This is a genomic window from Brucella sp. 22210 (assembly GCF_052045675.1).
Taxonomy (GTDB): Bacteria; Pseudomonadota; Alphaproteobacteria; order Rhizobiales; family Rhizobiaceae; genus Brucella.
The window spans coordinates 172406-228957 of the sequence record NZ_JBQEPD010000002.1 but is presented as its reverse complement, the minus strand read 5'-3'; the positions used below and the strand labels follow the sequence as shown (position 1 = coordinate 228957).

Here is a 56552-nt window from a genome sequence, read left to right as displayed (position 1 = left end):
AACGATCAATGGTGAACTGAAGGAATATCGCTTCGTTCGCGCCGACCGTTGCCCCGGCATCGAAGATGCCGCCAGCATTGCGCTGAACAAGGGTCGCCAGATCGTTGACGAACAGGGCGAGCATATCTTCCGCTAATCGTCTCCATTTCAAATGAAAGCGCCGCGCATGGACCCATGCGCGGCGCTTTTTATTGGTTTGTCCCGATGATCAGATCAGTGCGGGTGGCACACAAAGGCCACCATTTTGCGCACGATTGGCAGAAGCATCAGCAGAACCGGGAAAGCCACGATCCACGAAACCACCCATGAGCTCATCCAGTTGGATGCAAGTTCGGGATGGGCAAAGCCGAGGCTTTTTGCCGTGGCGATGAGGGAGACCACGAGCGTCATCAGCATCGAAAGAATGAGCGGCATGACGATGGAAGCGTAACGCGCTGGCAGCTTCCTGCGACGCGGCGTGTCAGAATTTGACATAATAGTACCTGAAATTCAGAGCGGAAAGCGGAAGACAACGATCAGTGCATCGACGGCCGTTTCCGGTCGGTTGATGCGTTGCCTGACGTTAGACGCTTACGATCATTGGGATGACCCTTGTGACTTAGCCCACGCAGGCGGGGCTTTCAATAGTCAATTAGCAGTACTCATCAGCTGCAGTCAGGGCGGCGATTTGTCCACGCCATTCCCGACATAATTCCGTTATAGGCTCAATCATGACCGACAAACCCTTCTGGAAAACCAAAAAGCTCAATCAGCTGACCCGCAGCGAGTGGGAAAGCCTGTGCGACGGTTGTGGCCAGTGCTGTCTGCATAAGTTGCTGGACGATGATACCGACGAGATTTACTGGACGAGCGTGGCCTGCACGTTGCTCAACCCTGAAACCTGTCAGTGCCGTGATTATCCGAACCGTAAAGCCACCGTGCCGGATTGTGTATTCCTGACGCCAAAAATCGTCGATGAAGTGAACTGGCTGCCGGTGACCTGCGCCTATCGCCTCGTTGCCGAAGGCTCTGACCTCTATTGGTGGCATCCGCTGGTTTCGGGTTCGCGGGACACTGTGCATGAGGCGGGGATTTCCGTGCGCGGCAAGGTAACCGCCTTCGATCACGACATGGAAGACGAAGAAGATTATCTCGATCACATGGTCATGCCTGATCGAGACGCGCTCTAATTTATAACATTGCTTAAATTTAATTATTTGGCTCAAAGAGAAAGAATATCTTTCTATTTCTCTTAATTGTTTGAATTTCATGTCTTTTTTAGAGTGCCTTCCACGCGCGTCGTCTTTGCTGAATGGCAGATGAACGGCAGCTTTCTTTTTCGTTCATCTTCCGGGGGCTAATCATCGGGTGTCCCAGGCGGAGGGCCTGACACTCAATTGGAAGAGGTTCAACATGTCCGCTATTTCGCTCAAGTCGTTTGCCGTTACCGCTGCACTCGGTCTTGCCGCCGTCTTTACGGTCGGCGCATCGGCGAATGCCGCGTCTCCGATGACGGCACCGGCTGTCAGCACCGCAGTGCATGGAGCTGTTGTTAATGTCGATTATCGCGGTCGTCCGCATCATGGACGTCCGGTTTATCGTGGCCCTGCTTGCTCGGTTGAAGCCGCCAAGATGAAGGCAAATCGCATGGGCATTCGCAATGCGCGTGTCGTGTATCGCGGCAAATCCGTTCAGGTGCGCGGCTATCGTCACGGCCGTCCGAGCGGCGTCGTATTCGCCAATGCACGCGGCTGCCCGATCATCCGCTAATCGAACGCAATGAACAAAAGCCGGGCTGATCCACTCAGCCCGGCTTTTTTTATGTCGGAAACAGTCGAATAAAAAAGGGGCGCAATACGCCCCTTTTTCGTAGGATCGAAACTGCCGCTACTCCTTGATCTCGAAGACGACATTGACCGAAACGTTGAAGCTGTTTTCGCCAGCTGCGACAGGAACCGAATCCTCAGGAGCCGCGGCAGCCATTGTCTTGAACTGGCCGCGTGCGATTGGCATCGGCATGGGCGGACGGCCCTGTTCTGTGATTTCAATGACACGTCCAAGACCGACGCCAGCGGCATCGGCAAGCGTCTTCGCCTTGGCGACAGCATCGGCCACAGCGCGCTTGCGGGCTTCATTGATGGTCGCGGACGGGTTGTCGTTGACGAAGTTCAGGTCGCCGCCCTGATTGACGCCGAGCGTGATCGACTGATCCAGCACTTCACCGACCTTGGCAAGATCGCGGACGCGCACGGTCAGGCTGTTGGAAACCGCATAGCTTGTGATGCTCGGCTCCTTGAGGCCGTTTTTGTCATCGGGATACACATAACGCGGCTGAATATTGATACCGCCGGTCTGAAGATCGCGTTCCTCGATGCCAGCCTTTTTCATGGCGTCCAGAACCTTGGTCATGGCCTCGTTATTGGCAGTCATGGCTTCGCGTGCGGTCTGGGCTTCGCGCAGAACGGTGAGATTGAGAATCGCCATGTCAGGTGCGGCAGTCGTGGTACCTTCACCGGTCACGGCAATGCGCGCAGGCTGTCTCGACATCTGGTTCTCCTGGGCTGCGGCGGGCAGGGCCAGGGCGCCTGCGAGCATGATTGCCGAAAAAGAGGCTGCAATAAGAGTGGTAGCGCGGTTTTTCATGAAATCTCCTGTAGAGAATGTTGAGGCAGCTTATTGTGAGCGCTCCGATTTGGACGGTTCGCTTTGTTGTTGAAATCGTTTGTTTCTTAAGTTCCCTCTCATGCGCGTCGCCATGATATAAGAATAGAAATGCCGGTTTAATGCAACCGAGAGCTTCGAATCCTGACCGTCGTGGCTTCTGATGCCATGCATCGCAATCGAATATGTGCGCATTAGGGCGACTGGCAGATTTGACAGTTGTATCTTCCGTTTCTTTAGGGTAGGTCCAGTGTTGCGTGGGGCCTGTAGCTCAATTGGTTAGAGCCGGCGGCTCATAACCGCTTGGTTGGGGGTTCGAGTCCCTCCGGGCCCACCATTTCCTTTAAAAGCAAAGACTTGCAAAACAGCCTTCGTGTTTCGAAGGCTGGGCTTCTTGCCGTCTGCGCTTGTCCAAACCTCAGCGCGTCCATCATTCTTGGATCATATCCGCGGCCCGCTCTGCCGGGTTGATTTCGCAACGGTTGGCCGTGCGCGAATGGCGGATTAGCCGCTTCAAATTTTCAACAAATTTTTAGGTGTTTGTTAAGGAAATAGTAACGCAATGTTATAATTTTTAAATATGCGTGATTTTGTAATATTATGGAGGTTTTGGGCGATGAGGAAAAATGCAACCACCGTTGCGTTAGCGCTGGCAGGGTTGGTGGCGAGTTCTCTCGTGGCTACGGCAAAGACGAATTATATCGGAGAATTCAGGGACTGGGGTGTTTATCAAAACACTGATCTTCCCGGTAACAAATGCTATGCTTTGACGGTTCCGATTAAATTTCATCCCGTAGATGTCAGGCACGGCGATAATTTCATTATTATTTCCAAGTCGAGCGGACAGTACAGCCCACAGCTCGTCATGGGCTATGATCTCAAGTCAGACAAGGCCGTGAATGTCATGGTGGATGGCACGGCCTTTCCGTTCTTCAGCGAAGGTAATCGCGCCTGGGCGGAGAATGTCGCTGATGAAACGCGGATCATGCGGGCAATGCGTGCGGGCAAGACACTCAATGTGCAGGCGGTTTCAGCGCGTGGCACGCAGACGCGCTACACCTTCTCGCTGATTGGGCTGTCAGCGTCGCTCCAGCGCGTGGATGGCTGCTGACACAGCCTCCAGAAAGAAAGACCCCGCCATGGCGGGGTCTGGGGTTCTGTCGTATCAGAGGCCGAGGAACGTGAACGGTTCGGTTTCCTTGAACTGGTCATTGACCATGCCGGAAAACGTGTTGGTCTGATCGGGGCCGAGATCAAGCTTCTTCACCTTGCCGGTTTCGGGTGAAAAATCGATCTTGTTCAGATCCATCCAGAATGTATTCGGCGTCAGCGCGGATTCGAAGAAATAGAGCTTGCGCTTGTGGTCGGCCACGGTGCGCCAGCGGGTCGATGAAATATTGGGCTGATCGGGTGTGCTGATGCCGAAGGGCACCGAGACATTGCGAATCACGCTGAACACGCTGGCAATGGTCTTTACCGGGTCTTCCGTTTTCGGAATGGCATCGACGTAGAACGATGCCCGGGCAAAGCGGTCGGCGGCGCGATTGGTGCCCGGCAGCATGACTGTTCCGCCGATATCTTTCCAATAGGCGTTCAGCGCAAGCTGCTGGTCGAAAGTGGGCGAATTGGTCATCACCGGATATTGCTTGCCGTGATGAATTACCTGTTTTCCATCGATATACTCAATGATGGCGCTGTCGCCGCTGGAATCGGTCATGGCGAGATGCAGCGTGGCGAGGCGATCTTCCCCCGGCACCTTGTCGGTCACGACATTGAACGGATTGTCGCTCAGCGCTTTGACGGCTTCATCGACGGTCGCGAAATTGTCGAGGACATATTGCGCCCAGGCGGCAATGCTGAGGCTTGGGTGCTTTTCATCGAAGGGCGGATATTCCGATTCCACAAGCCAGAGCACGCTTGCCGAAAGTCCGGCTTCGTTGAGGCCGTCCGTGGTCGAAATATCGTAGCCGGAGGCGATGACGCTGCCATATTTGGATTGCCACTGAGCGGAATTCGGTCCCGCTTCGCCGGAACGCTTCATGCCGCGCGGGAAGATCCACAGATTGGTTGCCACGTCGACTTTCCAGTCCATGGAACGGGCCGTGATAATCTGGTCATTGGCGCCGTGATAGACGAGGCGCGTACAGGCCTCGGCGACAGGAACAGCAATCATGCTGCCTGCTACAAGCATTGCCGTGCAAGTAGCAGCAAAAGAACGTTTCAATATCGTCATGGATGGCCCCTGTTGTGACTTCGTTTCAATGCAGGATCGGAACGGATCGGCGTGCAACGCCCCGTAGCGCGATATAGGGCAAAGGGTAGCGAAGAAAAGCATCGGCGCTGCCGCTTTCCGTCCTGTGAACTAGTGATGACCTGTATTGCCGTCGGGCTTGCGATTGGCACCCAGAAGGATGACTTCCAGAAGCCACGGTTTCTTTTCGATGACCTCGGACAGATCGTTGGCGTCAATGGAAAAACCGGCTTCCTTGAGCATTGTGTCTGCGGCTGCGCCTGAACCGTTCGTCTTGTCGAGGGACAGATGATGCGCGCGGCGCAACAGCATTTCCGCCGGTGTAAAGCCGCCTTCCGCGAGGCTCTTTTCTATCCGACGTTGAAGCTCTTCTGGAAGAAGCATAATGCAATGGTCCTCATCGATATCTGGTGTTGTTCGAAGCTGTCAGCTTCAAGGGGACTTCCGCCCGACGCCCCGCCCATCACTATAGATAGGCCTATTGAACAATTTGAGAATATGAAAAGCGAAATCGCCGGGTCGCTTTCCGCAGAATGCCTTTCCAAACCTATGAACAAAATTTTGCCGTTGTTTCCCTTGTTTGGGGATTTGACGGCTCTTACATAGGGTTAAAGCCTGAACGGGGAACGGCGTCGCTTCTGTAGACGTCGAGGAGAGGGCTTCGTTGAGAGTTGAACAATTTAACGGTTTGCAATGGCCACCCTACGTTATTTTACATGGCCCATGATTTTTACAGTCGTGGGTCTCGCGGCTGCCGTCTGGCTCGGATACGAGATGACCGGCACGTTCGGGGGAATGGTCTCCGTCTTCATCATTTGTGCCGTCTTGAGCGTCCTTGAGATATCGCTCTCATTCGACAATGCAATTGTGAATGCTCGCATTCTGCGCGACATGAGCCCGAAATGGCAGCATCGCTTTCTGACCTGGGGCATCGTCATCGCCGTTTTCGGCATGCGCATCATTTTCCCGCTGGCCATCGTTGCGGTCGCCATGTGGACCGACCCGATTTCAGCGCTCAAGCTCGCCATCTGGCATCCGAATGAATATGCCCGGGTCATCGCGGAATCCCATACGGGTATCGCGGCTTTCGGCGGCACGTTCCTGCTGATGGTCGGCATGAAGTATTTCTTCGACGTCGAGAAGGATGTCCACTGGATCAAGGCAATCGAAAGCCGCATGTCCAAATTCGCATCCGTGCAGGGCGTGGAAATCGGCGTTGCCATCGCGCTTATCCTGTTTTTCTCCTACCAGCTCGATGCGGTTCACTCGCACACGTTCCTCGTTGCGGGCCTGTTTGGTCTCCTGACCTTCCTGGCGGTTGAAGGTCTGGGCGAAGTGCTGGATGCCACGCAGGAGCAGATGGACATGGTCCATCGCGGCGGTCTGGGCGCGTTCATCTATCTGGAAGTGCTTGATGCAAGCTTCTCGTTCGATGGCGTCATCGGCGCTTTCGCGCTGACGACCAACCTCTTCATCATTGCAATCGGCCTCGGCATTGGCGCCTTTTATGTGCGCTCACTCACCATCATGCTGGTTGAGCGCAAGACGCTTGGCCAATACCGTTATCTCGAACATGGCGCGTTCTACGCCATCATGGTTCTGGCGGTGGTTATGTATGTGCAGACGCTGGTTCACATACCGGAAGTCATTACCGGCCTGATCGGTGCTGTTCTGATCGGTCTCTCCTTCATGTCGTCGCTGCGCTATAATCGGCTTAATCCGCACTGGCAGGATGAAAGCGAAGAGGCCACGGGCCATTGAGCTTCGATACCAATGATTGGAATGGGCGGCTACAAGCCGCCCTTTTTGTTTGCGTTCCGGATTGGGCAGGGCAAGCCATGATCGTCGACCCGCTTGACCGAATCGCCAAAATTGATGAGCCTTGGCCGTGCGCTCTCTGCGCTTAACGTGCTGTGGCCATTCCGGGGGAACCGTGAGGTCGGTCGGCTGCGGTCAAACTGAAGGGGACAATCATGGTCGTTACCCGTTTGAGCAAGACCGCTTTCGTAGCGGCAATCGCTTTCTTTGCCACGCTGGTGGCCTTCGGCAACATCACCGATTACGGCACCAATTTCGCATTCGTCCAGCATGTGCTGATGATGGACACGATCTTTCCCGATGCATCGATCAAATATCGCGCCATCGACAATCCCACTCTGCATCACGCGGGTTATATTCTGATCATCGCTGCTGAAACGCTGACCGCGGTCCTGTGCTGGATTGGCGCCTTCGCGATGCTGGGGCGGCTGACGGATCGTGCCGCCAGCTTCAACCGCTCCAAGAAATGGGCCATTGCCGGACTTTCACTCGGCTTTCTGGTCTGGCAGGTCGGCTTCATCTCGATGGGTGGCGAGTGGTTCGGCATGTGGATGTCACAGACGTGGAATGGCATTGAATCGGCCTTCCGCTTCTTCATCACCATCATTGCCGTATTGATCTATGTGGTCATGCCCGATGGAGAGCTAGAGTAAATGTGCAGCTGAAGCAGGCTCGTCTATCAGTTCGACGCCAGCCTGCTTCATCTTTTCCAGCATTTGGCTCATGGAGCCGTTGAGGTCGATGCCGCGGCAGGCATCAAGACGAACGCGCACCTGAAAACCTTGTGCGACCGCGTCGAGCGCGGAATAGGCGACGCAGAAATCGGTTGCGAGACCCGCCAGCGTCAGCGACCCGATGCTGCGTTCGCGCAGATATCCGCCAAGGCCGGTCGGCGTCTCACGGTCGTTTTCGAAAAAGGCGGAATAGCTGTCGATACCGAAACGGAAACCTTTGCGGATCACCAGCTGCGCCCGCGTCCATTGCAGGGCGGGGTGAAAATCCGCACCGTGGCTGCCTTGCACGCAATGGTCCGGCCAGAGCGTTTGCGGCCCGTAGGGCATCTCGACCATCTCAAAAGAGGCCTTGCCCGGATGCGTGCTGGCGAAGCTTGAATGACCCGCCGGGTGCCAGTCCTGTGTCAGAATGACGTGTTCGCTTTCCTCGATCAGCCGATTGACGGCAGGCAGGATTTCGTCGCCATGCGCGACAGCCAGCGCGCCGCCGGGGCAGAAGTCGTTCTGGACATCGACGACAATAAGGGCATGACCGATCATAGGCGCTCCTGCTTCATTTCCAGCTTTTTCACAGCGACTATAATCAGCCCGTTTTCCCGAAACCAGCGAATATGCACGTTCTGGTATAACATGGATAAGGGTGCTAGGGACCGCGCTTAATCGTGACAATAAAGGCAGGGATCACCATGACAGACGAAATCACGCGCGACAGCAACGGCACGCAATTGAATGACGGCGATTCCGTCACGCTGATCAAGGATCTGAAGGTCAAGGGAACCTCGACCACGCTGAAGCGCGGCACGATGGTCAAGGGCATCCGCCTGACGGGAAACCCCGCCGAAGTCGAATGCAGCACCAAACAGATCAAGGGCCTCGTACTGAGGACCGAATTCCTGAAGAAGGCTTAAGCGTCGATCTCCACGCGACCGCGCGGACGGCTGCAACAGGCGAGAATGTAGCCTTCCTCGATTTCATCATCGCGGATGCCGCCATTGTGGTTCATCTCGGTCTCGCCGCCGAGACACTTCACCTTGCATGTGCCGCAAATGCCGAACTCGCAGGCGCTCGGTATTTTCAGGCCGCCATTGCGGGCTGCAAGCAGGATCGTGTCGTTTTCAGTGCATTCGACTTCGATGCCTGACAGGCTGAAGACAACACTGGCTGTGGCCACCGCAGGCGCTGCCGGTGCGGCAGCAGCGGCGGGCGAGGCGGGTGCCAGTGCACTTGGGACAGGCACCGCCGAAATCTCGCTCGCGGGCTGGAAGCTTTCCTGATGATAATTGGCCATGTCGAAGCCGGATTGCTCCAGCAATCCGCGCACGCCTTTCATGAACGGCTCCGGGCCGCAGCAGAACACCTTGCGATGCTGGAAGTCGGGCGCCAGCAATTCAAGCCGCGCCCGGTCTATGCGCCCGTGCAGGCCCGGCCAGACGTGGCGGGCCGAGGATTGCTCGACGACGAAGGCCAGCCGCATTGCGTCCATACGGCCGGATAGCAATTCCAGTTCTTTGCGGAAGATGATGTCGTCCGGTGTGCGGGCACAATTGATAAAGGCTATGTCGGTTCCCGGTGCGCAGTCAAACAGCCAGCGGGTCATGGACACCATCGGCGTAATGCCGGAACCCGCCGAGATGAACAGGTATTTTTCGCTCGGATGATTGGCCAGCGAAAAGTCGCCATTCGGGCCATAGGCCTTGATCTTCATCGGTGGGCGCAGATTGTCGAGCATCCAGCGCGTGCCGATACTGTCCTTCTGTGCCTTCACGGTCACCGAAATATGGTAGGGCCGCGAGGGCGTGGATGACAGCGTATAAGTTCTGAGCACAGGGCCTAGGCCGTCCGCCCGTTCCAGCGGCAGTTCCAGCGTGACGAACTGGCCCGGCGTATAGCGGAACCAGTTGCCTTCCTCGGTCTTGAACGAGAAGGTCATGACATCTGGCGCTTCTTCGATGGCCGAAATGCATTCCAGCATTTGCAGCCTGTCGTTCCACGGCAGCATCTCATCCAGATATTTCAGAGGCTGCATGGCCTTCTCGCTTGTCTATTCATATCAAAACGGGACAGGCCGGACGTGATCCCGGCCTGCGGTTTGTTTCGGTCAGCAGGCCTAAAACTCAGGCCACGCGGCTCAGCTTGGCCGCTTCACCGCGCAGGCGCGGCGTGATCGTATTGGTGTACCATTCGAGGAACTGCATCACGCCACCTTCATGCTCGACCGAATAAGGGCCGGGCTGATAGGCGGGCGAGCGGATGCCGACGGCATTTTCCTCGACGATCTGCCGATCCTGATCATTTGTCTGTATCCACACATGGGTCAGTTCGTCCAGATCGTAATCGACGCCTTCGACCGCATCCTTGTGCACCAGCCACTTGGTGGTGACGAGGGTTTCCTCAGCGCTGATCGGCATGACGCGGAATGAAATGGCGTGGTCGGCCATCAGATGGTTCCAGGTGACCGGATAGTTGAAAAGCAGCATCGCACCAATATTGGTATCGCCTGCAACCTGCTCGCTGAGCGGCTTCTTGACTGCGGCCTTGCCCGACATGGTGTAGCTCACCGCATCGCGCAGAAGCGGAATGCGGGTGATGCGATAACGACCATCTTCGGACATCTTGAATTCCGCAGGCAGGCCAGCGCTGGCGCAATTCTTCCAGAGCTGGTTGATCTCCGGGTCTTCCATGACACCCTGAACGCCGGTCGCTGATGGTGCTTCGGGATAGGTGCGGCAGAGTTCCGGGTGGTTGGCGGCGCAGTGATAGCACTCGCGATTGTTTTCCCAGACCAGCTTCCAGTTGCCCTTTTCGATGATCGAGCTTTCGAAAGCGACCTTGGCGTCCTTGATATTATGCGGCGCGAGATAAGGTTCGACCAGATTGCGGAAGGAGGCGAAATCCGGCGCTTCGTCGGCAACGCAGATATAGATGTAACCAGCGACCGTTTCGCAATGTACCTGCTTCAGGCCATATTCGGCGGGCTTGAAATCCGGGCCGACCTGACGCGCGAACAGCAGGCGTCCGTCCAGTTCATAGGTCCACTGATGATAGGGGCAGACGAGCTTGGCCGCCGTGCCTTTTTCAGCAGAGCAGATGCGCGAGCCGCGATGACGACAGGAATTGTGGAAGGCGCGAATGCCGCCCTGTGCGTCGCGCACGATGACGACCGGATAAGCGCCGACCTGCACGGTCATGTAGGAGCCGGTCTTCGGCAGTTCGCAATCATGGCCGACAAACAGCCAGTCGCGATAGAAGATGTTTTCCAGATCCAGCTTGTAATAATCCGGATCAGTGTAAAACTTCTGCTCCAGGCTGAAATTGGGGTCGCGCCCGGTCAAAAGCCCCAGCATTTCGTTGCGAACGTCCATCATCACGACCCTTGCTTCATCTTCGTTAGGATCGGCATTTGCTGTTCTCCCAGCGACCTTGGCCTGATCCGGTGTTCCCTTTGTCTTCCAGAAGCACGGCTTTGCCGCTACATCAATGGCTTGTCTGTTCCCGCTTCGGGGGCCGGACTGGCTTCTGTTGTCATGATTCAATCACTGAAATGTTCTAAACGCGCATTGGGATGCGACATGGATTTCGCGTAAAGACGACACGCCAAAATGTCGCTTTTGCGGCAAGGCGTATGACAGCAAATATGCGTGACAGCTGCCTGCAAAGCATTTCCGGGATTGCCAACAGGTGGAAAAGATAGTTACCACACCAACCAGACAGAATTTGTTTCATTCCGTGGGAGGTCCAGAGGCCATGAAGCGCTCAGAAATCAACGAGATTATCCGCGAAAGCGATGCGTTTATCCGCTCATTTGGCTATGTCATGCCGCCCTTCGCTTACTGGACCCCGGAGGAGCTGAAGCAGCGGACAGGCAGTGACGCTGCAGCCATTCGCGATGCGCGTCTGGGCTGGGATATTACGGATTACGGCCAGGGCAAGTTCAAGGACCTTGGTCTTTTCCTGTTTACGACACGCAATGGCAATGCCGACGACCTGAAGCGCGGCGGCGGCATGCTTTATGCCGAGAAGATCATGATCTCGCGCGAGAACCAGTTGTCGCCGATGCATCGCCATGTGGTGAAGGCCGAAGACATCATCAATCGCGGTGGCGGCACGCTGGTGCTTGAACTGTTCAACTCGCGTCCCGATGGCAGCGTCTGCGAACAATCCGATGTCACTGTCGCGACCGACGGTCGTCTTGTGACGCAGAAGGCGGGCGCGCATCTGAAACTGTCGCCCGGTGAAAGCGTGACGCTTCTGCCCGGCAACTGGCATGCCTTCTGGGGCGAGGGCGGCGACGTGCTGATCGGTGAAGTCTCGACCGTCAATGATGATCTCACCGACAATATTTTCCGCGAGCCGATTGGCCGCTTCTCGAATATTGAAGAAAACGAGAAGCCGCTGCATCTGCTTGTATCTGACTATGACAAGTGGCTCTAAGCCAACAGATTCCGGCTCTGGCCGCCTGCAAATGGCGTGATTTTGCGCTTCCGGTGCTCACATACATTAAGTAGGCTGCGCGCCGGTTCTCAAACCCCACCATTTTCGGCAGGCCATAACCGGAATCTCCTCAGGCAGATCGGCCTAATTAAACTGAAGGACTGAACATATGAAGCTGGCGATGATCGGAACGGGCTATGTGGGTCTGGTTTCGGGCGTGTGTTTTGCCGAATTCGGCTTTCACGTCACCTGCGTCGACAAGAACCCGTCGATCATCGAACGGCTTGAGGCGGGCAAGGTCACCATTTTCGAGCCGGGTCTCGATGAACTCCTGACCCGCAATATTCGTGACGGACGGCTGGATTTCAGCACCGATCTTGCATCGAGCGTTGCCGATGCGGATGTGATTTTCATTGCGGTGGGCACACCATCCCGACGCGGCGACGGCGAGGCCGACCTGCAATATATCGAAGCGGCAGCCGACGAGATTGCTGCGGCGATGAAGCCGGGCGCTGTCGTCGTCATCAAGTCCACGGTGGTGGTTGGCACCAATGCGCGCATCCGCGACCGCATTGCGGCAGCACGGCCGGGTGTGGCCTTTTCCATGGTTTCCAATCCGGAATTCCTGCGTGAAGGCTCGGCGATCGAGGATTTCATGCGGCCGGACCGCGTGGTGGTCGGTGTAGAGGACGAAAGCGGTAAGGCCGCGATGCAGCGCCTCTATCGTCCGCTTTATCTGCGTGAAACGCCGATGGTCGTGACATCGCTCGAAAATGCCGAGATCATCAAATATGCAGCCAATGCATTTCTGGCCATGAAGGTGACCTTCATCAATCAGGTCGCGGATCTGTGCGAGAAGACCGGCGGCAATGTGCAGGAAGTTGCCCGCGCCATCGGGATGGATAACCGCATCGGTTCGAAATTCCTGCATGCTGGTCCGGGCTTTGGCGGCTCCTGCTTCCCGAAGGATACACGCGCCTTTGCAGCAACCGGCAAGCGCTATGATGCTCCGCAGTCGCTGATCGAGGAAGTGATCGCCATCAACGAAACGCGCAAGCAGTCAATGGCGGAACGGATTGTTGCCGCTGCCAAGGAAAGTGGCGCAAAGACGGTCGCGGTGCTCGGCATCGCGTTCAAGCCGAACACCGATGATATTCGCGAGTCTCCGGCATTGGACATTGTGAGTGCAATCCAGAAGGCAGGGCTTTCCGTGCGGGCGCACGATCCGGAAGCCATGGATGCAGCCAAGGCTGTTCTGCCGGGTGTGATATGGTGCAGCTCGGCCTATGAGGCGGCGGAAGGCGCTGGCGTGGTCGCGCTTCTGACCGAATGGAACGCCTATCGGGCGCTCGATCTCAAGCGTGTTGCAATGGCCATGGCTGGAAAAGTTCTGATCGACCTGCGCAATGTCTACAAGGCTGAAGATATCGCAGGCACCGGCCTCGATTATCGTTCGGTGGGCCGTACCGTAAAGGTCTGATTGTCGGATAGGTTTTTAGAAAATGAGTGCGTCAGGACGGAATAGTTCTGACGCACTTTTTTGATCTGCTACGGGCAGCGCTTTATTCGCTTGCTGTGATCTGCTTCTTCTCGTTGGCGATCAGCCAGAGATTGCGGACATAGACAACGAGGCCGAGGCCCTGTCCCGCGATGAAGACAGGGTCCTTGCGCTGGATCGCATAGATCAGCAGCAATGCGCCGCCAAACAGCGAAAAGAACCAGAATGCCACCGGCATGACGCTTTTCTTGGCCTTCTCAGATGCCAGCCACTGCACGACAAAACGCATGGTGAAACAGGCCTGCGCGATGAAGCCAAGCACGATCCAGCCATCCCACTGAGCGACGAAGACTTCGTGCAGCCAATGCGACAGGCTGTTGAAAATATCAGTCATGGGTAATCTCCGTCACGCGCGGCACAACCTTGCGGCGCTTGCGCAGCCACCAGACACCATAAAGATCGAGAATGCCGCGCAGTCCGCGATCGAGAATGCCGTAATTGGATTTGCCATGGCGGCGTTCGCGGTCGACCACGTCCACATGCACGACATCGAAACCTTCGCGCAGTGCCAGCGATGGCAGATAGCGGTGCCAGCCGTCGAAGAAAGGCAGCTGACGGAACAGATCGGTATGCAGTGCCTTGAGGCCGCAACCGGAATCGCGCGTCTTGTCCTTCAGGATCGCGCCGCGCAGATTATTGGCAAAGCGCGACGACAATTGCTTTAGCTTGGTGTCGGTGCGTTTCAGGCGCTGGCCGGCGGCGATGCCATAGCCTTCACCAGCTTCGACGAGCGCATCGACCAGCATCGGCAGATAGGCCGGATCGTTCTGGCCGTCACCATCCATGGTAACAACAACATTGCCGCGCGCGGCAAAAACACCGGAACGCACTGCCGCACTCTGGCCGGATGAACGGTCATGGCGCAAATGGCGTAGCGGCTTGCCTGCATGGATGCGTCGGGCAATCACGTCGCTTGTCGAGTCCGTCGAGCCGTCATCGACGACAATCACTTCATAGGCGCGACCCTGCATCGCGGAATCCACTTCATCCAGCAGAAAGGCCAGATTGTCCGCCTCGTTACGGCAGGGGATGACCACGGAGATTGTCGGTGTTTCCACGCAGAGTGTTCCTTCGTTCCTTGCGCTATTCTTCAAGCGCAGGCTCCATTTTCGATGTCTGGAGGCCCGATATCGCGCAAGCCGCGGCTAATTTTTTCAACATCGGCTTTTCCCGAAACCGATAATCACTTTCGGGGCCGATGCTCTAGCACTGAATACCCGAAGAAGCCAAGATGCTTCAAGAAATCGTGAGCCAAGCCAAATAGAAGAGAATACCGCCGTTTCTTAGCCGGACTTCGACGGAGACGGAAGGGTCTCCGCCAGCCAATCCAGAAATTTCTGCGTCACTTCGTTCCGATTAATGTCGTTGAGGCTTTCATGGCGGGTTTCTGCGAGGATCAGGCAGGTCACGCGCGTGAACCCCATGCGCTGCATGCGTGCCGCCAGTCTGGAGATGGCGGCTCCCTTGGCGGTAGCGGGATCTTCGCTGCCGCCGACCAGATGAAAGGGCAGGCTGCGCGGCATCTTGCTGAAGTTGCGATCATCCGCACCGCGCGCGGTCATGTGCACGAGATCGAGCCACAGCGATACGGTGGCGTCGAAGCCGCAGAGTGGATCGGCGACATAGGCCTCGACCTCCGCCGGATCGCGTGACAGCCAGTCGAACGGAGTGCGATGGCCGGGGATGGCGCGGCCCCAGGCGCGGAAGGTCAGTTTCGGCAACAGGCTGCTTGGAACATCCGACCCTTTCAGCATGCGCTCTATATAAAGAAGCGCCGCAGCGGCTTTGGCTTCAAGGCCGCCGTCAAAATTGGCATTCCAGATTGCAGCGGCATCCACCGTGTCGGCATGGTCGAGCACATAGTTCAGGGTAATCAGGCCGCCCATTGAGTGTCCAAACAGAACCACCGGCAAGCTGGGATGCTGTTGGTGAATGTGGCGGTTCAGTGCCAGAACATCGTTGATGGCCACATCATGGCCTTGCTTTTGTGAAAACATTCCTCTCGGCGCATGAGCGCCGATATTCATGCCATGGCCACGGTGGTCATGGGCATAGACGTGATAGCCAGCCTCTGCGAGCGCTTTGGCAAACCGGCCATAGCGCGCGGAATGTTCCGCAAGGCCGTGGCAGATTTGAACGACTGCCCGTGGCGCATCGGCAAGCGCGCTTCGAAACGGCAGTTGTGTCGCGTCGGACAGGGAGATGTGATGTATGGTTTCAAACGACATTTCGCCATCTGATTTTATGCCGCGCAAATAGTCAATTCCCCCGTTGAGCGCGGCATTAAAAGAGGCATGACAACGTTGTATGAGCGAATTTTAGGCAAAAGCGTTTTTTGTGCAAATTCTGCTTGAAATGCGTGAAAAGCTGGGCAAATCTACGCTCAACGGGGAAATACAGGGGCTTTGACGGACATAAAGGGCGTCATTTAGAGAAATCCAAGCCATCATTTGCAGGCCGTCCGATGAAAGGGAGGAAACTTTCGCGGACGGTGGCCAGAGGGGAAACCGGGTGACGGAAATATCCGCGCCCGGTTTCATTCTTTTAAGCTCAAATTTTCAAGCGCGTGCTTCTTCGGGCAATGCCTTGCCCGTCATTTATGTTTTACGCGATGGCGTTTGCGTCCGCTCTTTATTTGGCCTACATACGCGTCAGCAATTTCCGCGCGGTTCGGCTTCATTCGAACCCACCCGCGCTTTCCAACCCGTGGAGACGACGCGCTTTATGGCACGCCAATTCATTTATCATATGTCCGGCCTGAACAAGGCATACGGCGCCAAGAAGGTTATCGAAAACCTTCATCTGTCATTCTATCCAGACGCGAAGATCGGTATTCTCGGCCCCAACGGCGCCGGTAAGTCGACGATCCTCAAGATCATGGCCGGTCTCGACAAGGAATATACCGGCGAAGCGTGGCTCGCCGACGGTGCCACCTGTGGTTATCTCGCGCAGGAACCGCATCTCGACCCAGAAAAGACTGTGCTCGGCAACGTTATGGAAGGTGTGGCTGCGAAGACCGCCATTCTTGAGCGTTACAACGAGCTGATGATGAACTATTCTGATGAAACCGCCGACGAAGGTGCGGCGCTTCAAGACGTCATCGACAGCCAGAACCTCTGGGATCTGGAAAGTCAGGTTGAAATGGCGATGGAAGCGTTGCGCTGCCCGCCAGCCGATGCCGATGTCACCAAGCTTTCGGGCGGTGAGCGTCGCCGCGTTGCACTTTGCAAGCTGCTGCTTTCGAAGCCTGACCTGCTGCTGCTCGACGAACCAACCAACCACCTTGACGCTGAAACCACCGCTTGGCTGGAAAAGCATCTGCGCGAATATCAGGGCGCCGTCCTGCTCATCACGCACGATCGCTACTTCCTCGACAATGTGACCGGCTGGATTCTCGAACTCGACCGCGGTCGTGGCATTCCTTACGAAGGCAACTACTCGGCTTATCTCGAAGCCAAGGCCAAGCGTATGATTCAGGAAGGACGTGAAGAAGATTCGCGTCAGAAAGCTCTTGAACGCGAGCGCCAGTGGATCGCCGCAAGCCCCAAGGCACGTCAGGCGAAGTCGAAAGCCCGTATCAAGGCTTACGATCAGCTGGTTGAAGCTGCGGAAAACCAGCGTCCGGGCGATGCCCAGATTCTGATCCCGGCAGGCGAGCGTCTCGGCCAGGTGGTTATTGAAGCGGAAGGTCTGACCAAGTCGTTTGGCGACCGTATGCTCATTGAAAATCTGACCTTCAAGCTGCCTCCAGGCGGTATTGTTGGTGTTATCGGCCCGAACGGCGCCGGTAAGTCGACGCTGTTCAAGATGATCACCGGTCAGGAAAAGCCGGATTCGGGTTCGATCCGCATCGGCGATACCGTGCATCTTGGCTACGTCGATCAGAGCCGCGATCACCTCGACCCGAACAAGAATGTCTGGGAAGAAATCTCCGGCGGCAACGACATCATCAAGCTCGGCAAGTTTGAAATGAACTCGCGCGCTTATTGCGGCGCGTTCAACTTCAAGGGCGGCGATCAGCAGGCCAAGGTTGGCAATCTTTCCGGTGGTCAGCGCAACCGCGTGCATCTTGCCAAGATGCTCCAGGCAGGCGGCAACGTTCTGCTCCTCGACGAACCGACCAACGATCTTGATACGGAAACGCTGGCAGCGCTCGAAGATGCGCTCGAAAAATACGCTGGCTGCGCTGTTATCATCAGCCACGATCGCATGTTCCTCGATCGCCTGGCGACGCATATCCTCGCTTTCGAAGGCGACAGCCATGTTGAGTGGTTCGAAGGCAACTTCGAAGACTATGAGGCGGACAAGGTCCGTCGTCTCGGACCGGAAAGCGTCAACCCGAAGCGGGTGACGTATAAGCCGCTTACCCGATAATGACTTCCAAGGCCGGTGCATCGCACCGGCCTTTTCATTTGATGAAAGGAAAGACGATGAAAGACTGGTCCGCAAAACAGTATCTGAAGTTTGAAGATGAACGCAGCCGCCCGGCGCGCGATCTTCTGGCACAGATACCCCTGACAGCGCCGCGCAAGGTGGTGGATATCGGCTGTGGACCCGGCAATTCGACCGAGCTTCTCGTGGAGCGCTGGCCGGACGCGCAGATCTCGGGTTTCGATACGTCGCCCGATATGATCGACAAGGCGAAGGCCCGTCTGCCGGATGTTGAGTTCTTCATCAGCGATGCCGCCAGTTTCGAGCCGGATGCCGAAACGGACGTGTTGTTCTCCAACGCCGTCTTCCAGTGGTTGCCCGATCATATCGAGCAGTTGCAGCGGCTTTTGTCCTTGCTGCAACCCGGCGCATTTCTGGCGATCCAGATGCCAGATAATATGGGCGAGCAAACCCATGTCGGGATGCGCGATGTTGCCAAGACTGAGCCTTTTGCAGCCAAGATCGGCAAGACGGGCAGGGGGCCTTTGCCGCCCGTCGCCACCTATTACGATGCCTTGGTCGCCGACGCGGCGCGGATTGATATCTGGCACACGATCTACAATCATCCGCTCGCCAGTGACGATGCAATCGTGGAGTGGCTCAAGGGCACCGGCCTTCGACCATTCCTCGATCCGCTGGATGCCGACGAGCAGGCGGCCTATCTCGCAGCCTATAAGGAGCGTATCGCGCCGCATTATCCGACGACTCGCGACGGCAAGGTGCTGCTTCGATTCCCGCGTATCTTCATGGTTGTTCAGAAGCGATAATCATGCCGAAACCGGTCACTACACGGGGATGTGATTGATGCTCTCCGTGTCGATGGTCGGGTTGATCTAGAATTTTTCCAATTATTTCAAAGAACTGTGGTGGGCGGTGGCGGTTGAATTGCCATCGCCCGCTTTGCTATTGCTTATAAGTCAATAGATTGCATGCAAACGATTTTGCACCTATGGTCTGGTCGCATTCTGGACCTGCGCTAAATTAGCGAGCATCCTTATAACGTTGCGTCATCCAACATTATCGCTGTCGTTCGATGTGGGTAGCAGAATCCGCTTTTGGGAGTTTTTAACATGAGCAATGCAGGAACGCATGAGGATGCCAATGGCGAGGTCGAAGCGGCGCATGACGCCCACGATACGCGCCGTCGTGTCTATGCGATTGTGGCCAGTGCCTCGGGTAATCTGGTCGAATGGTATGATTTCTATGTTTATTCGTTTGGTGCGCTTTATTTCGCGTCACAGTTTTTCCCCGCTGAGGATCAGACCAGTCAGCTTTTGAACGCGGCTGCGATTTTCGCGGCAGGCTTTCTGATGCGTCCGATCGGCGGCTGGTTGTTTGGCCGTATCGCCGACAAGCTGGGCCGTCGCACATCGATGCTGATTTCTGTCACCATGATGTGTTTCGGCTCGTTTGCCATCGCTATTCTGCCGACTTATGCGTCGATTGGCGTGCTGGCTCCGGTGCTGTTGCTGATCGTGCGTCTGTTGCAGGGCCTTTCGGTCGGCGGCGAATATGGCACGACCGCGACCTATATGAGTGAAGTGGCGCTTGCAGGCCGTCGCGGCTTCTTCTCGTCGTTTCAGTATGTCACGCTGATCGGCGGCCAGCTTCTGGCCGTGCTGGTAATTGTGCTCCTCCAGTTCATGCTCACATCCGAGCAGCTTCATTCCTGGGGCTGGCGCATCCCGTTCGCAATCGGCGGTCTTGCGGCCATCGTGGCGCTCTTTCTGCGCCGCACGCTGCATGAAACCACCACAGAAGAAACCCGCAGCAGCAAGGCTGCCGGCAGCTTCGCCACCATCTGGAAGCATCACCGCAAGGCGTTTCTGGTTGTTGTCGGTTTCACGGCAGGCGGTTCGCTCGCCTTCTATACCTTCACCACCTATATGCAGAAATATCTGGTCAACACGGCCGGTATGAGCAAGGAAACCGCCAGTGAAACGATGACCTTCGTGCTGCTGGCCTATATGCTCATGCAGCCGCTGTTCGGCGCGCTGTCCGACAAGGTCGGTCGCAAGACCATGATGATCGGCTTCGGCGGTATTTCGATCCTCACGACGATCCCTTTGATGACGCTGATTGGCTCGGTGCAAAGCTCGACCATGGCCTTCATCTATATCGTGATCGCGCTGGCCGTGGTGAGCATGTACACCTCCATCAGCGGTATCGTGAAAGCCGAGCTTTTCCCGGCGGAAGTGCGCGCACTCGGCGTCGGTTTCTCCTACGCTATCGCCAATGCGATCTTTGGCGGCACGGCGGAATATGTCGCGCTGTGGTTCAAGCAGCAGGGCATGGAAAGCGGCTTCTTCTGGTACGTGACCATCATGATGGTCATCGTCTTCGCGGTCAGCATCTTCATGCCGAACCCGCGCAAGCACGGCTATCTGCAAGGACATGGGTCTGTCGATTAAACGGCCCTAAGCCTCTACGATCAAACGCCGCCTCCGGGCGGCGTTTTCACATCTCCACCGCTTCGTCGTCTTCCGGCGACAAAAGCCGTGTTGCACGCCATTCCGTCAGCTTTGAATTGATTGCGTCGAGCACGAAGAAGCGGGCGGAATCCTTGTCGTATCCGTCATCGCGCAGCGTGTCGTAATCGGTATGGGCATGGCGCACATGCGCCACGGCGGCAAGCCATACCGCTGTGGATGGCGGCAGTGTCTTCATATGCGGGGCGAGAGCCGCCGCTCTGATCGGCTCGGAATCTGAATAGGGAGCCGCCGGAAGCAGCAATGTGAGCGATTTGGCGATTGCCTTCTGACGCATAGTGCTCGCACGCATGGCGCTTTCCTTTTCTGCATTCGCTGTGAACGAATCCCCAGCTCGATTCATTCTGCCATGAAAAGCGCTTGCATAGGAATGCCTTTCCATATAAACATATCTTTATATGTTTTTAAGCGCAGCGTGGGTTGCGCACCCAACGGAAGAGCTGAAGATATGGCCGGTTTGCAATTGCAACTCGATCAGATGGTGGATGTGTTGAAGGCAGTGGCAGAGCCAAGCCGTCTGCGCATTCTGGCGCTTCTGGTGCGGGGTGACCTGACGGTTTCCGATCTGACGACCATTCTCGGCCAGTCGCAGCCGCGCGTGTCGCGCCATCTCAAGCTATTGGGCGAAGCCGATCTCATCGACCGCTATCAGGAAGGGGCATGGGCCTATTTCCGGCTGGCGGATAACGCAATCTGTGGTGATCTGGCGCGTGGCTTGCTGGCGCGTCTCGACCGTTCCGATGCGCTGGTCGAGCGCGATCTGGAGCGACTTTCACAGGTCAAGTCCAGCCGTCAGGAAAAGGCAGCGGCCTATTTCAGCGCCAATGCCGGTAGCTGGGGCGAAATCCGCAAGCTGCATGTTTCGGAGAATGCGGTTGAAACCGCACTCAAGAAAATCGTCGGCGAAAAGCCGTTTCAAGCCATGCTCGATGTCGGAACCGGCACCGGGCGCTTGCTGGAGCTGTTCGCGCCGCTTTATGCGCGCGGTCTTGGCATCGACATCAATCGCGATATGCTGGCTGTCGCCCGTGCCAATCTCGATCTTGCGGCCATCGGCAATGCGCAGGTGCGCCAGGGCGATGTTTATGCGCTGCCGGTCGAACGCGAGAGCTTCGATCTGGTGACGATCCATCAGGTGCTACACTTTCTGGACGATCCGCTTTCGGCGATCCGCGAAGGCGCGCGGGCGCTGCGCCCGAATGGTCGTTTGCTGATCGTCGATTTTGCGCCGCATACGCTCGAATTCCTGCGCGAAGACCATGCGCATTTGCGCCTTGGCTTCAGCGACGAGCAGATGCTGGGCTGGATGAAGGAAGCGGGCCTTGAGCCTGAAAAGACGCTGGAGCTGACCCCGAAGGGCGCAAGCGGCGATGAGGGACTGACCGTCAAGCTTTGGCTTGCACGCGATCCGCGTCTTCTCATTGCCGATCCGGCAACGAATGAATCAAGCATGACGGAGACAGTGTGATGGGTTTTTATGGTCTTTCCCGCCGACCGGATGTCGGCCAGACCACCCGGGTATCGTTCGAATTCTTTCCGCCTAAGTCGGAAGAGATGGAACAGCGCCTCTGGGAAACGGTCACACGGCTGGCGCCTTTGCAACCGGAATTCGTGTCCGTCACCTATGGTGCGGGCGGCTCGACGCGTGAGCGTACAATCCGCACCGTTGCGCGCATTCTGAAGGAAACCGATATCCAGCCTGCGGCGCATCTGACCTGTGTGGATGCAACGCGTGAGGAAGTCGACCGCGTAGTGCGCGAGTTCGCCGATCTCGGCGTCAACCGTTTCGTGGCCCTGCGCGGGGATCCGGCTGCGGGCATTGGCGAAAAATATGTGCCGACAACCGGCGGCTATCTGAATGGCGCTGATCTGGTCGGCGGCCTGCGCCAGATTTCGGATTTCGATATTTCGGTTTCGGCCTATCCGGAAAAGCACCCGGAAAGCCCCGATTTCGCGACCGATATCGACATGCTGAAGCGCAAGGTGGACGCTGGCGCAACGCGCGCCATCACGCAGTTCTTTTTCGAAAACGATCTTTATGAGCGTTATGTCGAGCGCGTGCGCCGGGCTGGGATTTATATCCCGATCGTTCCGGGCGTTTTGCCGGTGCATAATTTCAAGCAGGTCAAGAATTTCTGCGCTCGTTCCGCGACGCATATTCCCGCTTGGCTCGCAGAACGCTTCGACGGGCTGGAAAACGACCCGCAGACGCATCAGCTGGTGGCTGCGGCCATTGCCGCCGAACAGGTCATGGATCTGATCGAGCGCGGCGTGCAGGATTTCCATTTTTATACGATGAACCGCGCCGATCTGCCTTATGCGATCTGCCATATGATCGGCATTCGCCCGAAGACCGAAGCGGCCTTGGAGCCTGCATAAGATCCTTGCATGACCAAGAAAAAAGCCCGCCATTTCGGCGGGCTTTCTGTTTCTTGCGAGACCGGTCTATCCTCGAAACCTGTGTCGCCGTAATCGTCTGATGCGTCTGCTTTACGGTATGACGCCTGCTATCAACGCTGCAACAAATGCAAATGCTGCACAGATCATGAGGACATTCAAAGATCGTGTCAGTCCCATCGGTCTGTCTCCTTCATATGCGCCAGACAAGCGTCCGGCGCGCGCTGGTAGAGAGTGGAATCTAAGCGCAAAAAGCCGAGAACAAAAGAAGATTTCGTGCTGCAACTTGGCGTGATTGTGAAAAAAACCTTCTGTTTACCACCTAAGTTATTGAAATTTCTGACCTGAAAAATCTGTTCACATTTCATGAAAAAGACACAGAACTGACAGGATTTACGGGGTAATCGCCACAATTCCCACAGGCTGTTTGCAGCGATACCCCGCTTTTTCGTCAGCGGATCAGGGCGAGAAACGCCGACAGAGTCACCACGGAAATGACCGTCGAATAGAGAATGACATTGGAGGTGATGGCCGCCTCACGCCGATAATGTTCGGCGAGCATGAAAGGGCCGGTGCCCGTCGGCAAGGCAGCGAGAAGGGCGGCGCTTTCCGCCATGAGCGGCGGCAGTCCGAAGACATAGACCGCAAGCAGCCATGTGGCGAGCGGTTGGACGATCAGCTTGACCGAGACGAGGAAGGCAATGGCGTTGACGCTTTCGCGTTCGACCTTGCGCGACTGCGCGAGGAACAGGCCAAGCGCCACAAGCGCGCAAGGCGATGCTGCGCCTCCGAGCATTTTCAGAAAAGTTTCGGCAGGGGCGGGGATCGTCAGCCCGAGGAAGGAGAAGATCGCTCCAAGTGCTGGTGCAAACAGCAGTGGATTGCGAATGAGCGAGCGGACGACTTTCCAGACGAGATGAAACGGCTTTTTCTCGGTTTGCAGGCCGATTTCGATCAGCACGATCGCAAAGGCGAAAGTGACGCAAACGGTGATGATGATCGAGATGGTGGTTGCGGCCAGAACGCCGGAGCCGAAAGCGATCATCGACAGCGGAATGCCCATATAGCCCGTATTGGGATAGGCGGCATTGAGGCCGTCGAGTGCGGTATCGGCAAGCGGCAGCTTTCCGCGCAACCGCACCAGAAAGGGCAGGACGAAGGCGATGGCGCTGCTCAGCAGGAAGACGGCGATGAAGCCCGGCTGCCAGAGTTCGCTGCCATGCGTATTGGCCATGATGTCGAACAAAAGCGCAGGCAGCGCCAGATAGACCACGAAGCGGTTCAGCTCTGCAATGGCGTGTGGTCCCAGTATTTTCAGCTTGAACGCGCCCCATCCGGAAAAAATGAGCGCAAATACGGGCAGGACAACGAGCAGGGTAGTGAGCATGAAACAGGCATTCGTGGTGAGAGCAGAATAGGAAAAGGCGCGGGGATGATCCCGCGCCTTATGATGTGCTTAGAGCTTGTCCAGAAGCTCCTGGGTGGGCCAGGAATCGGCTGGCATGCCAAGCCGCATCTGTTCGGCGCGCACGGCATCGCGGGTCAGGAGACCGTAAACGCCGTCGATCTTCGCGCCCATATCATAGCCGCGTGCCTGAAGCTTCGTTTGCAGCTCCTTCATCTGCTCCTGCGTCAGACCCGGAATCGGATTGCCGGGATCGAATGCAGGCGCACCGGCAAGGCGCGTCGCAAAATAGGCGGCGGTCGTCGCGTAGACGATGGATTTGTTCCATTCGACGAAGACGTCGAAATTCGAATAGGACAGGAAGGCCGGGCCCTTGCGGCCAAGCGGCAGCAGCAGCGAGGCATCGCCGTCATCCGGTCCGAGTGGGCCATTCAGGCCGGTCACACCCTGCTCAGCCCACCAGGAATGCGGCTTGCGATTGGTGCGGATGGCTTCTTCCCAAGGCAGATCCTTGGTGATGCGCACTTCTTCTAGCCATGGTTGGCCGCGCTTCCAGCCGAGTTCGGAAATCATGCGACCGGCGGTCATCATGGCGTCGGGAACGCTGTTCTTCAGATCGACCTTGCCGTCGCCGTCACCATCGACGCCGCGCTCCAGATAATCCTTGGGCAGCAGCTGCATCATGCCGATTTCACCGGCCCAAGCACCGGTCGTGCTGGCATCGACAACGCCCGTGTCGAACAGCTTGAGCAGTGCGATCAGCTGCGGACGGAAGAGATCCGGACGGCGGCAGTCATAGGAAAGGGTGACGAGCGCGTTCAGCGTGTCGAAATCACCCTGAATCGCGCCGTAATCGGTTTCAAGGCCCCAGAAGGCGGCGAGAACCGGACCCGGCACGCCGTAGGTTTCTTCAACTTTCTTGAAGACATCGGCATGTTTGACCAGATTTTCCTGGCCTTTTTTCAGGCGCGCTTCCGAAATGAGGCGCTTGGAAAATTCGGTGAAGGTCAGATTGAAGACAGTCTGCTTGCGATCCCGGTCGAGCACCTTCTGCTCAAGCGATGCCTTGTGCAGCTCGCTGATGCCCTTTTCGCCGACACCGGCTTCACGCGCTTCCTTGGCCAGATTTTCGATCCACTGGCCAAGATCGGTTTCGCATTCGGGCTTGGGTGCGTTGACGGCAGTTTCGGTCGGAGCCGCAGGCGCCGGAGAGGTATTGGCAGTCTGTGCATTCGACACTGCGGTCGAAGCGAGCAGGGCGGCTGTCATGATGGAAGCAACAAACTTCATCGGTAACTCACACTCGTTTTGCAGGGAGCAACAGGTCCCTTCCAAGGATTGCTAAAGCTATTGCCCCAACAAGCCATGGAAATGAAGCAAAACTTGATGTGTGCGGTCAAACAGGCCCGTCTTAACGGGCCTTGTTGCTTTCCAGCCACTTTTTCCACGTGGCGGCGTCGCCCGCGAAGACATTGATGTCTGCATCGCCCTTGATGCCCGGAATGACGCCCGTGCCGGTATATTGCCAGAACGTCCACGGATGCGGGCCGTATTTCTCATCCGGATGACCGGCGACCGAGCGCAACCAGAATGGATAATCCGGTATCTGACGCAGATCATTGTCGTCGAAGAAATCGACGGTTGTGTAGATGATCGGGCGCTTGCCATAATGCTTTTCAAGCGCTGCAAGGAAGATACGCATTTCCTTGCGCACAACCGCCGCATTGGGCCGCAATTTGCAGGTTGGCGATTGCGGGTTCCATTCCATATCGAGAACCGGCGGCAGCGCGGAAGGATCGCGCGGCACATTCTGGATATACCAGCGGGCCTGTTCAATGGCCGGACGGCAGAAATAATAGAAATGATAGGCGCTGCGGGGAATGCCCGCCTCGCGTGTGCCATTCCAATGCTCGGTAAAACGGTCGTCCACACGGTCGCCGCCCTCGGTCGCCTTGATGAAGGCAAAGGAGATGCCGCTGGCGCGCACGGCGCTCCAGTCGGTGTTGACCTGGTATTTTGAAACGTCGGTGCCGTGGATCGGATAGTGCCACGGCGTCTTGCCGGTCCAGTCATGCGGATCGCGATCGCCGAAGCGTGGCGCCTTCACTGATCCCGATGGCGGCGGAATGCGGGCGACCGTGCCGTGCTTTTTCACATCAGAAAAATCGTAATCCACCGTCGTACAGGCTGAAAGCAGAACGGCGCCCATGCAGGAGGCAAAGCAGGTGCCAAGAAAATTGCGGCTGGCCAGACGGCTCATGAGACGTTTCATGCAGGGTTTCCGGTGTCGCGAATCAGTCCCTACAACGGTTACGCGATCCGCGACCGGTCGTCATCAGCCCAGTGCTGTTCTTGCTCCTAATTTTAAGCAGAAGCGCGAATAACGGCGATCCACGCAAAGCCGCGATAAAGCACGTGGCGTTCCACCGACAGGCCGCGCTCGGCTGCAAGCCGTTCACACACGGCGAACATGTCCTGACGCGGCGTCACATGGAACCAGTCGAGCCATGTATAGAGGCTACGTTTGAACCATCCGGGCAGGCGGCCTTGATCACCGAAATCGACGACATGCAGTTCGCCCTCCGGTCCGAGATGCCGGATGCTTTCGCGAATGACCGATTGCCATTGCGGGATCATCGAGATGGCATAGGAAATGAAGATGCGGTCGAAGCCGGTTTGACGGAAAAGCTGCTCGGGATCGAACTGCGCTGCATCTGCGAGCTCAAGCTCAGTACGGCTTTCGATCCCCGCACGTCTGGCGGCGCTGCGGGCCGTATCCAGCATTTCTGCTGAAATATCGATGCCGTAAAGTTTCGCATCGGGGTAGTGCTGCGCCGTTTTGACGAGGTTGCGACCGGTGCCGCAGCCGATTTCCAGAACGCTGCCGCCATCCGGCACATGGAGTGTCGCGATCATCTGGTCGCGACCCAGAAGGTAATATTTGCGGGTCGCATCATAGAAATGGCGCTGATGGCGGTAAACCTTGTCCATCAAACACGCATGGCTTGCACCCTGACCATTGCCTTGTGCGCTCGCACGGCTTCCTTCCGGGCTTTGCAGCATGTCAGGCGTCCTTCAGGACATAGAGGTGAAAGCCGCCATAGATCGACGAGCGGTCGCGGTCGTGCAAAGCGCGGGATTCTTCGGCGCGATATTCCCAGCGGTCGAGGATCTCCGGCTCAACGCGACCCGGCAGCAGGCTCGGTTCGGCGGCGGTACGGAAAATCACGCGAGCGCCCGGTGCGGCAGTGCGTGTGATTTCGGTCCAGACGGCATTCAGCTGGCTGTCGTTCATCCAGTCCTGCGCGTCGAGAAGGATATAGCGATCCACCGATGCAGCAGGCTTCGCAGCCAGAAAGTCGGTGTAATTGGCGTTCTGGACGGTCATGCGGTCGGCGCGGGCGCGCACCGTTTCGAAATTGGCGCGTGACAGATAAGGCGGCAGCGGGCCGGTTTCCTCATCGCCGCTATAGCCGCGCCCGAAAGCCTGCCAGGCGAAGTAGTTTTCCGTCAGCGGAAAGCCGCAAGCGAGTTTCTCGAGGCGGCTGCGCAGCACTTCGGCCATGTTGCCGTTTCCGGCGGTGGCGAGTGCGTCATATTGCTGGGGCGGGATGCCGAGGCCGAACAGTGAGGATTTACGCGCCGTCGCCCAGCGCACCATGCGCTTTTCGAACAGAGGCGCCAGCGCCGTATCGAAGAAGCTGCGCTGTTCTTCCATGGTGCGCGACTTGAGGATGTCGCGCGGGTCGATGCCGTAGAGGCGCGCCACGCGATGCCCCATGCCGATGAACACACCCAGCAGGCCGTGACGATAGAGGTCGCGCCAGAAGATCGAAATGCGCTGGCGACCGTTCCATTTGCGCTTTTCCCAGTAAGCGCGGCTTTCGGCATCGAGATGCGGACGCACGAAGCGCTTGTAGGCGGCAAGATTGGTCTTGTCGTCTGCCTTGCCGTAGAAGCGGTAGAAGGCGCTGTAATCGGGCAGGTTCTTGAGCGCCGCGAGTTTCAGCCGATTGAAGGCGACATGGGCCTCGTTGAGGTCCACGGCTTCGACGCGGGCCGGATCGGCGGTGAGATAGGACAAGGCGTTGCAGCCGCCGGACGCGATGGTGACGATGCGATGTCCGGGCTGAATGGCGAGTGCTGTCATGTCCACATCGGGGTCTTCCCAGATCTGCGGATAGACCAGCCCCTTGAAGAGCCAGGCGAACAATCTTTCCGAAAAGCCCGCGCGGGACAGCGCATGGTTCTGGGTTACTGCACGCTTCAGAATGGTACCGTCAGCTGATTGTTCGGCCATAAAATTCCCCTTTGGGACGAATCCCGCGCTTGGTTTCAAAAAGTTAAACACCGGGGCATGACAGGGGATTGACGGATTAATGACCGCTTTCTGACAGCGAAATGCGCGAGTAAGTGCCTGCAATCTTGGCGTTTTATTACGGACGGTAAGACTATTTGAGAGAACCTTTCCTCGTCGCTGCCGTTTTCTTCTGTGACGGTGGGTATCGACAGGACTTCTGTGCCTGATCCAACCGCAAAAGTGGTCGACCGGTAAGGAGCCGGCCGAACACGAAGAAAGCTACGAAGAGAGCAGAGGGGTGTTCTGCGCAAATTGCGCCATGCTCAACAGGGATAAGCTCGCAACGAGCAGACCCACGCTAGGAAGGAGAGACAATATGAAGAAGTTTCTGATTACGTCTGTTGCCGCCGTGTCGCTTCTGGGCCTTGCCGCCTGCAATGAGAAGAAGGATGACGGCGCCAGCAACGCTCCCGCACCGGCACCGGCTGCGCCTGCCGCACCTTCGAACAATGATACGACGACCACGCCCGCAACGCCGGCTCCGGCTACTCCGGGAACGGGTACAGGCGGTACAGGTAGCGCACCTGCTAATTAAGCTGGCTTGTTATTTAGCACCAAGCAAGTGCGGGCAAGTTGCAGCCGGTGAGCTGTCATAGTCCCGTATGATAAATGTCATACGAATGGCGGTCCGGGAAACTGGATCGCCATTTGTCCCAGAAGGATTTGCATTGAATGAATGATCCCGCGGCATTTTACGGGAAAGACGGCGCGCAAGCGATTTCCGTGTTTAAACGCAGGCTGTCTTCGGCTATGGCTTTGATCATGAACCGTAACACCTTGTTCTTCGTTGCCGCCATTGTTCTGGTTGCGCTTGCTGCTTGCGGCAAGGGCAATGACGAGAAGGCCGCTGCTCCGGCGCAGGACGGAGCTGCTGTTTCGCAGCCTGCCGCACCGGCGGAAGGGGCATCGGACAAAAAAGGTCCGGATCTCGTCAAGGCCTTGCGTGACAATGCCGGTGTGAATACGCCTGAGGAACAGGCCGCTGCCATTGAACGGGCGCGCACCAATGCCGTATCCGCCGCAAAAGCGGTCGGACAGAATGAAGAACAGGCTCAGGCAGCCGGGGAAGCGGCTGCCGCGACAGCGCAACGCTCTTTTACTGAACGCCAGAACGCGGTGCAATCAAACTGAACTGGATCAGCGCTTCGGTTTGATGATTGGAGCGTAATCAGCGCAATAATCTTTCGGTCCGGCGCATTTCTCATCACAGACCGGTGATAAGAGCATATAAATAATTGTTTTTTCGACTGCGCTTCATGCGGGCGGTTTTCAGCAGCGACGGAATTTTGTAGAACAGAACCATGTCGATTTGGGTTCGCATCGGTGAGTTTGTGGCGTCAGTGACGTCGAACGCCATTACAGGCGTTATCGAGGCTGTGCGCACCGTTTTTGAAGGCGATGCCGATACGCGCAGGCGGGTTGCGTTCTCCATTGCCATGATCGCCCTGTCCGCCAAAATGGCGAAAGCCGACGGTGTCGTGACGCAGGACGAGATACGGGCCTTTCAGGATATCTTCGCGGTGCCGCAGGAAGAAACTGCTCATGTGGCGCGGCTTTACGATCTCGCCAAGCAGGATGTGGCAGGCTTTGAAAGCTATGCCCGCCAACTGGCCGGCCTCTGTCAGGAAGGGCAGAGCGAGTGCCATCTTCTGGAAGATATTCTCGACGGGCTGTTTCATATCGCCAAGGCCGATGGCTATGTCCATGAGAAGGAAATGGCGTTTCTGACCGAGGTTGCAGGCATATTCGGGTTTGACGAGGTTGCCTTTGACCGCATCGCGATACGGCATGTGCAGCGCGGCGAGGGTGATCCTTACGCCATTCTCGGCCTCGAGCGCGGTGTCTCGTTCGACGATGCGCGCAGCCGCTATCGAACCCTGGTCAAGCAGCACCACCCCGACCGGCTGGTCGCGGAAGGTCTGCCGCTGGAATTCATCACTATTGCCAATGCGCGTCTTGCTGCCATAAACGCTGCCTGGGCAAGCATAGAAAAGCATTTGGAGGCTGCGTAATGCAGGAAACCAGCGGCGCAACCGACACGCAGGACAAGGTTCAGGATCAGGAATTGGCGGAACTGGCGCTGGAAGAGGCCGATTTTGCGGGCGCTGCGCTCGATCCGTCGCCGAATTTCGGTCCGCGTCGCGACGGCAAGACGCCCGTCTATCTGATCCTGCATTATACGGGGCTGGCGACCGCGCAGGAGGCTGTCGACATTCTCAAATCACCGGAGATGCAGGTCTCGGCACACTATCTCGTTCACGAGGACGGGCAGGTGGCACAGATGGTATCGGAAAAGGCCCGTGCCTGGCATGCAGGCAAGAGCTTCTGGAAGGGCGAGACCGACATCAATTCGGCTTCCATCGGCATTGAAATCGTCAATCCGGGCAATCTGGAAGACTATCCGCCGTTCAAGGACGAGCAGATTGAGGCGGTTATCGGCCTTTGCCGCGATATATGCGAGCGCTATGCCATCCTTCCGGAAAACGTGCTGGCGCATTCGGACATCGCACCGGCGCGCAAAACTGATCCGGGCCATAACTTTCCGTGGAAACGTCTTTACGAAGCAGGTATTGGCCACTTCATCGAACCGACGCCGATCCGCGGCGGACGCTTTCTGGCGCGGGGCGAGCAGGGGCAACCGGTGGAGGCCTTGCAGTCCATGCTGGCGCTCTATGGCTATGGAATTGAGATTACCGGTATCTTTGATGAAGCCACGGAAATCGTGGTTAAGGCATTTCAGCGTCACTTTCGGACACAAAATGTAGACGGTGTGGCCGATGTTTCTACCATAGATACCCTCTACAGACTGATTTTTTCCCGACAAAATGTTACCGCCTGAGCAAGCGGCGTTAACGGAACGATTTTCGCAATTTAATTAGAAATTCGTTCAAATTTTCAAAAATTTAGCCGAATCACTTTTTCGACCTTGCTTGCGCGGTGGGCTGTCTAAATGCGCCCGTTTGAATCAGTTTTGTTACAACCTGTAAGACGATTTTACTTTTGCAACCAATCTTCGGCTGCATTTCCCCGTCAGATCATCGATTAATCCCGGCGGAAATGGGCCTTGAGAGCCTATACCGAACGGGACCTGGATAAACGGGATCGTCTCCCCCCAAGACGGGCGCTCCCCCATAAGAAACGTTCCAAGACGGTAGGTTATGAAAGTAAAATTTGTTATTGTTAGCGCCCTTGTTGGCGCGATGAGTTCGTTTGGCCTGAATCTGGCGCTTAGCGCCCCTGCAAGTGAACCAACCAACCTCGCAGCTCTTCTCAAGGCGCGTCAGCAGAACAAAGTTGCTGAAGCCGATAAGGCAAAGACTTCGGTTAAAAGGGTGTCGGTCATCACCAACCGTGCCGCGCCTATGGGCAAGGGTTCCAAGTCTGGCGGTTCCAGCCGTTCGACCAAGGGCGGCGGCTATTCGCAGATCATCAATCGCTACGCTTCCACCTATGGCGTGTCGTCCTCGCTCGCTCATGCGGTCGTGCGCCACGAAAGCAATTTCCAGCCGAATGTGCGCGGCGCAGCAGGCGAAATCGGCCTGATGCAGATCAAGCTCTCGACGGCACGTGCCATGGGTTACTCCGGCTCGGCCAAGGGCCTTTATGAACCTGCCACGAACATTCAGTACGGCATGAAGTATCTTGCCATGGCACAGAAGCTCGGCGGCGGCAGCACCTGCGGCACGATCCTGAAATACAATGCCGGTCATGGCGCAACGCGCATGAACCCGATCTCTGCAAAATATTGCAGCTCGGTGAGGGCATATATGGCCGGGCTTTAAGCTTCGCTTTCGGAGTTCGCTCCAGAATTTACGTCGGCGGTTGCGTAGAGTTTCAAGCCGTTTGATGTGAACGAAAAGCCGGTAGCGGTTTTGCTACCGGCTTTTTTGTTGCTTTTTCGGACAGAAGCGAATTTATACGCGATGTCAGTCGGTCGGGCAGCCGCACTTGTCATATGCCGAAAGGCGGCAGGTGAGGAAAGTCCGGGCTCCATGGAAAGACGGTGCCGGGTAACGCCCGGCGGGGGCGACCCCAGGGATAGTGCCACAGAAAGTAAACCGCCTCGTCTTCCGTATCGTTGTTCAGACGCTTTGAGCGAAACGCAACGACAGGGATGACGAGGTAAGGGTGAAAGGGTGGGGTAAGAGCCCACCGCGTCTGCAGCAATGGAGACGGCACGGTAAACCCCACCGGGAGCAAGACCGAATAGGGACGGCGCGCCGGTTCGCAAGGACCGGCAATCGGTTTCCGGATCAGTCGTCCGGGTGGGTTGCAAGAGGCGGGTGGCGACATCCGTCCCAGATGAATGGCTGCCACGTCGGGCGAAAGCCCGGCCATACAGAACCCGGCTTACAGACCGGCTGACACTAATTCGAGATGAGAAAAAGCCCGGCTTTGAGCCGGGCTTTTCTTTGTGCGGCGCGGTTGCTTGGGAGGCGCTGCGCTGGTCCTTTATTTTAACGCGCATCTTTTCCGAAAACCGTTTCACACTTTTCGGGATGCGCTCCAGATGGATCAGATCGGGACACCGCTGAAGAAATCATAGATGAGCTTCAGGTTCAGCACGACAATGATGACGGCGGTGATGGCTGCCAGAAGGGTGACCCAGCGCGGGGCGACCAGCGATCCCATCTTCTTCTTTTCGGCGGTGAACATGACCAGCGGTATCACCGCGAAGGGCAATTGCAGGCTCAGCACCACCTGCGACAGGATCAGGAGTTCTGTCGTGCCCTGCGAACCGTACATGATTGTGACAACAGCGGCGGGAACAATGGCCACAAAGCGCGTGATGGCGCGGCGCAACCACGGTTTCAGCCGGATGCGGATAAAGCCTTCCATGACGATCTGGCCCGCCATGGTGGCGGTGATGGTCGAATTCAGGCCGCAGCACAGAAGCGCGATGGCGAAAAGCGTCGGCGCAAGCGATGATCCGAGCAGCGGGTTGAGCAAGGCATGGGCCTTGTCGAGATCTTCCACGCCGGTATTGCCGGTCGCGTTGAAGCTGGCTGCCGCGAGGATCAGGATCGACGCATTGACCAGCAGTGCGAAGGTCAGTGCGATGGTGGAATCGAGCGTCGAGTAGCGAATGGCCTCGCGCTTTTCAGCGGTGGTGTGCCCATAGTCACGCGTCTGCACGATGCCGGAATGCAGATAGAGATTATGTGGCATGACCGTCGCGCCGATAATGCCGAGCGCTATATAAAGCATGTCCGGGTTGCGGATGATCTCGACCGTTGGCGCAAATCCGAGAATGACCTCGTTCCATTTCGGCTGCGCCATCAGGATCTGAACCAGAAAGCAGAGCGCGATGACGGCCAGAAGCGTCATGATGAGCGCTTCGACGCGGCGGAAGCCCTTGTTTTGCAGATAGAGGACCAGAAGCACGTCGGCGGCGGTGATAATGACACCGATTTCGAGCGGAATGCCGAACAGAAGATTAAGGCCGATGGCCGTGCCGATAACTTCGGCAAGATCGGTGGCGCAGATTGCGAGTTCCGCCAGAAGCCATAGCGGCCAGGCGAGTAAGCGTGGATAGGCGTCGCGGCAGGCCTGCGCCAGATCGCGCCCGGTGGCGATTGCAAGCCGTGTGCACAGCGCCTGCAACAAAACAGCCATCAGATTGGACAGAAGCACGACCGACAGCAGCGCATAGCCGAAGCGGGAACCGCCAGCGAGCGAGGTCGCCCAATTGCCGGGGTCCATATAGCCGACGGCGACAAGATAACCGGGGCCGACAAAAGCCATGGCCCTGCGAAAGCGCGACCCGGAGCGGTTGACCGCCACGGAGCGATGAACATCGGACATAGAGGCTTCGCCACGATCCCGCCGCCAGCCTTCAAAGGTGACGTCGTGACCTTCGGACGGGCCCGCACCATGGGGTGTCATTATAAAGACCTTTATTACCAATATGCACTTGCAAACTATTTGCATTTAATAATGGCAGACGGGTGATGCGTCAATAGGCGTGTGGGCCGGAGTGGTAGGGCAGTGGGGGAATAGGGGAATAGGGGAATAGGGGAATAGGGGAATAGGGGAATAGGGTGGGAACTCGGAGCCTCTGAAAAAATCGCTTGCGCTGAACAAGCGCCCGCGATCCTCTTCCCTTACTCCCTTACTCCCTTACTCCCTTACTCCCTTACTCCCTTACTCCCTTACTCCCTTACTCCCTTACTCCCTTACTCCCTTACTCCCCTCAATATTCCTGTGCGCTGATGTAAAGGATAACGCTTCATTAAGCTTAATATCCGATAACTGACGAACGAATCCGCCTGATCGTCGCCATGACGGGAAAAGGCCGGAATCCACAGACAGAACACAGGATAGCGGGGGCAACTCCCGGGAAAGGAACGGAATGATGGCGAGCCTCGGCGGAGACAAATCTCAAGCCGAAGGGGCTGAAGTCCGTCACGTTCCGGTGTTGATTTCCGAGGTGATTGACGCTCTCAAGCCCCAGCCTGGCGAAGTTATCGTCGATGGCACCTTCGGGGCAGGCGGCTACACCCGTCGCATATTGGATGAGGGCGCCGAAGTGATCGCGATTGACCGCGATCCAACGGCAATCGAAGCCGGACGCGCCATGGAAAAGCAGTTTCCGGGGCGTCTGCATCTGGTGGAAAGCCGGTTTTCGGCGCTGGATTCAGCGGTAGCGCAAGTGAAGGGAGCAGGCAGCAAGGTGGATGGCGTTGTGCTCGATATCGGTGTTTCGTCGATGCAGATCGATGAAGCCGAGCGCGGCTTCTCCTTCCAGAAGGACGGACCGCTCGACATGCGCATGTCCAGCAAGGGCCCCAGTGCTGCCGATGTCGTCAATCGTCTGAAAATGGGCGATCTGGCGCGTATCTTCAATTTCCTCGGCGAGGAGCGTCATGCAGGGCGCATCGCACGGATGATCGAGAAGCGCCGCGAGGCGCAGCCTTTCAGCCGCACGCTTGATCTCGCCAATGCGATTGAATCGCTGGTCGGGCGCAACCCCAAAGTGCCAATTCATCCCGCGACACGCGTGTTTCAGGCGCTACGCATCTATGTGAATGACGAGCTGGGCGAACTGGCCCGTGCGCTTTTGGCAGCAGAACAGGTTTTGAAGCCCGGCGGACGGCTGGTGGTGGTGACATTCCATTCGCTCGAAGACCGCATGGTAAAGCGTTATTTCGCGGATCGCGCAGGCGGTAGCGCGGGTTCGCGACACATGCCCGAAACGCATGTGCGTCATCCGAGTTTTACGCCCGCCGTCAAAGGTGCCGTCGGGCCGACGGCGGAGGAAGAAGCCAGCAATCCACGTGCGCGCTCGGCGAAGTTGCGCGCCGGACTGCGGACTGTAAATCCGCCGCTTGAAGATGATCTTTCGCTGTTCGGGCTGCCCAAATTGCCTGAAACGCATGAACTGAGCCGGAGTTGAACGAGTGCTGCGTACTTTTGATCTCATCATGATTGCGGCGATGTTGGTGGCAGCAGCTGTCACCTACACCATCAAGTATGACGCCGAAAAACAGGTCGCGGTCATCGCCAAGCTGACGCGCCAGATCAATTCCGAGCGCGATACGATTACGCTGTTGCGGGCAGACTGGGCGCTGATGACGCAGCCGGGCCGCCTGCAAAGCCTGACCGGCGTCTATGAAAAAGAACTCAACCTGCAGCCGATCGTGGCCGAGCAGCTTATCCTGAGTGCTGCCGATATTCCGGAACGTCCGCTGGACGACATTCAGAAAATCATTTCCGGCACGGATGAACTGGTCGCAAGCGGCGTCCTCGAACAGGACAAGATCACCACCGGCAGCATCAAGAAGAAGAGCGGGGCAAAGCACTGATCATGCGGCTGAAACTCGGTCTCTCGAAGAAGAAGAACAAAAATGCGATGGACGGTCTGGAGCCGGTCGGCGATGAAAAGCTGGCTGGCAACATGGCTTTTGTCGGGTCCCGTAAAAAGCACGGTAATCGCGCTCGCAACCGTTTGTGGATGGCGATTGCCTGCTTCGTTGGCATTTATGGCGTGATTGGCGGCAAGCTCGTTTATTTCGGTATGATCGGCGGTGAGGATGAAGACGCTTCCGGCCCGGCGGTGCATCAGCTCGCCTCGCGTCCGGATATTCTGGATCGCAACGGTGAAATTCTCGCGACTGACATCAACACCGCTTCGCTTTATGCCGAACCGCGCAAGATCGTCGATCCGGATGAAACCATCGAAATGCTGTCTACGGTGCTGCCCGATCTGGATTGGGAAGCAACCTATAAGCGTCTCAAGAGCGGTGCAGGCTTCGTCTGGATCAAGCGCGGCCTGACGCCGAAGCAGCAGAGCCAGATCATGGCGCTCGGCGTGCCGGGCATCGGCTTCCGCACCGAAAAGCGCCGCTTCTATCCGGGCGGCCCGACCGCATCGCACATTCTCGGTCTGGTCAATGTCGATAACCAGGGCATTGCCGGTATGGAAAAATATATCGACAGCCAGGGTCTGACCGATCTTCGTCTTGCCGGTCTTGCGACCGGTCAGTCGCTTGAGCCGGTGCGCCTGTCCATCGATATTCGTGTGCAGCACATCATGCGCGACGTTCTGGTCAAGGCCATGGAACGCTATCGCGCCATTGCCGCCGGTGCCGTCGTTCTCAACATCAAGACCGGCGAAGTGATCGCCATGGCTTCGGTGCCGGATTTCGATCCGAACAACCCGGTTAATGCCCTCGACAAGGACCGCCTCAACCGCATGTCGGCGGGCACCTACGAAATGGGCTCGACCATCAAGACCTTCACCACGGCGATGGCGCTCGATTCCGGCAAGTTCACCTTGCAGTCGAAGCTCGATGCAACACGTCCGCTGGTGTTCGGTCGCCAGAGCATCCGCGACTTCCACGGCAAGGGCCGCTGGCTGACGCTGCCGGAAGTGTTCATCTTCTCGTCGAATATCGGCTCCGGTCGCGAAGCCGACGCCGTTGGTATCGAAGGCCATCGCGCCTTCCTCAAGAAGATGGGTCTTCTCGACCGCATGCAGACGGAACTGCCGGAAGTGGCGCGTCCGGTCGAGCCGCGCGTCTGGAAGAAGGTTCATTCGATGACCATCTCGTTTGGTCACGGTATGATGACGACCCCACTTCAGACGGCTGTGGGTGCGGCAGCACTTATGAATGGCGGCAAGCTGTTCAACCCGACCTTCCTGATGCGGTCTCAGGCTGAGACCGTTGCTCTGGGAGAGAAGCAGGTCGTTCATCCACAAGTTTCTGCTGATATGCGTTATCTCTACCGCCTCAATGCCACCGCTCCGGGCGGTTCGGGCAAGCGCGCAGCGGTTCCGGGCTATCGCGTCGGCGGAAAGACGGGTACGGCTGAAAAGGTAGTTCACGGTCGCTATTCGAAGGATTCGCGCTTTAACGCCTTCCTTGCCTCATTCCCGATCGAAGATCCGGCCTATGTCGTGCTGACCATCATCGATGAGCCGAAGCCGGAACAGGGCAAATTCGGCGCGACCGCGGGCTTCAATGCTGCGCCGATGGTCTATGAAATCATCAGCCGCTCGGCATCCTTCCTGGGCGTCAAGCCTGACTTCGAACTGGATGCACAACCGGCAACTGTTAGCAATATGAGTGGCGGGCCTGATTTAAAACAGGAATTGCCGCCAGCAATGGTTTCCAACGAATACGACTGATTCGTGCAGCATAGCTTGGGTACGCAACGAAATTTGGATTTGATTGCCATGAAACTGAAGGAAATCGCTCTTTTTACGGAACTGGCCTCCGGCACCGACGGTGAGGTGGAAATCACGGGCGTGACCTCGGATTCCCGCAAGGTCGAACGCGGTTTCCTCTTCGCTGCGCTGAAAGGCGTGAAGGCGGATGGCGCGGCATTTGCTGCGGATGCAATCAAGCGCGGTGCGGCCGCCGTGATCGCGGCCAAGGATGCAACCATCGACAATGCGAGCGTTCCGGTTCTGCATGTGGACGATCCGCGTCACGCGCTGGCAACAGCTGCGGCACAGTTCTATGGCAAGCAGCCGGAGATCATGGTTGCCGTCACGGGCACCAGTGGCAAAACTTCCGTTGCTTCCTTCACGCGTCAGATCTGGGCTTATGCAGGTTTTCCCGCTGCCAATATCGGCACGACGGGCGTGTTTTCGCCGACTCGCAGTGACTACAATTCGCTGACGACACCCGATCCGGTGGAGCTACAGCGCGTTCTGGCTGAACTGGCCGACGAGGGCGTGACGCACGCCGCGATGGAAGCCTCGTCGCACGGGCTTGATCAGCGTCGTCTTGATGGTGTGAAACTGTCTGCTGGCGCCTTCACCAATCTCGGTCGCGATCACATGGATTATCATGCGACCATCGAAGAATATCTTGGCGCGAAGATGCGCCTGTTCGATACGCTGCTGCCGAAGGGCGCGCCTGCGATCATCTTCTCCGACGATCATTTCTCGCAGCAGGCTATCGATGCCGCGACGGCTGCCGGTTGTGACGTGAAGACCGTTGGCCGCAAGGGCAATTTCATCAATCTGAAGCGCGTTGAGCATGAGCGTTTCCGCCAGCATGTCGAAGTGCGCATTGGCGACGAAATCTTTGAAATCGAGCTGCCGCTGGCCGGTGATTTCCAGGTAGCGAACGCACTGGTCGCTGCTGGTCTCGCCATGGTTACGGGCGTGCCTGCTGCCGCTGCCATGCGCGCACTGGAACGCCTGAAGGGCGCGCCGGGTCGTCTCGATCTGGTAGGGGCAACGGAAGATGGCGCACCGGCCTATGTGGATTATGCGCACAAGCCGGAAGCGCTTGAAAATGTTCTGACTTCGGTTCGCCCATTTACCACGGGTCGCGTGATCGTCGTGTTTGGCTGTGGCGGTGATCGTGACAAGGGCAAGCGCCCGATCATGGGTGAAATCGCCTCGCGCCTTGCCGATGTGGTGATCGTCACTGACGACAATCCACGTTCGGAGGTTCCGGCGCAGATTCGCTCGGAAATCATGGCTGCGGCGACTGGCGCGACTGAAATCGGCGATCGTCGCGAAGCGATCTTCACGGCGGTGTCCATGATGATGCCGGGCGACACGCTGGTGGTTGCGGGCAAGGGACATGAGGAAGGCCAGATTGTCGGCAGCATCACCCTGCCATTCTCCGATCATGCGGAAGTCGCAGCCGCGCTGGCCGCCCGTCTTGAGGAGCGTCAGGGATGAAAGACTGGCTGTGGTCATCGGCTGATATGGTTGACGCCATGGGAGGCAGGCCTTTCGGCAAGCTCCCTAAAGGCATCACCGGCATTTCCATCGACAGCCGCACGCTGAAACACGGCGAGGCGTTTTTCGCGATCAAGGGCGACCTTTTCGACGGCCACGACTTTGCTACGGCTGCAATGGCGGCAGGTGCGGGGCTTCTGGTGGTGGCCGAGCATCGTCTGCCTGCATTCGGCAATCTCAAAGTGCCGATGATCGTCGTGGAAGATGTGCTTGAAGCACTGATCAAGCTGGGCATCGCATCGCGTGCGCGTTCAAAGGCGCAGATCATCGCGGTGACGGGTTCTGTCGGCAAGACGACGACCAAGGAAGCGCTGCGTCATGTTCTGTCCGGCGTCGGCAAGGTTCATGCCTCGGTCGCATCCTTCAACAATCATTGGGGCGTGCCGCTGACGCTCGCGCGCATGCCAGCCGATACCGATTACGGCGTGTTCGAAATCGGCATGAACCATCATGACGAAATTCGTCCGCTGGTGAAGATGGTGCGCCCGCATGTGGCTCTGATCACGCTGATTGCACCTGCCCATCTTGGTCATTTCGCCAATCTGGAGGAAATCGCGGTCGCCAAGGCCGAGATTTTCGAAGGTATTGTTCCCGGCGGTTATGCCCTGTTGAACCGTGACGACAAGCGTTTCAAGCAGCTGGAAGAACTGGCGGAGAAAGCTGGCGTCGAACATATTTCGACCTTTGGCGAGAATGTCCGCGCCGAGTATCGCCTGCGCGAAGTCAAACTGCACCCGACATGCTCCTGCATGACGGTGAAGATTGGCAATCACGAAGCTGTCGTGAAGGTCAGCATACCGGGCCGTCACATTGTACAGAACATGCTGGCGGTTCTTGGCGCTTGCGACCTCGTCGGTGCTGATCTCGCCAAGGTGACCATGGCCATGGCGACCCTTTCGGCAGAAGGCGGGCGCGGTGCGCAGCATGTGCTGCAACATCCCGATGGCGGCGCGTTTACGCTGATCGACGAAAGCTACAATGCCAATCCGACATCCATGCGTGCGGCGCTGGCACTGCTCCAGTCGTCCAAGCCGGAGGGTCCGAAAGGACGACGTATCGCCGTTCTCGGCGACATGCTTGAACTTGGTCGCCAGTCCGGAAAGCTGCATGCCGACCTCGCACGGCCCATCGTGGATGCCGAAGTGAGTTCACTTTTTATCGGCGGCCCTGAAATGTCAGTGCTTAAAAACGCCTTGCCGGTTGAAATTCACACCGAATACAGGCAGAGCACCGAAGAATTACTGCCGCTGGTGATAAAGGCGGTCCGTCCTGGCGATGTCATTATGGTGAAATCGTCCAAGGGAATCGGCTTCTCCAAAATCGTCAAGGCTTTCACTAACCAGTTTCCGCCGGTCGAGCCGGCGGAATAGGCGATGGTCGAGGGAATTTTCTCCACATGCTGATGCTTCTCACCTTCTTCGCAGAACACATGACACCGCTCAACGTGTTCCGCTACATCACCTTCCGCACCGGCGGCGCAATGATTACGTCGGCGCTGATCGTGTTCCTGTTCGGTCCGGCGATCATCAACTCGTTGCGTGTCCGTCAGGGGAAGGGGCAGCCGATCCGCGCGGACGGCCCGCAGACCCATTTCAAGAAAGCCGGTACGCCCACCATGGGCGGTCTGATGATCATGACCGGCATTCTCATTTCGTGCATGCTGTGGGCCAATCTCGCCAGCGTCTATGTCTGGGTTGTGCTGCTGGTCACAGTGGGTTTCGGCGCCATCGGCTTCTATGACGATTATCTGAAAGTGACGAAGCAGTCCGACAAGGGCTTTTCCGGCAAGGCGCGTCTGGGCATCGAGTTCCTGATCGCAGCGATTGCCGCCTTCGTTATCATGCGCGCAGGGCAGGAGCCTTTCTCCTCCTCGCTGACCTTTCCATTCGCCAAGCAGTTCGTCATCAATCTGAGCTGGTTCTTCATTCCGTTCGCCGCCTTCGTGATGGTCGGCGCGGGCAATGCCGTGAACCTGACGGACGGTCTCGACGGTCTGGCGATCGTGCCGGTCATGGTTGCCGCTGCTTCCTTCGGCTTCATCGCCTATCTTTCCGGTAATGCGATCTTCGCGGATTATCTGCAAATCCATTTCGTACCGGGCACGGGTGAACTCGCCGTGGTGCTGGGCGCGGTGATTGGCGCGGGCCTTGGCTTCCTTTGGTTCAATGCGCCGCCTGCCGCTATCTTCATGGGCGACACGGGTTCGCTGGCGCTGGGCGGCATGCTCGGCACCGTGGCCGTTGCGACCAAGCATGAAATCGTGCTCGCCATCATCGGCGGTCTGTTCGTGATGGAAGCGCTTTCGGTGATCATTCAGGTTGGCTCGTTCAAGCTGACCGGCAAGCGCGTCTTCCTGATGGCGCCAATCCACCACCATTTTGAAAAGAAGGGCTGGACCGAGAGCCAGGTCGTGATCCGTTTCTGGATCATCGCCATCATTCTCGCGATGATCGGCCTTTCCACCCTCAAGCTCAGATAACCACAAGACCAGTATCGACAGGCAAGAAGAATGATCCCGATCACCGCCCTTAAAGACAAGACCGTCGCCCTCTTCGGATTGGGCGGGTCGGGCATTGCCACGGCCAAGGCCATCGTGGCCGGGGGGGCGAAGATCATTGCCTGGGACGATAATCCCGACAGTGTGGCCCGCGCACAAGGCGCAGGCATTGCAACGGGCGATCTGAGGCAGGCGGACTGGTCACAGTTCGCTGCTTTCGTGCTTTCGCCCGGTGTTCCGCTGACCCATCCGAAGCCTCATTGGACGGTCGATCTTGCCCGTGCTGCAGGCGTCGAGATCATTGGCGATGTGGAGCTGTTCGTGCGCGAGCGCAATCATATCGCACCTGATTGCCCGTTCATCGCCATTACCGGCACCAACGGCAAATCGACCACCACGGCGCTGATCGCCCATATCATCAAGGCGTCCGGTCGCGACATGCAGCTCGGCGGCAATATCGGTACGGCAATCCTGACGCTGGAGCCGCCAGCGGCAAACCGCTTCTATGTGGTTGAATGCTCGTCCTACCAGATCGATCTGGCGCCTTCGCTGAACCCGACCGCCGGAATTCTGCTGAACTTGACGCCGGATCACCTCGACCGTCACGGCACGATGGAAAACTATGCGGCCATCAAGGCGCGGCTGGTTGCGGCCAGCGGCACGGCGATTATTGGCGTTGACGATCTTTACTGCACGGCGATTGCCGAAAATCTTGCGGCGAACGGCGTCAATGTCGCGCGGATTTCGAAGGAAAAGCACCTCGATAACGACTATTTTGCCGATGCCTCGACCCTGATGCGTGCTAAAGCTGGCAAGGTTGAGGAACTGGCCTCGCTGGCCGGGATCGGTTCGCTGCGCGGCGCGCATAATGCGCAGAATGCGCTTGCAGCTGTGGCGGCCTGCCTTGCGGTTGGCCTGTCGCTCGATGAAATTCGTGCTGGACTGAAAAGCTTTCCGGGTCTGGCGCACCGCATGGAGCAGGTGGCGCGGCGCGGCAAAGTGCTGTTCGTCAACGACTCCAAGGCGACCAATGCCGATGCGACCGCTCCGGCGCTCTCGTCCTTTCCGAATAACATCTACTGGATCGCTGGCGGTGTGCCGAAAGCGGGCGGTATCGAGTCTCTCGGCGGGTTCTTCCCGCGCATTGCAAAAGCCTATCTGATTGGCGAGGCGGCGGCGCAGTTCGCCGCGACGCTCGGCGACAGCGTGCCGTTCGAGATTTCGGATACGCTGGCCGTGGCCGTAGACCATGCCGCGCGCGATGCGGGCAATGATGCAGCCCCGGAACCGGTGGTGCTGCTCTCGCCAGCCTGCGCCAGCTTCGATCAATTTCAGAATTTTGAAAAACGCGGCGATGCCTTCCGCAGCGCCGTATTGGCACTTCCCGGTATTATGCCAATAGGAGGAGAAAGCTGATGGTAAGCCGTGTCGATCGCGGTCCTGTCGCCAACTGGTGGTGGACAATAGACCGCTTCTTTCTCGTAGCCTGTCTGGCCTTGATGGGGCTTGGCATTCTGCTGTCCTTTGCGGCAAGCCCGGCTGTGGCGTCGCGCATTGGCCTCGATAGTTTCCATTTCGTCGAACGTCAGATCGTTTTCATGATCCCGGCGGTCATCGTCATGGTGGGCGTGTCGTTCTTTTCACCGCGGCAGATCCGGCGTTTCGCGCTGATCCTGCTTGCCGTTTCCATGGTGCTGATGGTTGCGGCTCTTTTCTTCGGTATCGAAGTCAAGGGTGCGCGCCGCTGGGTCAATCTGGCCGGTATTTCCATTCAGCCGTCCGAGTTCATGAAGCCTGCCTTCGTGGTGGTGTGCGCATGGCTTTTCTCCGAGCGCGAACGCGGCGGCGACATGCCGGGCTATTTCCTTGCCATGATGCTGTTTTGTGCGGTTGCTGGTCTGCTGGTATTGCAGCCCGATCTTGGCCAGACCATGCTGACCACCGGCACATGGGGCGCGATGTTCTTCCTCGCTGGCCTGCCAATGTTCTGGATTCTGGTTCTTGGCGGTCTAGCCATTTGCGGCGGCTTCAGTGCCTATTTCGTGTTCGACCACGTGGCCGGTCGTATCAACCGCTTCATGACGGGCGAGGGTGATACGTTCCAGGTCGATGCCGGGCGTGAAGCCATTCTGCGTGGCGGCTGGTTCGGGCAGGGCCCCGGCGAAGGCACGGTCAAGCGCATCATTCCCGATAGCCACACCGACTTCATCTTCTCCGTGGCTGCGGAAGAATATGGCATCATCCTGTGCATGATCATCATGTTCCTGTTTGCCTTCATCGTGGTGCGCGGGCTTTCCATCGCGCTCAAGGAACGCGATGCGTTTACGCGTCTTGCCGTGTCGGGCATCGTGATCCTGTTCGGCTTCCAGTCGATCATCAACATGGCGGTGAACCTGCACCTGATGCCTGCTAAGGGCATGACGCTGCCGTTCATTTCTTATGGTGGCTCGTCTCTGGTGGCGATTGCCATCACCATGGGCATCCTGCTGGCGCTCACCCGTCGCCGTCCGGAAGCGCGCATGACGCATACGGTCGGGCACATGGGTTCAAGTCGAGGCGAGCGCATTCCTGCGCTGTGAGGGGCTGATGGGTAAAGGTGTTATCGTATTGGCCGCCGGGGGAACGGGCGGCCATCTTTTTCCGGCGGAAGCGCTGGCGCATGAGCTGAAATCACGTGGCTGGGACGTGCATCTGGCGACAGACGCGCGTGCGCAGCGTTTTGCGGGCGCCTTCTCGGAAGACCATGTGCATGTGATCCGTTCCGCGACCATTGCGGGCCGCAATCCCTTTGCGCTTCTCAAGACATTCTGGTCGCTGTGGCAGGGCAACCTCGATTCACGTAAACTGTTCCGCCGCCTGAAACCGCAGCTCGTTGCCGGTTTCGGAGGCTATCCGACCTTGCCGCCGCTTTATGCCGCGAGCAACATGCATATTCCAACGCTGGTGCATGAACAAAACGCCGTCATGGGCCGCGCCAACAAAGGGCTTGCGGGACGCGTCAAGGCTATTGCAGGCGGCTTTCTGCCTGAAACAGGTGGTGCTTTTTCCGAGAAGACCGTGACGACCGGCAATCCGGTGCGCCCGCCCGTACTCGCGGCAGCTGCCACGCCTTACAAGCCCGCAAAGCCCGATGAGCGTTTCCGTCTTTTGGTTTTCGGCGGTAGTCAGGGTGCGCAGTTCTTTTCGAATGCGATACCGGCTGCGGTCGCTCTTCTGCCGGAAAAGGAACGGGCGCGGCTCCTGATCACCCAGCAGGCGCGCAAGGAAGACGAAGCTTCGGTGCGCGAGGCTTACAAGGCGCTTGGCATTCCAGCCGATGTGGCTCCCTTCTTCAACGATATGCCCGCACGGATGGCGGATGCGCATTTCGTAATCTCGCGCTCGGGCGCATCGACCGTTTCGGAAATCACCCTGATCGGTCGTCCGGCCATTCTGGTGCCGTTTCCCCATGCGCTCGATCACGATCAGGCGGCCAATGCTGCTGCACTCGCCAGCGCTGGCGGCGGCGAGGTTGTGCGACAGGCGGATCTTTCCCCCGAACGCCTTGCGCAAATCCTGCAATCGGCGATGAATGAGCCGGAAAGGCTCGAAAATCAGGCAAAAGCCGCAAAAAGCGTCGGTAAGCCAGATGCTGCGCGGTTGCTTGCCGATCTGGCAGAGGCTATTGCAGCAGGAAAATCTGTCCAGGAATTTAAAAAAGGAACTCGGTCATGAAAATGCCGCTGAACATCGGGCTCGTCCATTTCATTGGAATTGGCGGCATCGGCATGAGTGGCATCGCCGAGGTGCTGCATAATCTCGGATACAAGGTCCAGGGCTCGGATCAGTCGGACAGCGCCAATGTGCAGCGTCTGCGCGAGAAGGGCATCGAGGTCTTTGTCGGCCACAAGGCGGAAAACCTTGGCGACGCGGAAGTCATCGTTGTTTCTACGGCTATCAAGAAGACCAATCCCGAGCTGGCCGCTGCACGCGAAAAGCTGCTGCCCATCGTGCGCCGCGCCGAAATGCTGGCCGAGCTGATGCGCTTCCGTCGTGCGGTCGCCATTGGCGGTACGCATGGCAAGACGACCACCACGTCGATGGTGGCGGCGTTGCTTGATGCAGGGCATCTCGATCCGACCGTTATCAATGGCGGCATCATCAACGCCTATGGCACCAATGCCCGCATGGGTGACGGCGACTGGATGGTGGTTGAAGCCGACGAAAGCGACGGCACCTTCCTCAAGCTGCCCGCCGATATTGCGGTTGTAACCAATATCGATCCGGAACATCTCGACCATTACGGCAATTTCGACAATGTGCGCGCTGCTTTCGCGCAGTTCGTGGAGAATGTGCCGTTCTATGGCTTTGGCGTCATGTGCCTCGATCATCCGGAAGTGCAGGCGCTTGTCAGCCGTATCGAAGACCGCCGCATCATCACCTATGGTCAGAACCCGCAGGCGGAAGTGCGCTTTGTCAATCAGCGCATGGAAGGCGCGGCGAACCTGTTCGACGTCGTCATCCGTTCGCGCAAGGGCGAGACGGTCGAAATCAAGGATCTGCGTCTGCCGATGCCCGGCCAGCACAACGTTTCCAACGCTACGGCTGCCATCGCTGTCGCGCATGAACTGGGCATATCCGCCGACGATATCCGTCGCGGCCTCGGTTCATTCGGTGGCGTGAAGCGCCGCTTCACCCATACGGGCTCTTGGAACGGCGTCGAAATCTTTGACGATTACGGTCACCATCCGGTGGAAATCCGCGCCGTGCTGAAAGCCGCACGCGAAGCCACAAGCCAGGCAGGCGGTCGCGTGATCGCCATTGTGCAGCCGCATCGCTATACGCGACTGCACAGCCTGTTCGACGAATTTGCTGCATGCTTCAACGATGCTGACACCGTCATCGTTACGCCGGTCTATACGGCTGGTGAAGACCCTATCGAAGGCGTGAACTCCGAAACGCTCGTCAGCCGCATCAAGACGGCAGGCCATCGCGATGCGCGTTATGCCAGCGGACCGGAAGCTTTGGCTCCTCTCGTAGCCTCCATCGCGCAGCCGGGCGATTTTGTGGTCTGCCTCGGTGCGGGCAACATTACGCAATGGGCTTATGCGCTGCCCAAGGAACTCGCCGAACAGGGTAAGAAGTAATGGACTATCACCCGATGGAAAGTGGCGAGACGCTTCTCAAGAAGCTCGACGGCAAGCTGTCGGGCCTGCGCGGGCGTCTAACGCCCGATACGGGCATGGACAAGATCACCTGGTTTCGTGCCGGTGGTCCTGCACAGGTTCTGTTCCAGCCTGCCGATGAGGAAGACCTGTCGAATTTCCTGAAGGCGGTGCCGGAAGAAATACCGATCCTCGTGGTCGGTATCGGTTCCAATCTGCTCGTCCGCGATGGCGGCGTACCCGGCTTTGTTGTCAGGCTCTCCGCAAAGGGCTTTGGCGAGGTGGAACGGGTCTCCGAAACGCAGCTCAGGGCAGGCACAGCGACGCCAGACAAGCGCGTGGCTGCGGCGGCGCTTGAGGCGGGACTTGCGGGCTTCCATTTCTACCATGGCATTCCCGGCGGCATTGGCGGGGCGTTGCGCATGAATGCGGGCGCCAATGGCGTGGAAACACGCGAGCGCGTTGTGGAAGTTCGGGCGCTTGACCGCAAGGGCGAGCTGCATGTGCTTTCCAATGCCGATATGGGCTATGCCTATCGCCATTCTTCGGCATCGCCGGAGCTGATATTCACCTCGGCGCTGTTCGAGGGCGTTCCGGGTGACCGCGAGGATATTCAACGCGCCATGGACGAGGTGCAGCATCATCGTGAGACGGTGCAGCCTGTGCGCGAAAAGACCGGCGGTTCAACTTTCAAGAACCCTGAAGGCACATCTGCCTGGAAGGAAATCGACAAGGCTGGCTGTCGTGGATTGCGCGTCGGCGGTGCCCAGATGTCGGAGATGCACTGCAATTTTATGATCAATACCGGCACCGCGACCGGGCATGATCTGGAGACTTTGGGCGAGACAGTTCGCGCAAAAGTTTTCGAGAACTCGGGGATTCGCCTCCACTGGGAGATCAAGCGTCTCGGTTTGTTCCGCGACGGCGAGCGCGTAGAAGAGTTTCTCGGCAAAGTTTAATAAAAAAATTGCCCGGATTTTCTGCCTGAAATTCCGGGCTTTTTTGTCTTCGCAAGCGACGCGTAAGGTTCGTCCCTTTTGATAGGGTCTTGTCACGGAATCAATCCTCTGATTCTTTATGGTTAACCACACAGTGATTTGATTCGGCAGGATTTTCCTGCCGTGGGTGTCTGCGGCCTGCGCCGCTGGACCGTTCGGACTCTGTTCTTGATTCACCGCGCAGGGGATTGCGCAGAGGGGATGCTTAACATGACGGGAAAACACGTCGCCGTTTTGATGGGTGGGTTCTCCTCCGAGCGTCCTGTCAGCCTGTCGTCTGGCGCGGCATGTTCAAAGACCCTCGAAGAGTGCGGCTACCGTGTGACCCGCATCGATGTGGATCGCAATGTCGCAAGTGTTCTCGCCGAGCTGAAGCCTGATGTCGCCTTCAATGCGCTGCATGGTCCGTTCGGTGAAGATGGCGCCATTCAGGGTATCCTCGAATATCTCCAGATTCCCTACACGCATTCCGGCGTTCTCGCTTCGGCGCTCGCCATGGATAAGGATCGCGCCAAGAAGGTTGCTGCGGCTGCTGGTGTGGCTGTGGCCCCGTCGCGCCTGATGAACCGTTTCGACATCGGTTCCGAGCATCCGATGGAGCCGCCTTATGTCGTCAAGCCGGTGCGTGAAGGCTCCAGCTTCGGCGTCGTGATCGTCAAGGAAGACCAGACCCATCCGCCGCAAATCATCGGCTCTGCCGACTGGAAATATGGCGACGAAGTTCTGGTCGAAAGCTACATCGCCGGGCGCGAACTGACCTGCGCCGTGATGGGTGATCGTGCCATGGACGTCTGCGAGATCGTTCCGGTCGGTCATCAGTTCTACGATTATGATTCAAAATATGTCGCAGGCGCATCAACTCACGTGTGTCCGGCAAAAATTTTACCAAATATTTACCAAAAAATACAAACAATGGCCCTTACGGCGCATCGGGCAATCGGGTGTCGGGGCGTAAGCCGGTCGGACTTCCGTTTCGATGATCGTTTTTCAGAAGAAGGCGAAGTTATCTGGTTGGAAGTTAACACCCAACCGGGAATGACCCCCACATCGCTCGTGCCTGATATCGCCAAAGCGGCTGGTATCTCTTTCGGTGAATTGTTGAGTTGGATGGTGGAGGACGCGTCTTGTTTGCGTTGAACGGCAAAAATGATGGATATAGGCGCTCGGGCGCGATGCGAGACGCATCGGCGATGAATGTCGCATTCGTCCTGCCACGCTTTCTGCGCAAGCCGTTTCGCTTTGCCGCCCGTCTGTTTCAGGGCAATGTCAGCATTCCGCGCCATGCAGGCACCATCGGCATGCTGGGCTTCCTCGGCGCTACCGGCCTTTATGGCATGGTCATCGGCAATCATTCTCAGGAGGTGGTGAAGGCCACCGCCTCGACGCTCGGTTTCGCTATCGAGGATGTCAAGGTTGTCGGCAATCACGAGACCTCCGATATCGATATTCTGGGTCAGCTTAACCTTGATGGTGAGACGTCGCTGGTGGGCTTGAGCGCTGAAGAAGCGCGCGCCTCCATCGCGCAGTTGCCGTGGGTTGAAAGCGCCGAAGTGCGCAAGGTTTATCCGGGCACTGTTCAGGTTGCGCTGCATGAGCGTCAGGCTTTCGCCATCTGGCAGAACGACAAGGAACTGTCGCTGATCGATGCCGAAGGCGACACCATCGTGCCTTTCCGCGCCGGTCGCTACAACACGCTGCCGCTCGTCGTCGGTGACGGCGCCCAGAAGGTCGTCAAGGGCTTTGTCGACGAGGTCGCGAACTATCCGGCGCTGGCTGGCAAGGTTCGCGCCTATATCCGCGTCGCGGACCGTCGCTGGGACCTGCTGCTGGACAACGGCGTACGCGTCATGCTTCCGGCGGAAGACCCGCTGAAGGCTCTGGCGCAGATCCAGAAGCTCGATGAGGAAAAGCATCTTCTGACCCGCGATATCATGGCGGTCGATCTCCGCCTGGATGATCGCATCACCGTTCAGCTGACGGCAAGCGGTATGGAACAGCGCCAGAAGTTCCTGGCGGAGCGTAAGAAAGAATTGGCCCGCACGGGGAAGCGCGTATGAGTATTCTGGGCGGTAAGGGATCATCTCAAGGCGGAACTGCAGGGCGCAAGGTGCGCCTGCTCACGGTTCTGGATGTTGGCTCAAGCAAGGTGTCCTGCGTCATCGCAAGGCTGCGTCCGCATGAAGGCGGCGCGCTTCTGCCAGGTCGCACGCACCGCATGGAAGTGCTCGGCATCGGCCATCAGCGTTCGCGTGGTGTGAAGTCCGGCGTGATCATCGATCTCGATGCCGCCGAACAGTCCATCCGTCTCGCAGTGGATGCCGCAGAACGCATGGCCGGTCTGACCGTCGACAGCCTGATCGTGAATATTTCGGCTGGTCGCCTTAAGAGCGAAAGCTTCACCGCGAGCGTCAATCTCGGCGGTCATGAGGTCGAGCAGACCGATATTCGCCGTGTTCTTGCAGCTGGCGCGAAGCAGGCTCTGGCCGCAGAACGTCACCTCGTTCACTCGCTGCCTATCGGCTATACGCTCGATGGCGAGCGTGGCGTGCGCGACCCGCAGGGTATGCTGGGCGATAGTCTTGGCGTCGATATGCACGTGCTGACGGCTGACGCGGCTCCGTTGCGCAATCTCGAGCTTTGCATCAATCGCTGCCATCTGTCGGTCGAGGCCATCGTCGCAACGCCTTATGCAAGCGGTCTGTCGGCTCTGGTTGGCGATGAAGCCGAAATGGGTGCAGCCTGCATTGATATGGGCGGCGGCACGACGACGATTTCCGTCTTCTCCGAAGGCAAATTCATTCACGCCGATGCGGTTGCCATCGGCGGCAATCACGTCACGATGGACGTGGCGCGCGGTTTCTCCACTCGTATGGAAGACGCCGAACGCCTGAAGGTCATGTACGGCTCGGCGCTGTCCAGCGCTGCCGATGACCGCGATCTCATTTCCGTCTCGCCGATTGGCGATGACGAGCGTGATGTACCCAATCAGTATCCGCGGTCGGTTTTGACGCGGATTATCCGTGCAAGAGTGGAAGAAACGCTGGAACTGGTTCGCGACAGGCTGAACCAGTCCGGCCTCGGACACATTGTCGGCAAGCGTGTGGTTTTGACCGGCGGCGCAAGCCAATTGCCGGGAATGCCCGAAGCAGCCAGACGAATCCTTGCAAGAAATGTACGAATCGGGCGTCCTCTAGGAATAGCGGGATTGCCTGAGGCGGCTAAGGGGGCAGCTTTTGCCGCGACCGTCGGACTTCTGATCTACCCGCAGGTGGCCGGGATAGAAGAGCGGTCGGTAAAAGCAGCTTCCTCCGGTCTCATGACCGGTACGGGTGGGCGCATTCAACGTGTCAGCCAATGGCTGAGGGAGAGTTTCTGAGTAACCGATCTTTGAGTGAACAGTCGAATTTTCCGGGACGTGACCATCTGGGTAACAACCAATCAGCACCGCAGCGGCGAAAAGCGGTGACGGGCTTTAAGAGGAACAAGGACCAATGACTATCAATCTGCAAAAGCCGGACATCACCGAGCTGAAGCCCCGCATCACCGTATTCGGTGTCGGCGGTGGCGGCGGCAATGCAGTCAACAACATGATCAATGCCGGTCTGCGCGGCGTGGATTTCGTTGTGGCCAACACCGACGCGCAGGCTTTGACCATGTCGAAGTCCGACCGGATCATTCAGCTCGGCGCTGCCGTGACGGAAGGTCTGGGCGCAGGTTCCCAGCCCGAAGTCGGTCGTGCCGCTGCTGAAGAATGTATCGACGAAATCGTCGATCACCTCAATGGCACGCATATGTGCTTCGTCACCGCAGGTATGGGCGGCGGCACCGGCACCGGTGCAGCTCCGGTCGTAGCCCGCGCAGCACGTGAACGCGGTATCCTGACCGTCGGCGTCGTGACCAAGCCTTTCCATTTCGAAGGCGCGCGTCGCATGAAGACGGCCGACCTCGGCATCGAAGAACTGCAGAAGAACGTCGATACGCTTATCGTCATTCCGAACCAGAACCTCTTCCGCATCGCCAACGACAAGACCACCTTCGCCGACGCTTTCGCGATGGCTGATCAGGTGCTCTATTCGGGCGTTGCCTGCATCACCGACCTGATGGTCAAGGAAGGCCTCATCAACCTCGACTTTGCTGACGTTCGCTCGGTCATGCGCGAAATGGGCAAGGCGATGATGGGCACCGGCGAAGCTTCCGGCGAAGGCCGTGCAATGGCTGCTGCCGAAGCTGCGATTGCCAACCCGCTGCTCGACGAAACCTCGATGCGCGGCGCAAAGGGCCTGCTGATCTCGATCACTGGTGGTCGCGACATGACCCTGTTCGAAGTCGACGAAGCTGCAACGCGTATCCGTGAAGAAGTCGATCCGGAAGCAAACATCATCCTCGGCGCAACCTTCGACGAAGGTCTCGAAGGCGTCATTCGCGTATCCGTGGTTGCTACCGGCATCGACAAGCAGATCGGAGATGCGGCGCCTGCGCCGCTGGAATTTCGCCAGCCAGTAAAGCAGCCGACCTCGCAGGCCAAGCCTATGGCACCGCACGGCGCTCTGCGTCCTCCGGTCGTTGAGCAGCCGCGTCAGGTTGACCCGATTGCTCAGGCAATCCAGTCTGCCGAAGTCGATATGCCGATTGCAGCTGCGCCAGCCGCACCTGCTGCTTCCGCAGAGCCTGATTTCCGTCCGCAGAGCCGCATTTTCCAGGCTCCTGCACCGGAAGCTTTCGAACGTGCACCGGTCGCTCGCGCACCGATGCCGCAGGCTCAGGCCACTCAGCCACAGGCTTACCAGCAGCCGCAGCAGATGCATGCAGAACCGGCACCACGCCCGGCTCCACGTATGCCAGCTGTTTCGGACTTCCCGCCGGTTGCACAGGCTGAAATCGCCGCCCGTCGCGCTCCGCAGCAGCCACAGCCTGCCCAGGAAGAGCCACGTGGCCCGATGAGCCTTCTCAAGCGTCTGACCCATGGTCTGTCGCGCCGTGAAGAAGAGCAGCCTGCAGCACGTCTGGAGCCAGCACAGCATCGTGAACCTGGCATGCGTCCGGCTGAACGCCGCCCGATGCAGCAGGATGGCTCGATCTACGCCCCGCGCCGTGGCCAGCTTGACGATCAGGGCCGCCCGCAGCCGCGTGCAGCTTCTGAAGACGACCAGCTCGAAATTCCGGCCTTCCTGCGCCGCCAGTCGAACTGATCGAACGCTGATGTAAAATCCCAAAAAGCCCGCCTGAAACAGGCGGGCTTTTTGCTTTTGAGGGCAAATACTGGAATAAAACGCGGTTTATGGTAATAGAGCGTAAGAAAGCGTGATTTTGTCACGACGAGCCGGCTCACTATTTTAAGCGTGGTCGGTCGTATCGGGGCTCACACGGGGTTGTGATTCTTTTTGTCTTCCCTGCCGCTAATTTTGCCATATCTAACGGATTAATCGCGTTTGCGAATTAGATTGTGCGATTGCGGGAGCAGGGTACGCCAGCGAGCAAGTGCGGCCTGTTTACGCCTTACGCGTATATTCTGGATTATGAATAGATTGGAACAGCCTTGAGCGCTTATCAGAAGACAATTGGTCGTGCGGTGACCCTCTCCGGTGTAGGCGTACACGGCGGTGCTCCGGCGTCGGCCACATTTATTCCTGCCGATGCGGATACGGGCATCGTCTTCCAGCGTTCGGACCTGAAGGGCAGCGCACGCGAGATCCGCGCGCATGTTTCGGAAATTGGCGCAACGGACCTCTGCACATCGCTTGGGCCGAAAGAAGCGAAGATCGATACGGTCGAGCATCTGATGGCCGCTGTGGCTGCACTCGGCATCGACAATCTGATCGTCGAGGTTGATGGCCCGGAAGTGCCTATTCTCGATGGCACCTCGGCGCGCTTCATTGAAGCGCTTGACGAGGCAGGCATCGTCACGCAGCAGGCCAAGCGTCGTTTTATCCGTATTCTCAAGACAGTTCGTGTGGAAGCTGGCGGTTCCTGGGGGGAATTCCGCCCGTTCTCTGGCACGCGTTTTGAAGTCGAGATCGATTTTGAATGCCCACTGATCGGACGCCAGAAATTTGCGAACGACATGGACGAGGCGGTTTTCCGCAAGGAAATTGCCACTGCACGCACCTTTGGCTTCATGAAGGACGTGGAGCGTCTTTGGGCCTCCGGTCATGCGCTGGGTTCTTCGCTCGACAATTCGCTGGTTATCGGCGACGACAATTCGGTCATCAATCCGGGTGGTCTGCGCTTCAAGGATGAGTTCGTGCGTCACAAGACGCTGGATGCCGTGGGTGATCTGGCGCTTGCCGGTCTGCCGTTCATCGGCTGCTTCCGCTCCTATCGTAGCGGTCACCGCTTGAATGCAGAAACGGTCAAGGCGCTTCTTGCAGACAAGAGCGCGTTCGATATCGTTGAAGCATCCGGCGTACGCCGCAATGCCAAGAGCTCGGATTTCGTTGCGGTGAAGCCGAATATCGCTGCACCCTGGGCTCTTTAAGCCTTCGCCACTTAGTCCACAATAATTTGGATGATCCCGGAGCACGGCCTTAATTGAGCCGTGTTCGCCGGTTCACCATCACGATGCGAGTCGGTTGTCGTTTTGCGGCGGGCCGATGAGGGGACCAATCTTCTCGGTTCACACGTTGCGACGGAGCCGTCCGGACAGTGTTTCGGCCAAAATCTGGCGATTGAAGAGCTAGACGATTGCGCCTGCATGTGGTTTATGGACGGCCAAAACAGCCTTGGCACTGTTTAATCTTTGCCAATGTTGAATGATTTGGATGGATGAAGCACGGTTGCGATGCTACAAGCGCGCACGTTGCTTCAAACAGGAATGACGCTGCCAGAAGGCCGGAGACCGCATGACGAGTTTCAAATTCACGGGTGTGACGAAAACCGCGCTGTTGACTGGCGCTATCGCCGTTCTTATCCCGCTCGCCGGTTGTGCCAGCAAGAACGACGATATCGATCTCACCAAGTATGTTGAGACGATCGATCCTGCCGACAAGCTCTACAATGAAGGTCTGGCCAATCTGGATGCGGGTCGTCTCGACGAAGCCTCCAAGAAATTCGCTGCCATCGACCGTCAGCATCCCTATACGGAATGGGCACGTAAGGCGCTTGTGATGGCTGCCTTCACCAACTACCGCAAGGGTAACTATGAAGAAGCGATCAGCATGGCGAAGCGTTACAACACGCTTTACCCGACATCGCCCGAATCGGCTTACGCCTATTACATCATCGGTCTTTCCTATTTCCGTCAGATTCCGGACGTGACGCGCGATCAGGCTGCCAGCCGCCGCGCCATTGCCGCGATGCAGGAAGTGGTCGATCGCTTCCCGGATTCGGAATATACCGACGACGCGAAAGCCAAGATCCGCTTCGCCCGCGACCAGCTCGCTGGCAAGGAAATGCAGGTCGGTCGTTACTATCTGGAACGCAAGGAATATCTGGCAGCCATCAAGCGTTTCCGCGGCGTGGTCGAGGAATATTCCAACACCCGTCAGGTCGAAGAAGCTCTGGCGCGTCTGGTCGAAGCCTATTATGCGCTTGGCCTGACCTCGGAAGCCCAGATGGCCGCTTCGGTTCTCGGCAAGAACTTCCCGGATAGCCAGTGGTACAAGGACAGCTACAAGCTGCTGCAGAGCGGTGGTCTTGAGCCACGCGAAAACGGTGGTTCATGGCTGGCCAAGGCTTCGTCGCTCATCACGGGCGGCGGTTCATAAACAGTTTGAGCCCGACATGCTGTCGCACCTCTCGATCCGCGATATTGTCCTGATTGAAAGGCTCGACATCGAGTTCAAGACCGGCTTGTCCGTGCTGACGGGCGAGACCGGCGCCGGTAAATCCATTCTGCTTGATTCGCTGTCGCTGGCGCTGGGTGCGCGTGGCGACGCTTCGCTGGTTCGCCATGGTGCGGACCAGGGGCAGGTGACGGCGGTATTCGATGTGCCGGGTGGTCATCCGGCCCGGCTTTTCCTTCGCGAAAATGGTTTTGATGATGACGGCGACGTCATCCTGCGTCGTCTCCAGATGGGCGATGGGCGCACGCGCGTTTTCATCAACGATCAGGCGGCAAGCGTTGCACTGTTGCGCGATCTCGGCCGCAGGCTGGTGGAAATTCACGGGCAGCACGATGACCGCGCGCTGATCGATACCGACCTTCACCGCACATTGCTGGATGCTTTCGGTGGTCTCGACGCCGAGACAGTCGTG

The 56552-nt window shown here is 57.6% G+C and carries 53 protein-coding genes, 1 tRNA gene, 1 other RNA gene and 1 pseudogene (2 of these 56 running past the window's edge); 39 read left to right on the top strand and 17 right to left on the bottom strand.

Features of this window, described 5'->3' with window-relative positions; genetic code table 11:
- Positions 1-136, top strand: partial view of an HlyU family transcriptional regulator gene (locus ACTJKP_RS04010; protein ID WP_078338696.1) — the 3' portion only. 158 nt of this gene lie to the left of the window's left edge; 136 of the gene's 294 nt are visible here — the last part of the coding sequence; its start codon lies off the left edge, out of view; it ends in the stop codon at positions 134-136.
- Positions 137-213: 77 nt separating this feature from the next.
- Here the strand turns inward: ACTJKP_RS04010 and ACTJKP_RS04005 are convergent, their stop codons facing one another.
- Positions 214-474: a DUF2798 domain-containing protein gene (locus tag ACTJKP_RS04005; protein WP_440629766.1), complete on the bottom strand. Its 261-nt coding sequence runs from the start codon at positions 472-474 to the stop codon at positions 214-216.
- A 236-nt stretch (positions 475-710) separates the two neighbouring features.
- Between ACTJKP_RS04005 and ACTJKP_RS04000 the strand changes: the two genes are divergently transcribed.
- Together ACTJKP_RS04000 and ACTJKP_RS03995 are read left to right on the top strand one after the other, a co-directional pair.
- On the top strand, positions 711-1169 hold the full coding sequence (locus ACTJKP_RS04000) for a YcgN family cysteine cluster protein (RefSeq protein WP_440629765.1): 459 nt from the start codon (positions 711-713) through the stop codon (positions 1167-1169).
- Positions 1170-1392: 223 nt separating this feature from the next.
- Positions 1393-1749, top strand: a complete 357-nt coding sequence (locus ACTJKP_RS03995) for an antifreeze protein (protein WP_440629764.1) — start codon at positions 1393-1395, stop codon at positions 1747-1749.
- A 117-nt stretch (positions 1750-1866) separates the two neighbouring features.
- On the opposite strand, the gene ACTJKP_RS03990 is transcribed toward ACTJKP_RS03995, so the two are convergent.
- A complete protein-coding gene (locus tag ACTJKP_RS03990) occupies positions 1867-2622 on the bottom strand; it encodes an SIMPL domain-containing protein (RefSeq protein ID WP_078338692.1) in 756 nt (251 codons plus the stop codon).
- Between the two features lie 278 nt (positions 2623-2900).
- On the opposite strand from ACTJKP_RS03990, the gene ACTJKP_RS03985 reads away from it, so the two are divergent.
- Together ACTJKP_RS03985 and ACTJKP_RS03980 are read left to right on the top strand one after the other, a co-directional pair.
- Positions 2901-2977 (top strand) — tRNA-Ile (locus tag ACTJKP_RS03985).
- A gap of 279 nt (positions 2978-3256) precedes the next feature.
- Positions 3257-3751: an invasion associated locus B family protein gene (locus ACTJKP_RS03980; RefSeq protein WP_078338691.1), complete on the top strand. Its 495-nt coding sequence runs from the start codon at positions 3257-3259 to the stop codon at positions 3749-3751.
- Between the two features lie 54 nt (positions 3752-3805).
- Here the strand turns inward: ACTJKP_RS03980 and ACTJKP_RS03975 are convergent, their stop codons facing one another.
- Together ACTJKP_RS03975 and ACTJKP_RS03970 are read right to left on the bottom strand one after the other, a co-directional pair.
- Positions 3806-4873, bottom strand: a complete 1068-nt coding sequence (locus ACTJKP_RS03975) for a linear amide C-N hydrolase (protein WP_440629763.1) — start codon at positions 4871-4873, stop codon at positions 3806-3808.
- Between the two features lie 129 nt (positions 4874-5002).
- Entirely contained in the window at positions 5003-5275 is a 273-nt protein-coding gene (locus ACTJKP_RS03970) for a hypothetical protein (RefSeq protein ID WP_078338689.1), read from the bottom strand.
- Positions 5276-5584: 309 nt separating this feature from the next.
- On the opposite strand from ACTJKP_RS03970, the gene ACTJKP_RS03965 reads away from it, so the two are divergent.
- Positions 5585-6652, top strand: a complete 1068-nt coding sequence (locus ACTJKP_RS03965) for a DUF475 domain-containing protein (RefSeq protein WP_078338687.1) — start codon at positions 5585-5587, stop codon at positions 6650-6652.
- A 212-nt stretch (positions 6653-6864) separates the two neighbouring features.
- Complete coding sequence (locus ACTJKP_RS03960) at positions 6865-7362, top strand: DUF2165 family protein (RefSeq protein WP_440629762.1); 498 nt, start codon at positions 6865-6867, stop codon at positions 7360-7362.
- Here ACTJKP_RS03960 and pncA read toward each other — a convergent pair.
- Positions 7354-7983, bottom strand: a complete 630-nt coding sequence (gene pncA / locus ACTJKP_RS03955) for a bifunctional nicotinamidase/pyrazinamidase (protein WP_440629761.1) — start codon at positions 7981-7983, stop codon at positions 7354-7356. The two genes, ACTJKP_RS03960 and pncA, sit on opposite strands and share 9 nt — an antisense overlap.
- A 146-nt stretch (positions 7984-8129) precedes the next feature.
- Between pncA and ACTJKP_RS03950 the strand changes: the two genes are divergently transcribed.
- Positions 8130-8351: an alkylphosphonate utilization protein gene (locus ACTJKP_RS03950; protein WP_440629760.1), complete on the top strand. Its 222-nt coding sequence runs from the start codon at positions 8130-8132 to the stop codon at positions 8349-8351.
- Here ACTJKP_RS03950 and ACTJKP_RS03945 read toward each other — a convergent pair.
- Positions 8348-9469, bottom strand: a complete 1122-nt coding sequence (locus ACTJKP_RS03945) for a 2Fe-2S iron-sulfur cluster-binding protein (protein ID WP_440629759.1) — start codon at positions 9467-9469, stop codon at positions 8348-8350. The genes ACTJKP_RS03950 and ACTJKP_RS03945 overlap by 4 nt on opposite strands.
- A gap of 88 nt (positions 9470-9557) precedes the next feature.
- Positions 9558-10805, bottom strand: coding sequence for an aromatic ring-hydroxylating oxygenase subunit alpha (locus ACTJKP_RS03940; RefSeq protein WP_440629879.1), 1248 nt, complete (start codon positions 10803-10805; stop codon positions 9558-9560).
- A 382-nt stretch (positions 10806-11187) separates the two neighbouring features.
- Between ACTJKP_RS03940 and ACTJKP_RS03935 the strand changes: the two genes are divergently transcribed.
- Together ACTJKP_RS03935 and ACTJKP_RS03930 are read left to right on the top strand one after the other, a co-directional pair.
- On the top strand, positions 11188-11874 hold the full coding sequence (locus ACTJKP_RS03935) for a D-lyxose/D-mannose family sugar isomerase (protein WP_078338682.1): 687 nt from the start codon (positions 11188-11190) through the stop codon (positions 11872-11874).
- A 169-nt stretch (positions 11875-12043) separates the two neighbouring features.
- Positions 12044-13354 (top strand): UDP-glucose dehydrogenase family protein, encoded by a 1311-nt coding sequence (locus ACTJKP_RS03930; protein ID WP_440629758.1) that lies wholly within the window; start codon positions 12044-12046, stop codon positions 13352-13354.
- 82 nt (positions 13355-13436) lie between these two features.
- On the opposite strand, the gene ACTJKP_RS03925 is transcribed toward ACTJKP_RS03930, so the two are convergent.
- The 3 genes from ACTJKP_RS03925 to ACTJKP_RS03915 form a co-directional block, all read right to left on the bottom strand.
- Positions 13437-13766 (bottom strand): lipid-A-disaccharide synthase N-terminal domain-containing protein, encoded by a 330-nt coding sequence (locus ACTJKP_RS03925; RefSeq protein ID WP_078338680.1) that lies wholly within the window; start codon positions 13764-13766, stop codon positions 13437-13439.
- Positions 13759-14490 (bottom strand): glycosyltransferase family 2 protein, encoded by a 732-nt coding sequence (locus ACTJKP_RS03920; RefSeq protein WP_078338679.1) that lies wholly within the window; start codon positions 14488-14490, stop codon positions 13759-13761. Before ACTJKP_RS03920 ends, ACTJKP_RS03925 begins: the two co-directional genes overlap by 8 nt.
- Positions 14491-14715: 225 nt before the next feature.
- Positions 14716-15660, bottom strand: coding sequence for an alpha/beta fold hydrolase (locus tag ACTJKP_RS03915; protein WP_440629757.1), 945 nt, complete (start codon positions 15658-15660; stop codon positions 14716-14718).
- A gap of 496 nt (positions 15661-16156) precedes the next feature.
- Between ACTJKP_RS03915 and ettA the strand changes: the two genes are divergently transcribed.
- The 3 genes from ettA (at position 16157) to ACTJKP_RS03900 (ending at position 20274) form a co-directional block, all read left to right on the top strand.
- Positions 16157-17806 carry an energy-dependent translational throttle protein EttA gene (gene ettA / locus ACTJKP_RS03910; protein WP_078338864.1) on the top strand — a complete coding sequence of 550 codons (1650 nt, stop codon included), beginning with the start codon at positions 16157-16159 and terminating at the stop codon, positions 17804-17806.
- Positions 17807-17862: 56 nt separating this feature from the next.
- Positions 17863-18630 carry a trans-aconitate 2-methyltransferase gene (gene tam, locus ACTJKP_RS03905; protein ID WP_078338677.1) on the top strand — a complete coding sequence of 256 codons (768 nt, stop codon included), beginning with the start codon at positions 17863-17865 and terminating at the stop codon, positions 18628-18630.
- A 303-nt stretch (positions 18631-18933) separates the two neighbouring features.
- Entirely contained in the window at positions 18934-20274 is a 1341-nt protein-coding gene (locus tag ACTJKP_RS03900) for an MFS family transporter (protein ID WP_440629756.1), read from the top strand.
- Between the two features lie 46 nt (positions 20275-20320).
- Here ACTJKP_RS03900 and ACTJKP_RS03895 read toward each other — a convergent pair whose 3' ends face one another.
- Positions 20321-20644 carry a DUF2293 domain-containing protein gene (locus tag ACTJKP_RS03895; protein WP_440629755.1) on the bottom strand — a complete coding sequence of 108 codons (324 nt, stop codon included), beginning with the start codon at positions 20642-20644 and terminating at the stop codon, positions 20321-20323.
- Between the two features lie 156 nt (positions 20645-20800).
- On the opposite strand from ACTJKP_RS03895, the gene ACTJKP_RS03890 reads away from it, so the two are divergent.
- Positions 20801-21820, top strand: a complete 1020-nt coding sequence (locus tag ACTJKP_RS03890) for an ArsR/SmtB family transcription factor (protein ID WP_440629754.1) — start codon at positions 20801-20803, stop codon at positions 21818-21820.
- Entirely contained in the window at positions 21820-22731 is a 912-nt protein-coding gene (metF, locus tag ACTJKP_RS03885; protein WP_440629753.1) for a methylenetetrahydrofolate reductase [NAD(P)H], read from the top strand. Before ACTJKP_RS03890 ends, metF begins: the two co-directional genes overlap by 1 nt.
- A 469-nt stretch (positions 22732-23200) precedes the next feature.
- Here the strand turns inward: metF and ACTJKP_RS03880 are convergent, their stop codons facing one another.
- From ACTJKP_RS03880 to ACTJKP_RS03860, 5 genes are all read right to left on the bottom strand, one after another.
- A complete protein-coding gene (locus tag ACTJKP_RS03880) occupies positions 23201-24136 on the bottom strand; it encodes an AEC family transporter (protein ID WP_078338674.1) in 936 nt (311 codons plus the stop codon).
- 69 nt (positions 24137-24205) lie between these two features.
- Positions 24206-25444: a lytic murein transglycosylase gene (locus ACTJKP_RS03875; protein WP_078338673.1), complete on the bottom strand. Its 1239-nt coding sequence runs from the start codon at positions 25442-25444 to the stop codon at positions 24206-24208.
- A 121-nt stretch (positions 25445-25565) separates the two neighbouring features.
- On the bottom strand, positions 25566-26414 hold the full coding sequence (locus ACTJKP_RS03870; protein ID WP_440629878.1) for a glycoside hydrolase family 25 protein: 849 nt from the start codon (positions 26412-26414) through the stop codon (positions 25566-25568).
- 104 nt (positions 26415-26518) lie between these two features.
- Positions 26519-27217, bottom strand: a complete 699-nt coding sequence (locus ACTJKP_RS03865) for a class I SAM-dependent methyltransferase (RefSeq protein ID WP_440629752.1) — start codon at positions 27215-27217, stop codon at positions 26519-26521.
- 1 nt (position 27218) lies between these two features.
- Complete coding sequence (locus ACTJKP_RS03860; RefSeq protein WP_440629751.1) at positions 27219-28454, bottom strand: DUF3419 family protein; 1236 nt, start codon at positions 28452-28454, stop codon at positions 27219-27221.
- 376 nt (positions 28455-28830) lie between these two features.
- Here ACTJKP_RS03860 and ACTJKP_RS03855 point away from each other — a divergent pair, with 376 nt between their 5' ends.
- The 6 genes and pseudogenes from ACTJKP_RS03855 (at position 28831) to rnpB (ending at position 32883) form a co-directional block, all read left to right on the top strand.
- Positions 28831-29049 (top strand): hypothetical protein, encoded by a 219-nt coding sequence (locus tag ACTJKP_RS03855; RefSeq protein ID WP_113534689.1) that lies wholly within the window; start codon positions 28831-28833, stop codon positions 29047-29049.
- 141 nt (positions 29050-29190) lie between these two features.
- Positions 29191-29645: pseudogene (locus tag ACTJKP_RS03850) on the top strand (antifreeze protein).
- 170 nt (positions 29646-29815) lie between these two features.
- The gene (locus tag ACTJKP_RS03845) at positions 29816-30526 is read left to right on the top strand and encodes a J domain-containing protein (RefSeq protein ID WP_078338669.1); all 711 of its coding nucleotides are present in this window, start codon (positions 29816-29818) and stop codon (positions 30524-30526) included.
- The gene (locus tag ACTJKP_RS03840; RefSeq protein ID WP_440629750.1) at positions 30526-31353 is read left to right on the top strand and encodes an N-acetylmuramoyl-L-alanine amidase; all 828 of its coding nucleotides are present in this window, start codon (positions 30526-30528) and stop codon (positions 31351-31353) included. The genes ACTJKP_RS03845 and ACTJKP_RS03840 overlap by 1 nt, the downstream gene beginning before the upstream one ends.
- Before the next feature lie 319 nt (positions 31354-31672).
- Positions 31673-32296 carry a lytic transglycosylase domain-containing protein gene (locus tag ACTJKP_RS03835; RefSeq protein ID WP_440629749.1) on the top strand — a complete coding sequence of 208 codons (624 nt, stop codon included), beginning with the start codon at positions 31673-31675 and terminating at the stop codon, positions 32294-32296.
- A 144-nt stretch (positions 32297-32440) separates the two neighbouring features.
- An RNA gene (gene rnpB / locus ACTJKP_RS03830) (RNase P RNA component class A) lies at positions 32441-32883 on the top strand.
- 146 nt (positions 32884-33029) lie between these two features.
- Here rnpB and ACTJKP_RS03825 read toward each other — a convergent pair.
- A complete protein-coding gene (locus ACTJKP_RS03825) occupies positions 33030-34400 on the bottom strand; it encodes an Nramp family divalent metal transporter (protein ID WP_440629748.1) in 1371 nt (456 codons plus the stop codon).
- Between the two features lie 466 nt (positions 34401-34866).
- Here ACTJKP_RS03825 and rsmH point away from each other — a divergent pair, with 466 nt between their 5' ends.
- The 18 genes from rsmH to recN all read left to right on the top strand — a co-directional run.
- Positions 34867-35910, top strand: coding sequence for a 16S rRNA (cytosine(1402)-N(4))-methyltransferase RsmH (gene rsmH / locus ACTJKP_RS03820; RefSeq protein WP_440629747.1), 1044 nt, complete (start codon positions 34867-34869; stop codon positions 35908-35910).
- Between the two features lie 4 nt (positions 35911-35914).
- Positions 35915-36319 carry a cell division protein FtsL gene (gene ftsL, locus ACTJKP_RS03815; RefSeq protein ID WP_078339417.1) on the top strand — a complete coding sequence of 135 codons (405 nt, stop codon included), beginning with the start codon at positions 35915-35917 and terminating at the stop codon, positions 36317-36319.
- A gap of 2 nt (positions 36320-36321) precedes the next feature.
- Entirely contained in the window at positions 36322-38145 is a 1824-nt protein-coding gene (locus ACTJKP_RS03810; protein WP_078339416.1) for a peptidoglycan D,D-transpeptidase FtsI family protein, read from the top strand.
- A 42-nt stretch (positions 38146-38187) separates the two neighbouring features.
- The gene (locus tag ACTJKP_RS03805) at positions 38188-39660 is read left to right on the top strand and encodes a UDP-N-acetylmuramoyl-L-alanyl-D-glutamate--2,6-diaminopimelate ligase (protein WP_440629877.1); all 1473 of its coding nucleotides are present in this window, start codon (positions 38188-38190) and stop codon (positions 39658-39660) included.
- Positions 39657-41090: a UDP-N-acetylmuramoylalanyl-D-glutamyl-2,6-diaminopimelate--D-alanyl-D-alanine ligase gene (locus ACTJKP_RS03800; RefSeq protein ID WP_440629746.1), complete on the top strand. Its 1434-nt coding sequence runs from the start codon at positions 39657-39659 to the stop codon at positions 41088-41090. The genes ACTJKP_RS03805 and ACTJKP_RS03800 overlap by 4 nt, the downstream gene beginning before the upstream one ends.
- A 26-nt stretch (positions 41091-41116) precedes the next feature.
- Complete coding sequence (gene mraY / locus ACTJKP_RS03795) at positions 41117-42199, top strand: phospho-N-acetylmuramoyl-pentapeptide-transferase (RefSeq protein WP_440629745.1); 1083 nt, start codon at positions 41117-41119, stop codon at positions 42197-42199.
- A gap of 30 nt (positions 42200-42229) precedes the next feature.
- Complete coding sequence (murD, locus tag ACTJKP_RS03790) at positions 42230-43633, top strand: UDP-N-acetylmuramoyl-L-alanine--D-glutamate ligase (RefSeq protein ID WP_440629744.1); 1404 nt, start codon at positions 42230-42232, stop codon at positions 43631-43633.
- A complete protein-coding gene (gene ftsW, locus ACTJKP_RS03785; protein ID WP_078339412.1) occupies positions 43633-44796 on the top strand; it encodes a putative lipid II flippase FtsW in 1164 nt (387 codons plus the stop codon). The genes murD and ftsW overlap by 1 nt, the downstream gene beginning before the upstream one ends.
- A 7-nt stretch (positions 44797-44803) precedes the next feature.
- Complete coding sequence (murG, locus tag ACTJKP_RS03780) at positions 44804-45931, top strand: undecaprenyldiphospho-muramoylpentapeptide beta-N-acetylglucosaminyltransferase (protein ID WP_440629743.1); 1128 nt, start codon at positions 44804-44806, stop codon at positions 45929-45931.
- Positions 45928-47343, top strand: a complete 1416-nt coding sequence (gene murC, locus ACTJKP_RS03775; protein WP_078339410.1) for a UDP-N-acetylmuramate--L-alanine ligase — start codon at positions 45928-45930, stop codon at positions 47341-47343. Before murG ends, murC begins: the two co-directional genes overlap by 4 nt.
- 14 nt (positions 47344-47357) lie before the next feature.
- Complete coding sequence (gene murB / locus ACTJKP_RS03770) at positions 47358-48320, top strand: UDP-N-acetylmuramate dehydrogenase (RefSeq protein WP_440629876.1); 963 nt, start codon at positions 47358-47360, stop codon at positions 48318-48320.
- 249 nt (positions 48321-48569) lie between these two features.
- Positions 48570-49496: a D-alanine--D-alanine ligase gene (locus ACTJKP_RS03765; RefSeq protein ID WP_078339427.1), complete on the top strand. Its 927-nt coding sequence runs from the start codon at positions 48570-48572 to the stop codon at positions 49494-49496.
- Positions 49484-50416 carry a cell division protein FtsQ/DivIB gene (locus ACTJKP_RS03760; RefSeq protein WP_078339409.1) on the top strand — a complete coding sequence of 311 codons (933 nt, stop codon included), beginning with the start codon at positions 49484-49486 and terminating at the stop codon, positions 50414-50416. The genes ACTJKP_RS03765 and ACTJKP_RS03760 overlap by 13 nt, the downstream gene beginning before the upstream one ends.
- Positions 50413-51735, top strand: a complete 1323-nt coding sequence (ftsA, locus tag ACTJKP_RS03755; protein ID WP_078339408.1) for a cell division protein FtsA — start codon at positions 50413-50415, stop codon at positions 51733-51735. Before ACTJKP_RS03760 ends, ftsA begins: the two co-directional genes overlap by 4 nt.
- Positions 51736-51850: 115 nt before the next feature.
- Positions 51851-53548 (top strand): cell division protein FtsZ, encoded by a 1698-nt coding sequence (ftsZ, locus tag ACTJKP_RS03750; protein ID WP_440629742.1) that lies wholly within the window; start codon positions 51851-51853, stop codon positions 53546-53548.
- Between the two features lie 347 nt (positions 53549-53895).
- Entirely contained in the window at positions 53896-54834 is a 939-nt protein-coding gene (gene lpxC, locus ACTJKP_RS03745) for a UDP-3-O-acyl-N-acetylglucosamine deacetylase (protein ID WP_440629741.1), read from the top strand.
- 364 nt (positions 54835-55198) lie between these two features.
- Positions 55199-56062 (top strand): outer membrane protein assembly factor BamD, encoded by an 864-nt coding sequence (locus tag ACTJKP_RS03740; protein WP_078339405.1) that lies wholly within the window; start codon positions 55199-55201, stop codon positions 56060-56062.
- 16 nt (positions 56063-56078) lie between these two features.
- A protein-coding gene (gene recN, locus ACTJKP_RS03735; protein ID WP_440629740.1) for a DNA repair protein RecN crosses the window boundary here: on the top strand, positions 56079-56552 show its beginning. It continues 1206 nt past the right edge of the window; the window shows 474 of its 1680 coding nt (coding positions 1-474); the start codon lies at positions 56079-56081; its stop codon lies beyond the right edge, outside the window.

Coding starts and splice junctions, on each gene's coding strand:
- ACTJKP_RS04005 (WP_440629766.1), bottom strand. CDS start 474: ATGTCAAATTCTGACACGCCGCGTCGCAGGAAGCTGCCAGCGCGTTAC.
- ACTJKP_RS04000 (WP_440629765.1), top strand. CDS start 711: ATGACCGACAAACCCTTCTGGAAAACCAAAAAGCTCAATCAGCTGACC.
- ACTJKP_RS03995 (WP_440629764.1), top strand. CDS start 1,393: ATGTCCGCTATTTCGCTCAAGTCGTTTGCCGTTACCGCTGCACTCGGT.
- ACTJKP_RS03990 (WP_078338692.1), bottom strand. CDS start 2,622: ATGAAAAACCGCGCTACCACTCTTATTGCAGCCTCTTTTTCGGCAATC.
- ACTJKP_RS03980 (WP_078338691.1), top strand. CDS start 3,257: ATGAGGAAAAATGCAACCACCGTTGCGTTAGCGCTGGCAGGGTTGGTG.
- ACTJKP_RS03975 (WP_440629763.1), bottom strand. CDS start 4,873: ATGACGATATTGAAACGTTCTTTTGCTGCTACTTGCACGGCAATGCTT.
- ACTJKP_RS03970 (WP_078338689.1), bottom strand. CDS start 5,275: ATGCTTCTTCCAGAAGAGCTTCAACGTCGGATAGAAAAGAGCCTCGCG.
- ACTJKP_RS03965 (WP_078338687.1), top strand. CDS start 5,585: ATGGCCACCCTACGTTATTTTACATGGCCCATGATTTTTACAGTCGTG.
- ACTJKP_RS03960 (WP_440629762.1), top strand. CDS start 6,865: ATGGTCGTTACCCGTTTGAGCAAGACCGCTTTCGTAGCGGCAATCGCT.
- pncA (WP_440629761.1), bottom strand. CDS start 7,983: ATGATCGGTCATGCCCTTATTGTCGTCGATGTCCAGAACGACTTCTGC.
- ACTJKP_RS03950 (WP_440629760.1), top strand. CDS start 8,130: ATGACAGACGAAATCACGCGCGACAGCAACGGCACGCAATTGAATGAC.
- ACTJKP_RS03945 (WP_440629759.1), bottom strand. CDS start 9,469: ATGCAGCCTCTGAAATATCTGGATGAGATGCTGCCGTGGAACGACAGG.
- ACTJKP_RS03940 (WP_440629879.1), bottom strand. CDS start 10,805: ATGGACGTTCGCAACGAAATGCTGGGGCTTTTGACCGGGCGCGACCCC.
- ACTJKP_RS03935 (WP_078338682.1), top strand. CDS start 11,188: ATGAAGCGCTCAGAAATCAACGAGATTATCCGCGAAAGCGATGCGTTT.
- ACTJKP_RS03930 (WP_440629758.1), top strand. CDS start 12,044: ATGAAGCTGGCGATGATCGGAACGGGCTATGTGGGTCTGGTTTCGGGC.
- ACTJKP_RS03925 (WP_078338680.1), bottom strand. CDS start 13,766: ATGACTGATATTTTCAACAGCCTGTCGCATTGGCTGCACGAAGTCTTC.
- ACTJKP_RS03915 (WP_440629757.1), bottom strand. CDS start 15,660: ATGTCGTTTGAAACCATACATCACATCTCCCTGTCCGACGCGACACAA.
- ettA (WP_078338864.1), top strand. CDS start 16,157: ATGGCACGCCAATTCATTTATCATATGTCCGGCCTGAACAAGGCATAC.
- tam (WP_078338677.1), top strand. CDS start 17,863: ATGAAAGACTGGTCCGCAAAACAGTATCTGAAGTTTGAAGATGAACGC.
- ACTJKP_RS03900 (WP_440629756.1), top strand. CDS start 18,934: ATGAGCAATGCAGGAACGCATGAGGATGCCAATGGCGAGGTCGAAGCG.
- ACTJKP_RS03895 (WP_440629755.1), bottom strand. CDS start 20,644: ATGCGTGCGAGCACTATGCGTCAGAAGGCAATCGCCAAATCGCTCACA.
- ACTJKP_RS03890 (WP_440629754.1), top strand. CDS start 20,801: ATGGCCGGTTTGCAATTGCAACTCGATCAGATGGTGGATGTGTTGAAG.
- metF (WP_440629753.1), top strand. CDS start 21,820: ATGGGTTTTTATGGTCTTTCCCGCCGACCGGATGTCGGCCAGACCACC.
- ACTJKP_RS03880 (WP_078338674.1), bottom strand. CDS start 24,136: ATGCTCACTACCCTGCTCGTTGTCCTGCCCGTATTTGCGCTCATTTTT.
- ACTJKP_RS03875 (WP_078338673.1), bottom strand. CDS start 25,444: ATGAAGTTTGTTGCTTCCATCATGACAGCCGCCCTGCTCGCTTCGACC.
- ACTJKP_RS03870 (WP_440629878.1), bottom strand. CDS start 26,414: ATGAGCCGTCTGGCCAGCCGCAATTTTCTTGGCACCTGCTTTGCCTCC.
- ACTJKP_RS03865 (WP_440629752.1), bottom strand. CDS start 27,217: ATGCTGCAAAGCCCGGAAGGAAGCCGTGCGAGCGCACAAGGCAATGGT.
- ACTJKP_RS03860 (WP_440629751.1), bottom strand. CDS start 28,454: ATGGCCGAACAATCAGCTGACGGTACCATTCTGAAGCGTGCAGTAACC.
- ACTJKP_RS03855 (WP_113534689.1), top strand. CDS start 28,831: ATGAAGAAGTTTCTGATTACGTCTGTTGCCGCCGTGTCGCTTCTGGGC.
- ACTJKP_RS03845 (WP_078338669.1), top strand. CDS start 29,816: ATGTCGATTTGGGTTCGCATCGGTGAGTTTGTGGCGTCAGTGACGTCG.
- ACTJKP_RS03840 (WP_440629750.1), top strand. CDS start 30,526: ATGCAGGAAACCAGCGGCGCAACCGACACGCAGGACAAGGTTCAGGAT.
- ACTJKP_RS03835 (WP_440629749.1), top strand. CDS start 31,673: ATGAAAGTAAAATTTGTTATTGTTAGCGCCCTTGTTGGCGCGATGAGT.
- ACTJKP_RS03825 (WP_440629748.1), bottom strand. CDS start 34,400: ATGACACCCCATGGTGCGGGCCCGTCCGAAGGTCACGACGTCACCTTT.
- rsmH (WP_440629747.1), top strand. CDS start 34,867: ATGATGGCGAGCCTCGGCGGAGACAAATCTCAAGCCGAAGGGGCTGAA.
- ACTJKP_RS03810 (WP_078339416.1), top strand. CDS start 36,322: ATGCGGCTGAAACTCGGTCTCTCGAAGAAGAAGAACAAAAATGCGATG.
- ACTJKP_RS03800 (WP_440629746.1), top strand. CDS start 39,657: ATGAAAGACTGGCTGTGGTCATCGGCTGATATGGTTGACGCCATGGGA.
- mraY (WP_440629745.1), top strand. CDS start 41,117: ATGCTGATGCTTCTCACCTTCTTCGCAGAACACATGACACCGCTCAAC.
- murD (WP_440629744.1), top strand. CDS start 42,230: ATGATCCCGATCACCGCCCTTAAAGACAAGACCGTCGCCCTCTTCGGA.
- ftsW (WP_078339412.1), top strand. CDS start 43,633: ATGGTAAGCCGTGTCGATCGCGGTCCTGTCGCCAACTGGTGGTGGACA.
- murG (WP_440629743.1), top strand. CDS start 44,804: ATGGGTAAAGGTGTTATCGTATTGGCCGCCGGGGGAACGGGCGGCCAT.
- murC (WP_078339410.1), top strand. CDS start 45,928: ATGAAAATGCCGCTGAACATCGGGCTCGTCCATTTCATTGGAATTGGC.
- murB (WP_440629876.1), top strand. CDS start 47,358: ATGGAAAGTGGCGAGACGCTTCTCAAGAAGCTCGACGGCAAGCTGTCG.
- ACTJKP_RS03765 (WP_078339427.1), top strand. CDS start 48,570: ATGACGGGAAAACACGTCGCCGTTTTGATGGGTGGGTTCTCCTCCGAG.
- ftsA (WP_078339408.1), top strand. CDS start 50,413: ATGAGTATTCTGGGCGGTAAGGGATCATCTCAAGGCGGAACTGCAGGG.
- ftsZ (WP_440629742.1), top strand. CDS start 51,851: ATGACTATCAATCTGCAAAAGCCGGACATCACCGAGCTGAAGCCCCGC.
- ACTJKP_RS03740 (WP_078339405.1), top strand. CDS start 55,199: ATGACGAGTTTCAAATTCACGGGTGTGACGAAAACCGCGCTGTTGACT.